This window comes from Kribbella sp. NPDC003557 (assembly GCF_040610805.1).
GTDB lineage: Bacteria > Actinomycetota > Actinomycetes > Propionibacteriales > Kribbellaceae > Kribbella.
On sequence record NZ_JBEXMY010000002.1, the window covers coordinates 996,023 to 1,051,928 of the forward strand.

Below are 55,906 nucleotides of genomic sequence, written 5' to 3' on the forward strand. Positions count from 1 at the left end.
GCCTACACCTTCGCCGACACCCTGCGCCGGGCCCTGCTCTGGAAGGGCCGGCAGGTCGAGCACGTCATCAACATCACCGACGTCGGGCACGCGGTCGCGGAGGCCGAGCTCGGCGAGGACAAACTCGAGGTCGCGGCCGCCCGCGAGCGCCGGTCGGTCGAGGAGATCGCGGCGATGTACACCGAGGCGTTCTTCGCCGACCTGGCCGCGCTGAACATCCTGCCCGCGCACCACTACCCGCGCGCCACGCAGTACGTCGAGCAGATGATCGCGTTCGCGGAGCGCCTGGTCGAGCGCGGCTTCACCTACGAGATCGAGTCCGGGCTGTACTTCGACACCTCGAAGGACCCGACGTACGGACAGCTCGGCCTGATCGACGTGAGCGGCCAGCTCGAGGGCGCGCGTGTCGAGGAGGTGCCGGGCCGGCGGGCGAAGACCGACTTCGCGCTGTGGCGGGCGGAGGCTCCCGGACAGCTACGCGCGATGCGGTGGGACTCGCCGTGGGGCTGGGGCGCGCCCGGATGGCATCTCGAGTGCTCGGTGATGAGCATGCTGCTGCTCGGTGAGCACTTCGACATCCACACCGGCGGCGTCGACCACCGGCAGTTGCACCACGTCAACGAGATCGCGCAGAGCGAGGCGTACCTCGGCGACGGGCAGCCGTGGGTGAAGTTCTGGCTGCACAACGAGTTCCTGCAGCTCGGCTCGGCGAAGATCTCGAAGTCGGCGGGGCACATCCTGACCGTGAGCGACCTGGCGAAGCAGGGATACCACCCGCTCGCGTACCGGCTGTTCCTGCTGGGCGGTCACTACCGCGCCCAGCTCGAGTTCACCCTGGCCGGGCTCGACAGCGCACAGTCCACGCTGCGCCGGCTGGTCCGCCGTACGTCGGCCCTGGGTGAGCTGCCGCTGGTGACGACCGCGGACGAGGCCCGCACCGCGGCCGGAGACGACGCTGCGGCGATCGCGGTGATCGACCAGATCGACGATGCGATCAGCGCGGACCTGAACACGCCGCGGGTGCTCGCGTTGCTGCAGGAGTCGCTGCGCGCTCAGGCGCTGTCCGAGCAGGGCCAGCGGGCGGTCGTTGCCGCGTGCGCCGCCGTGCTCGGGCTGCCGTTCGGTGCGCTGGACATCGACCAGCCGACCGAACTGCCCGCGCTCGACGAGGCCGCGGTCGAGCAGCTGGTCGCGGACCGCGAAGCCGCCCGCGCCGCGCGGGACTGGGCCCGCGCCGACGCCCTGCGCGCGGAGCTGACCGAGCTGGGCGTCCAGGTCACCGACACCGCCGACGGCCCGGCCTGGACCCGCGTCAGCTGAGCTTTCGCTTCTCCAGCCAATCGGACCAGGCCGCGAGCGCCTCCTCCGGCCCGCTCCGACCGAGGCCGAGCCGGAAACGGTCTGTCGGCGTCGCGGTCAGCTCGGACGCGTAGATACTCGCCGGCAGCAGCAGTACGCCGGCCTGCTCGACCAGCTCCTGACACATCGCCTCGACACCGTCCGGCCCGAGGTAGCGCGGATAACAGACGCAGCCGCCGTCGGGCGCGGTGAACTCGAACAACCCGGCGTACCGCCCGAAGAACTCGCCGAACAGCGGCAGATTCCGGGCGACGATGCCCCGGTTGCGCTCCAGGATGCGGTCCCGCGCACGCAGCGCGATCAGCGCGAGGACTTCGCTCGGGCCCGCGTTGCAGATCGTCGTGTAGTGCTTCGCCCGTTCGAGCCGGTCCAGGACGGTGCGGTCGCGGCAGGCCACCCATCCGATCCGCAGGCCCGGCAGCCCGTACGCCTTGGACATCACGTTGAGCGAGATCGCCGTACCGGACAGATCTGTTGCCTGCGGCAAAGGATTCGCCTCGAGGCCGCGGTAGACCTCGTCGGAGAACAGGGTGATGCCGCGCTCGTCGCAGAGCCGGACGAGTCGCGACCAGGCGTCCGGCGTCGGCAGCGCGCCGGTGGGGTTGTTCGGGAAGTTGACCGACACGAGTTTGGTGTTCGGGCGGAGGGCGGCGGCGATCGCGTCGACGTCGAGGGCCCAGCCGTCGCCGGGCTGCAGGGCTACCCCGGTCACCTCACAGACCGACAGCGGGATGGTTTCCGCCGCCTGGTAGTTGGGGGTCAGGACGACGGCGTGGTCGGTCGGGTCCAGCAGGGTGCGCATCGCCAGGTAGATCGCCTCTTCGGCGCCCGCGAAGCACAGGATGTCGTCGGGCTCCGCCTGGTCGTACGTCGCCGCGATCGCCTCGCGCAGCGCCGGGAGGCCGCGGGTTTCGGTGTAGCCGAGGCTCAGCGACTCCCAGCGTTCACGGCCGTCGTCGTCGGCCAGCGCGAGCAGGTCGGACAGCGGCAGCGTCTGCACGTCGGACGCGGTCAGGTGGTAGCGGGCGCTGAACTCCCAGCGCGCGAAGTACGTCTCCAGGCGGAAATCAGGCAGGGTCGGCATACGGCTCCCTCCGGGTTTGGCCGAGCTCGGCACGCTGCGCGCGCCTGAGGCCGTAGAGCAGCAGGCCGATCGAGATCGCGCCGACGACGGCGTACGTGATCCGGCCGCCGAGGCCGTCCCAGGTGGAGTGCAGCGCGACCGCCAGCGCGTACATCCCGAGGAAGCCCGCGAAGTGCCTGCCGGTCGGCGCGGTCACGAACCGCCACAGGCCCCAGCAGGCCAGACCGGTCCAGGCCGCGTGACCGGCCGGGGACAGCAGCCCCCGGATGAACAACGTCTGCTCGGCGGCGCCGACGTTGCCGTTCGACTGCAGCAGCGCGACGAACGCGTACCCCATCGTCTCCAGCACGGCGAACCCGGTGCCGACCGCGACGCCGATGATGATCCCGCGCCCGATCGACGTCCGGTACCGGTGCCCGAAGAACACCACGAGGACCGCCGGTACGACCAGCTTGGCCGCCTCCTCGATCAGCCCGACGCCGACCATCGGCAGCGTCCCGAGCCGGCGCATCGCGTCGTACTCGAGCAACCCCGCGACGAGCACCCCGACCACACCGCCGAACAGCAGGCAGCCGCCGAGCGTCGGCCCGTCGATCAGCCACCGCCCGGACCGCCCGGCGGCGAACGTCACGAAGGTCAGCGGCACGACGAGCGCCCCGAGCAGGATCATCGTCGGGAACAGATTCGGGTTCCCGGTGTCGGTCAGCACGGCCAGCACGGCCAGGTACAGACCGGCCCCGACCAGGAACGTGCCCACCCAGGCCCACCGGCGGACCAACTGCTGTGCGCTCATGAGCTGAATGGTGCCGGTTCGTGGCGTGGTTGCGCCATGTCGCATCCACGGCGGTCGTGGACAGGGCGAATCGCTGTGACGGGATTGCAAACTCTGTCGGAAGCAGAGGTGTGCCTGCCCCAAACCTCTCGAAGGAGAATTCCGCCTATGTCCTCCCCCCGACGTGCCGCCGCGCTCACCACCGCGGCGGTCCTCGCACTCGGCGCGGCGACGGTGATCCCGTCCGCCGCCGCCCCTCCCTCCGGGTCCGCCGCGGTCAAGAGCTCCGCGGTCACCCTGATCACCGGTGACGTGGTCGAAGTGACCGACGCCGGCGGCGGCAGGAAGGCCGCCACCGTCCGGCCGGCCGCCGGCCGCGAAGGTGTCTCGTTCCACACGGTCGAGGCCGACGGCGGCCTCCGCGTGCTGCCCAGCGACGCCGTACCGTTCGTCTCCTCCGGCGTCCTGGACGTGGACCTGTTCGACGTCGACGAGCTGATCGCCGACGGGTACGGGCAGGCCGGCAGCCTGCCGCTCATCGTCAAGGACACGCCCGGCGCCCGGACCGCGCAGAGCCTCGCCGGGACGACGACCACCCGGCAACTGCCGTCGATCGGCGGCCGTGCGGTGACCGCCGCGAAGGACCAGCTGCCGGACCTGTGGAAATCGCTGCGGCCCGCGGCCGGTCAGCGGAGCCTGAACAGCGGCATCACCAAGATCTGGCTGGACGGCAAGGTCCGCCCGGTGCTCGACAAGAGCGTCCCGCAGATCGGCGCGCCGGACGCCTGGAAGGCCGGGTACGAGGGCTCCGGCGTCCAGGTCGCCGTGCTGGACACCGGCGTCGACGCGACGCACCCGGACCTGGACGGCAAGGTCAAGGAGAGTCAGGACTTCTCCGGCAGCGCGACCGGTACCGAGGACCACTTCGGCCACGGCACGCACGTCGCCGCCACCATCGCCGGCACCGGCGCGGGCGCCGGCGGCACCCGCAAGGGCGTCGCGCCGAAGGCCGACCTGCTGGTCGGCAAGGTGCTCAACGACGACGGGTACGGCTACGACTCCTGGATCATCGCCGGGATGGAGTGGGCCGCGGCCGAGGGCGCCAAGGTCGTCAACATGAGCCTCGGCGGCGGCCCCACCGACGGGACCGACCCGCTCAGCCAGGCGGTCGACGACATCACCGCGCAGACCGGCACCCTGTTCGTGGTCGCGGCCGGCAACGACGGCCAGGACGAGTCGGTCGGTACGCCGGGCACCGCCCCGTCGGCACTGACGGTCGGCGCCGTCGACCGGGAGGACAAGCTCGCCGACTTCTCCAGCCGCGGACCGCGGCTCGGTGACGCCGGCCTGAAGCCCGAGATCACCGCGCCCGGCGTCGGCATCATCGCCGCCCGCGCGGCCGGTACGGCGATGGGCGGCCCGGTCGACGAGCTCTACACCTCCGCGTCCGGTACGTCGATGGCGACCCCACACGTCGCCGGTGCGGCGGCACTGCTCGCGCAGCAGCACCCGGACTGGAAGGCCGACCAGCTGAAGAACGCGCTGGTCAGCACCGCGAAGACCCAGCCGGACCAGACCGTCTACCAGCAGGGCTCGGGTCGCGTCGACCTGACCCGGGCGGTGGCGCAGAAGGTAACGGCCAGTGGCGTCGCGGACTTCGGCGTGGACACCGCTGAGGCCGGCTCCCGGACCATCACCTACCGCAACGACTCCGGCAGCCCGGTCACGCTGAACCTCGCCGTCCAGGTCATCAACCTCGACGACAAGCAGCCCGAGACCGACGGCTTCGGCCTGCCGGCGACCGTCACGGTCCCGGCGAACGGCACCGCCGACGTACCGCTGACGCTGGACCCGGCCAAGCTCGGCCGCGGCCAGTACAGCGGCTGGATCGTTGCCACCGGCCCCGACGGCGTCATCACCCACACCGCGGTCGGCGCGCTCCGGGCCGGCCCGAAGCACAAGGTCACGCTGCGTGCGGTCGGCCTCGACGGTCAGCCCACGGGCGTCCCGGTGATCTCGCTGTACGGCGACAACTCGCGGTCCGACGTGCTGGCGTGGATCGGCGACGGCGAGACGTTCACCGCCGAGGTCGAGGAGGGCACGTACCTGCTGCACTCGCTGGTGGAGAACTACGACCCGCAGGACGAGCAGGTCAGCCTGTTCACCGACCCGAACATCGTGGTCAGCAAGGACACCGAGATCGTCATCGACGCGCGGAAGGCGATCCCGATCACGATCGAGACCCCGAAGCCGTCGGAGCAGCAGGCGATCCTGAGCTACTACGTGCACCGCGAGTACGGCAACGGGCGGTCGATCAGCCACGGTGTCATGCACTTCAGCACCGTCAAGCAGGTCAACGTGACGCCGACGAAGCCGGTCAAGGACGGCAGCTTCGAGTTCTCGTCCCGCTGGCAGCTGGTCGCACCGCTGGTCCAGGCCTCGGTGCAGGGCGTCACAGGCCCCTTGGACATCAACCTGCTGCACCAGTCGCCGTCGTACGAGGGCAAGAAGCGATTCCCGCTGGTGTACGCAGACTCGTCGCTGGAGGGCGTGAAGGGTGCTGTCGCGGTCCTGGACTCCAGCGAGGACGGCTGGGGTAACGGTAGCGAGAAGGACCAGATCGAGGCGGCCGCGAAGGCCGGTGCCGCCGCGGTGATCCTGGTCCGGCCGGCTGACTGGTCAGCGTGGACGGTCTGGCGCCCGGTCGGTGACCGCGAACCGATTCCGGCCATGGTGACGACGTACAAGGACGGTCAGAAGCTTCTGACCCGCGCACGTCAGGGCCGCGCGACGATCGACCTGACGCTCACCACCTCCAGCCCGTACCTGTACGACGTACAGCAGGTCTCGAACGGGTTCATCCCGGCCAAGATCAACTACAAGGTGACGACGGCGAACAGCGCCCGGATCTCCACGCGGTACGCCGACAACGGCGGGTTCAACTGGGCCAAGGAGCAGCGGTTCGGGTGGCGCCCGTGGCAGGAGTACGCGTGGAACGACTCCCAGCGGTTCGTCGAGACGCCCAAGGTCCGCGAGGAGTGGGTCACGTCGGGTGACTCGCTCTGGCAGCACCGCGTGCACCACCTCTACACGTGGGACACGATGAACCCGCTGGCCGGCGGTATGACGTCCGTACCGCGCAGCTACCGGACCGGCGTATCGGACGAGACCTGGTTCGGGCCGGTCGTACGGCCCGCGGCGGCGCCTGGCGTGCAGTCCACGCGCACCGGAGACCGGCTGTCGCTGCGCATCCCGTCGTTCGTGGACGCGGCCGGGCACTACACGATCGGTGAGACCACGTCGTCGTCGGCAACGCTGTCGCGCAACGGTCAGGTCATCGCCGAGCTGCCGGACGCGTGGGAGGACGTGATCACGTCCAGCGCGGACGCGGCGTACAAGCTCGACCTGTCGACCGAGCGGATCGACAGTGAGGGCGAGTGGAACTGGGGTACGCGGACGCAGACCTCCTGGGAGTTCCGCTCGGCCAAGCAGGCTGAGGACAAGGCTGTACCGCTCGCGCTGCAGCAGATCGGCTACAAGGTCCCGGTCGACCTGACCGGCCGGGTGAGCACCCGGACGCACGTAGTCGGCCTGGAGTCGCCGCAGGCCATGTCGCTGCAGGCCTGGTCGTCGTTCGACGAGGGCAAGACCTGGCAGCGGCTCGCGGTGGTCGGTGCCGTCGGCCACTACGTGGCCGTGGTCCCGAACGCCCACGACACCGTGTCCCTGAAGGTCACCGCCACCGCCCCGAACGGCACGAAGGTCACCCAGACGGTGATCCGCGCCTACGGCGTCCGCTGACCGAGGCTGCTGGCGGGTTGTTGCGCTGCTGGCGGGTTGTAACCCGCCAGTGGCCAAACAACCCGCCAGCGGCACCTACAGCCAGTCGCGCTTGGCTGCTTGGAATGCCAGGCCTGTTCTCGTGTCTACGCCTGCCAGGGACATCAGGCGGTCCAGGCGGCGTTGGACGGTTCGGCGGCTGATCCCCAGCTGGGTCGCGATGGACTTGTCCGGTACGCCGCCGACCAGCAGTGAGAGCAGCAAGCGCTCGGAGTCGTCCAGCCCTTCCGGCTCCACAGCCTCCTCGGGCTGCAGGCGGACCGGTGTCCCCAGCTCCCAGTAGCTCTCGAACAAGGCCAGCAGCGCGTCCAGGAGCTGGCCGCGGCTGATGATCGCGGCGGACGGCTCGCCGATGCTCGGCTCGTCGTCACGGACCAGCGGGCAGATCGCCGTCGACCGGTCCACGATCGCGATCCGGACCGGGAGCGTCGGCACCACGCGCGCCTCCTCGCCCCAGCTGACCCCCTCGGCGATCGAGTCCAGCTCGCCGGGTGTCTCGATCAGGGCCCGCTCGTAGATCGCCCGGTACCGCACGCCGCGCGACAGCGCGCCGTACTCCTCGGTGTTGTCGGCGCCCTGCATCGCGAGCGGGTTCGCGCGGCAGAACCAGAGGATCTCCTCACGCGCCGCGTTCTGCAGGTCGCGCAGCCGCTCGCGGAGCGTCGCGGCACCGACGATCACCTCGACCAGGTGGTGCGCGTCACGCCGGCTCGCGCTGGCCCGGAACTCCTCGCTCAGCGCGGCCACCGTCTTGCGCGCCGCCTCGAGCGACTCCTGCCGGCGCAGCAGCGTCGTACCGAAGGCGACGTCCGGCGGCAGCGGCCGGAACACCGGGTCGTCGGCCGGCTGCACCGTCACCAGGCCCTTCGCCTGCAACCGCTGCAGCACCTCGTCCGCCTCCTGCTGCGGCAGCTTGGCGACCTCGGCAAGGTCACCGGCCCTGGCAGCCGCGAGTCCGACAAGCAGCCGGTAGGCCTGCTCCTCGCGCTCGTCCAGCAACGCACCGTCCGGCATCCGCCCCACCTCCGACCACCACCTAAGCAGGCATTCCAACGTGGAAGCGAGCATTTTCTGTCTGACACCGATCAGCCACGACACACCTGTGTCATCACGAGGGCGATGAGCCGCCGTCACTTCCGGGTCAGACGCCAGCGGAACTCGCCGCCGCCGAGCACCCCGCCCTGGAGAAGAGACAGACGATGAGCTTGACCGACTACGCCGGGATCGCCGGCCTGATCGCCGCGGCCGCCGTCGCGATCTGGATGCTCCGCAACCACCGCGCCGTCGCACCGACCGCCAGGCACCGCGGCGCCCCTACTCTGCGGCTGCCACGACCGACCCACCCGGAGCGCGCTTCCTCGCGCGGTAGTAGGTAAGGCCGCCGAAGCCGTACATCGACAGGCCGAGCGCGGCCATCACCGCGATCACGACCCACTGCCACGGCCCGTCCTGGTAGAGCGCCAGGAACCACGACCTGGTGTCGTCGTTGCCGGTCAGTTTGAAGACCGCCGGCACGACGGCCTGCGGGAACAACGGGATCGCCCCGAACCCGAGGCAGAAGCCGGCCAGCGTACGCCGCCACTTGGGCAGCGCATCGAGCCCCGCGGTCTTCTTGGCCTGCTCCGCGGGCGACCGGCCGTGCCTGAGCAGCGTGAGGAGCTCGGGACCCCGTACGTCCAGGCGCCGGGCCGCGACACGACCGAAGTACCACCACGCGAGTACGCCGGACGCGACGCCGACCGGCACGCCCCACCAGCCGGTGGAGAGCGCCACGACGAGCGCCGGAACACAGGTCGTCGCGACGAGCACGAGCATCACGTAGACGATGCCCATCGTCTCGCCCTCGTTCTCGCCCGAGTTGAGCGGGTTTCCGGACCGCTTGTGCGCATCGGTCGTCGGTACGGCGGCGTACACCGAGCACGCCACCACCAGACCCGCCGCACCGCCGAGGAGTGCCGGCAGCACGCTGAGCACGAGTGGCCATGCACTGGAGACGCCTGACCACCAGGTCAGCAGCAGGGTGATCAGCAGCATCGACGGGCCGAACACGAGCAGGAACGCCCGCTGCCGCGCCCGTACGTCCCTCCTGCTGGAGCCTGGCGTCATCAGCGTGGTCCAGAACGCCGTACCGTCCGAGCCGTACAAGTTGGCCGCCATCGAACCCGCCATCACCACAGCTGCCGGACCGGCCCACGGCAGCATCGACGTCAACCCGATCGCCAACGGCATCAGGCAGAAGAACAGCCCGTACGCGATCGCGAACACGGCCCGGTGGCCGTACAGCAGGTCACGCGTCCACGACCGCAGTTCCTTGGCAGCTGCAGCACCCGCCCCGCTCCTGGCAGACAGCTGCCGACGGACCGTCCCTCCACTCCGGCTGGCTGTGGTCCGCCGCACCAACAAGGCAGCCCACGCGACCAGCATCAGGATCGCGAGCACTGCTAGGCCAACGAGTAGCCCAACGGCCCGCAGCCATTCGCCGCGACCAGCAGCTTCAACCGCCACCAGGCCCCACCCCGACGGCGCAATCCGCGCCGCCGTCGCGAACGCGCCTCGTACGTCGGTCGACACGAACGCGACGATCAGCGCCCACCCCTGCGCAGTGAAGGCCAGGATGAACGCGTTGACCAGCGCAGCGATGACCGCACCGGCCCGCACCTGCAGCAGTACGCCGTACACCGCGACAGCCAGACGGGACGCCAGGACGAAGCAGACCAACTGCAGCACCAGGGCGGGCACAGCAACGAGGCCGGCGACGACACCGCCGCTCGCAATGACCAGGCTGAGCAGGGCGACCACACTGATGACCGGTGCGACACCGGCCAGCGCAGCCACCAGCAATCCGGTGGAGAGCGTGCGCGGCGGCAACGGCATCATCGTGAAGTACTCGGGCTTGAGGGTCTCGTCGCCGCCGCCGGCGAACAGCGGGCCGATCACCCAGCCCAGCATCCACACACCGAGTACGACGGCCAGGACGTCGTACTCGCCGCGCGCCGCCACCCAGAGCGTGCCGCCCGCGAGCGCCAGGCCGACGAAGCCGCCCGTCAGGATCCACGAGCGCCGGAACTGGTCCTCGAGCGCGTGCCGGAACGCGGCCAACCGCATCCGGACCAGCGTGCGGGACGTCCCGTACGTCAGTGCGAGAGCCACGTCAGCCCCTCGGCGCCCCGCGTCGATGCGCCGACCAGCGACACGAACGCGTCCTCCAGGCTGCCGCCGGCCCGCACCTCCTCAACCGTGCCCGCGGCAACGACCTTGCCGTCGGCGACCACCGCGACGCGGTCACACAACTGCTCGACCAGCGCCATCACGTGGCTCGACATCACCACCGATCCGCCACCCGCGATGAACCGGTGCAGGATCGTCCGGATGGTCGCCGCCGACACCGGGTCGACGGCCTCGAACGGCTCGTCCAGCACCAGCAACCGCGGCGCGTGCAGCAGCGCGACCGCCAGGCCGAGCTTCTTGCGCATCCCGGTCGAGTAGCCGATCACCTGCTTGTCGTCCTCGTGGTCGAGCTCGAGCACTTCCAGCAGCTCGCCGGCCCGCGCCTTCACCTCGTCCTCGGGCAGCCCGCGCAACAGGCCGAGGTACGTCAGCACCTCCCGCCCGGTCAGCCGCTCCGGCATCCCGAGCCCGTCCGGCAGCACCCCCACCAGCGCTTTGGCCCGCGTCGGCTCCCGCCACACGTCCACCCCGAAGATCCGCGCCGTCCCGCCGTCCGGCCGCAACAACCCGACCGCCATCGACAACGACGTCGTCTTCCCGGCCCCGTTCGGCCCCAGCATCCCGAAGAACGACCCGGCCGGCACGGCCAGACTCACCCCGTCGACGGCCCGCTGCTCCCCGAACACCTTGGTAAGCCCCACGAGCTCCAGCGCTTGCTCCATGCCGAGCACTGTCGCACCCACCGGTCCGCCCGGTCGTCAGACCGCCGACGGACCCCGGTGATCACCTCCGGGACGGATCCGGGCCGTCCTGTGAGCGAACACACTCCGGAAACGCAGAAGTCCCGGTCGGATCGACCGGGACTTCTTTTGTGCGCGAGGGGGGAGTTGAACCCCCACGCCCTTTCGGGCACACGGACCTGAACCGTGCGCGTCTGCCTATTCCGCCACCCGCGCGCTGCCGCCTGAGATGATCTCCTGGCGACGAGGAGAAACAGTAGCACGGGAACTGCTCGAGCTTCACATTGCGGGTTGGGTCGAACCTCCCGATACGATCGATCGTCGTACCCGGTGTGTCCGCCGTGCCGGTGGACGACGTCCGACGTACCGACCGTGGAGGAGGAGGCGTGCGACCGCTGCAGCGCTTCGAGCGACGCCTGGAAGGCATTGTGAGCGGTGTCTTCGCGCGCGCTTTCAAGGGTGACGTCGAGCCGATCGAGCTGGCCGCCGCCCTCAAGCGTGAGATCGACAACACCGCGCGGATCCTGTCCCGGGACCGCCGGCTGGTGCCGAACCACTTCACCATCGAGCTGGGCCCGGACGACTTCGAGCGGCTGAACGCGTACGGCAAGACCCTGAATCACGAGCTCGCCAACGAGCTGCGGGACCACGCCGACATCCAGCGGTACACGTTCTCCGGGCCGATCGACATCGAGCTGGTCCAGCAGGATGAACTGCCGACCGGTAAGTTCCGGGTGGTCAGCGCCACGGTCGGGACGCCCCAGCGGCGCCCGTCCTACGAGCCCCAGCCCTATCAGCAGGAGCCCTACGTGCCGCCGAACGAGCCGGTCGTGCAGACCCCGCCGCCACCGCCGCAGCAGTACCAGCAGCCCCCGCAGCAGCCGGCCCCGCGCCGCGGCGGGCACCCGCAGGTGATGCTCGAGGTGAACGGCCGCCGCCGCCCGGTCAACCCGCCCGGCGTGGTGCTCGGCCGCGGCACCGACGCGGACATCCAGATCAACGACCCGGGCGTCTCCCGCCGGCACGCCGAGATCCGCCTGATGCCGGAAGGCCCGGGCGGGATCCGCGTCGTGCTCGTCGACCTCGGGTCCACCAACGGCACGCTGGTGAACGGCCGCCGGACCACCGAGGCCGAGCTCGTCGACGGTTCGACGGTCCGGATCGGCAACACGACCATGACGCTGCGTCTCGCGGACGAGCCGATGGCCCAGCCGCCGAGCAGCGGGTGGTGACTGACCTTCCATGTCGGAACTGACCCTGACCCTGATCAAACTGGGGTTCCTGGCCCTGTTGTGGATGTTCGTCCTCGCGGTGCTGTCCGTGATCAGGTCCGACCTGTTCGGCGCGAAGGTGGACAGCCGGGCCGCCGCTGCCGTCGCACCGCAGGTCTCCCGGACGCCGAAGCCCGCGAAGCCGGCCAAGAAGCGCAAGGGCCTGCCGGGGTCGCTGACGATCTCGGACGGCCCGCAGGCCGGCGTCGGCGCGTCGCTGGCCGACGAGCCGGTGATCATCGGCCGCGGCTCGGACTGTCAGATCCGCCTGGACGACGACTACTCTTCCACCCGGCACGCCCGGGTCTTCCAGTCCGACGGCCAGTGGTGGGTCGAGGACCTCGGCTCCACCAACGGCACGTACCTGGACGGCCAGCGAGTCACCCGCCCGGTCCCGGCCGAGATCGGCGGTTCGATCCGGATCGGCCGGACGACGCTGAACATCGCGAAGTAGGCCTGCCTCGATGACCCTGTCGCTCGACTACGCAACCCTTTCCGACGTCGGACGGGTGCGCCGCAACAACGAGGACTCGGCGTACGCCGGTCCGCACCTGCTGCTGCTCGCCGACGGGATGGGCGGCGCGGCGGCCGGTGAGGTGGCCAGCGCGGCGGCGGTCCAGGTGATCCGGCGGCTGGACACCTCGGAGATCAGCGGCGAGGACATGATCGAGGCGCTGGCCGGCGCCGTGCACCGCGCCAACGAGCGGCTGTCCGAGCTGGTCGAGGAGGACCCCGAGCGCGAGGGCATGGGCTCGACCGTGACCGCGCTGATGTTCGACGGCACGCAGCTCGGCCTGGCGCACCTCGGCGACTCCCGGGCGTACCGCCTGCGGGACGGGCAGCTGTACCAGCTCAGTCACGACCACACGTTCGTGCAGTCGCTGGTCGACGAGGGCCGGATCTCCCAGGAGGAGGCCTTCACCCACCCCCACCGGAACCTGATCCTGCGTGTCCTCGACGGCCGCCCGGACTCCGACCCGGACCTGGAGATCCTCGACGTCCGGGCCGGCGACCGGCTGATGCTGTGCAGCGACGGCCTGCCCGACTACGTGAGCGACGAAGTGATCGCGGCCTCGATGGCCTCCGGTACGCCGGACTCGGTCGTCGTCGAGCTGATCACGCACGCGCTCGAGGCGGGCTCGAACGACAACGTCACCTGCGTCGTCGCGGACGTCGTCGAGACCGAGCCCGCGAGCGGCGTCCGGCCGCAGCTGGTCGGCGCCGCGGCCGAGCTGGCACAGGGCAGCACAGGTCGCGGTGAGCCGACGACCGCGGTCCGCGCTGGTGTCGGTGACGGCCATGGCGGCGGTCACGGCGGTCACGGCGGCGCGCTCGACCCGGAGGAGTTGCGGTACGCGCCGCGGCCCCCGAAGCGGTTCCCGTGGCTGCGGCGGATCGCCGTACTGGTCGTCATCCTCGGTCTGATCGGCGGTGGCGCCTGGTTCGCGTACAGCTGGACCCAGAAGCAGTACTACGTCGGCACCGACGGCGACTACGTCGCGATCTTCAAGGGCGTCGAGGCGGACCTGCCGGGGCTGTCACTGTCGAAGGTGTACGAGCGGCAGGCGCTGCAGGTCGACAAGCTCCCGACGTACAGCCGGGAGCAGGTGGAGGGCAACATCCAGGCGGACGACCTGGCCGGTGCCCGGTCGATCGTCGCCGAGCTGCAGCACACCGCGACAGAGTGCGCCGCCAAGGTCAAGCCGACGCCCACGCCGACCCCGAAGCCCAGCACGCCGGTCTCGAAGCCCCCGGTGTCCAAGCCGCCGGTCTCCTCACCGCCCGCGTCCACGGCTCCGGCCACGACTCCGACCGGCACCGCGTCGCCGAGCACCCCGGTCGACCCCGACGACTGCGACGGGGTCCGATGAGTATCGCGTCCACGTCGGTCATCCAGATCATCCCGCGTACCAGGCGTGGGGTGGAGCTGCTGCTGCTCGTGATCGCGATCGCGGTCTCGGTCGGCGCGTACGTGAACATCGGCATCACCGTGCAGAACGCCGTCCCGGCGAGCACCGGGTACTACGCGGCCGGGATCGGGCTGCTCGCGCTGATCGCGCACCTCGCCCTGCGGTACCGGGCGCCGTACGCCGACCCGGTGCTGCTGCCGTGCGCCGTGCTGCTGAACGGTCTGGGCGTCGCGATGATCCACCGGATCGACCTCGGCCTGGCCCTCGTCGCCGAGGCGCGCGGCAACACTCCCAAGGCGGCCGCGGCGCCGCAGCAGATCACCTGGACCGCGGTCGGCATCGTGCTGTTCCTGGTCGTCATCCTCGTGATCAGGGACCACCGCCGGCTGCAGGCGCTGACCTACACCGCCGGCCTGGCCGGTCTGGTGCTGCTGGTGCTGCCGCTGATCCCGGGCCTCGGCGTGAACCTGAACGGCGCGCGGATCTGGATCCGGCTGGCCGGCATGTCCTTCCAGCCCGGTGAGTTCGCGAAGATCTGCCTGGTCGTGTTCTTCGCCGGCTATCTGGTGGTGAAACGCGACGTCCTGACGCTGGCCGGGCACCGGTTCCTCGGGCTCGACCTGCCGCGGGCCCGCGACCTCGGGCCGATCGGCATCGCCTGGGCGGTCAGCCTGGGTGTGCTGGTGTTCGAGAGCGACCTCGGTTCGTCGCTGCTGTTCTTCGGGCTGTTCCTGTTCCTGCTGTACGTGTCCACCGAGCGGGCCGGCTGGCTGATCATCGGTGGCCTGCTGTTCGCCGGCGGCGCCTTCTTCGCGTACACGACCTTCGGGCACGTGCATCGCCGGGTCACCGACTGGCTTGACCCGTGGGCGATCGACGGCGGTCAGGTGAAGCTCGGGCTGATGGGCCAGGCCTGGGGCGGCATCCTCGGCCGCGGTCTCGGCCAGGGCCACCCGGAGGCCACGCTGTACTCCCAGAGCGACATGATCATCTCGTCGTTCGCCGAGGAGCTCGGGCTGACCGGCCTGATCGCGATCCTGCTGGTCTACACGCTGATCATCGAGCGCGGCCTGCGCACGGCGCTCGGCTGCCGCGACATCTTCGGCAAGCTGATCGCGACCGGTCTGGCGATGTCGTTCGCGCTGCAGGTGTTCGTGATCGTCGGCGGCGTGACCGGGCTGATCCCGCTGACCGGTCTGGCCACCCCGTTCATGGCCCTCGGTGGTACGTCGCTGGTCGCCAACTGGGCGATCATCGCGCTGCTGCTGCGGATCAGCGACCAGGCCCGGCGCCCGCAGACCCCGGCCGCTCCCGTGTCCGACGAAACGATCGCAATGGCGGTGCAGAAGCAGTGAACTCGGCGATCCGACGACTGGCCGTGGCGGCGATGATCCTGATGCTCGCGCTGATGGCGAACTCGACGTACCTGCAGGCGTTCCGGGCGAACGAGATCAACGGCCGCAACGACAACAACCGGGTCCGCGACTCGCAGTTCTCGGTGAACCGCGGCCCGATCCTGATCGGCAGCACGCCGGTCGCGCAGAGCAAGCCGTCCGACGACCGGTTCAAGTACCAGCGGACCTACGCCAGCGGCCAGGTGTACGCGCCGGTGACCGGGTTCTACTCGTACCTGTTCGGCCGCGGCGGCATCGAGCTGACGATGAACGCCGAGCTGAACGGGTCGGACCCGTCGATGGCGTTCCGCCGGATCATCGACGTGATCAGCAACCGGCCGCAGCAGGGCGGCAGTGTGACCTTGACGCTGAACGCCGCGGCCCAGCAGGCGGCGTACAGCGGTCTGGCCGGGAAGACCGGCGCGGTGGTGGCGATCGAGCCGAAGACCGGGCGGATCCTGGCGATGGCGAGCCGCCCGTCGTACGACCCGAACCAGCTCGCCTCGCACGACAGCGAGAAGGTCGGCGCGGCCTGGAAGAGCCTGAACGCCGACAAGGACAAGCCGCTGTCGAACCGCGCGGTGCAGGAGCTCTACCCGCCGGGCTCGACGTTCAAGCTGGTCACCGCGGCGGCCGCGCTGTCCAGCGGCAAGTACACGCCGGAGAGCAAGGTGAACTCGCCGGCCGAGCTGCCGCTCCCGCAGACCACGGTCCCGCTGGTCAACGAGGACGGCAAGAACTGCGGCGGCAGCAACAACGCGACCCTCACGATCGCCCTGCGCTACTCCTGCAACACCGCGTTCGGCACCGTCGGCATGGCCCTCGGCGCGGACGCGCTGAACGAGCAGGCCGCGAAGTTCGGCTTCGGCGCGAAGCCGCTGACCGAGCTGCCGAGCGTTGCCATCAGCCAGTTCCCCGGCGACCCGAACGAGCCGCAGACCGCGCAGTCGGCGATCGGCCAGTTCGACGTCCGGGCCACCCCGCTGCAGATGGCGATGGTGGCGGCCGGGATCGCGAACAAGGGCGAGGTGATGAAGCCCTACCTGGTCCAGAACGTGAAGACCCCGGACCTGAAGACGGTGTCGGAGACCAAGCCGGAGTCGCTGCACCAGGCGGTCACCCCGCAGGTCGCGTCCCAGCTGACCGCGATGATGGTCGACGTCGTCGCCAACGGCACCGGCAAGCCGGGCGCGATCAGCGGCGTGCAGGTGGCCGGCAAGACCGGTACGGCGCAGACCGCGAAGGACCGCCCGCCGTTCGCCTGGTTCACCGCCTTCGCGCCCGCCGACGACCCGAAGATCGCGGTCGCGGTGCTGATCGAGAAGGCCGACGTCGCCCGCGACGACGTGGCCGGCGGCCGGCTGGCCGCGCCGATCGCCAAGAAGGTGATGGAGGCGGTGCTGAGCCAATGAGCACCATACGGAATGATGCGATCACAGCGCGTCTTTCCAACGGGGATCCGCGTGTGGCGGCCGCTACCGTGGGCAAGTTGAGTGTGGTTTTCGTGTCTAACGCAGACAGGTTGGAAGGCTGAGGTCATGACATCGCAGGCACGTCTCGTCGGCGGCCGGTACGAAGAAGGCGAACCGCTCGGCCGCGGCGGCATGGCCGAGGTCCGCAAGGGGGTCGACAACCGGCTCGGCCGGAGCGTCGCGATCAAGCGGCTGCGGATCGACCTGGCCAGCGACGCCACCTTCCAGGCCCGGTTCCGGCGGGAGGCCCAGTCGGCCGCCTCGCTGAACCACCCGACGATCGTCTCGGTCTACGACACCGGCGAGGAGCCGGACCCGAACGGCTCCGGCGTCACCATCCCGTACATCGTGATGGAACTGGTCACCGGCAAGACCCTGCGGGACCTGATCCGCGAAGGCCGCAAGATCATGCCGGAGCGGGCGCTGGAGATCACCTCCGGTGTGCTCGAGGCCCTTGACTACAGCCACCGGGCCGGCATCGTGCACCGCGACATCAAGCCCGGGAACGTGATGCTGACCCCGCAGGGCCAGGTCAAGGTGATGGACTTCGGGATCGCCCGCGCGGTCGCCGACACGTCCTCCACGATGACCCAGACCGCGGCCGTGATCGGCACCGCGCAGTACCTGTCCCCGGAGCAGGCCCGCGGCGAGACCGTGGACGCGCGCTCCGACCTGTACTCGACCGGCTGCCTGCTGTACGAACTGCTCACCGGCCGGCCGCCGTTCGTCGGCGAGTCGCCCGTCTCGGTGGCCTACCAGCACGTCCGGGAGCAGCCGCTGCCGCCGTCGTCGTTCGACCCCGACATCCCGCCGGAGGTCGACGCGGTCGTCCTGAAGGCACTGGCGAAGAGCCGCGAGGAGCGGTACCAGAGCGCCTCGGAGATGCGCGCCGACATCCACCGGGTGCTGGCCGGCCAGCAGGTGACCGCGCCGATGGCGGCGGTCGCGGAGACCCGGTCGATGGCCCCCACCGCGCTGGCGGCGACGGCCGCCACCCAGCAGTACCGGCAGACCGCCGCGAACGACCTGCTGCCCCCGGACGGCGACGACCTGGACGAGGCGCAGGACGCGCGCTCCCGCCGCAACCGCGGCCTGGCGTACTTCCTGCTCGGTCTCGCGATCGTCGCGGTCGCGGTCGGCGCGTACGCCCTGTTCTCGAACATGAACAAGGACGACACCGCCGGCGGTGGCACGACCGCCACACCGCCCGCCAAGGTCACGGTGCCGGACCTGAAGCTCAAGTCGCTGGCCGACGCGACCGCGCTGCTCACCGAGCAGGGCCTGAAGGTCTCGTCGGTGTCCGAGAAGAGCGACACGGTCGGCCGGGGCCTGATCATCCGCCAGACGCCGGAAGGCGGGACCGAGGCGGAGCAGGGCTCGACCGTGAACGTCGTGGTGTCCGCCGGGCAGACCGCATTCTCGGTGCCGGACGTGATCGGGCTGTCGGAGTCGAAGGCGCGCAAGGCGCTCGAGGACGCCAAGGGCCAGTTCAAGGTCAAGGACAAGGCGGTCGAGCAGGACAGCGAGGAGAAGAAGGGCACCGTGATCGCGGTCAGCCCGGACCCGACCGCGCAGTACCCGTCGGGGCAGGAGTTCACCCTGACGATCTCCAGCGGCAAGACCGAGGTCGACGTACCCAACGTCGTCACCCAGACCTACGACGACGCCAAGCTGACCCTCGAGAAGGCCGGCTTCCAGGTCGGGTACACCTTCGGCAACGACCAGAACGCCCCCGAAGGGAACGTGCTGGCGCAGTCCGTCAAGGCCGGTACGAAGGCGGCGAAGGGCTCGCTGATCACCCTGACGGTGAACAAGCTGCAGGAGCAGCCGAGCAACCCGCCGAGCACGCCGAACGAGTCGGAGAGCCCACCGCCGTCGAACCCGACGACGCCGGGCATCACGATCGGCGGCTGAGACGACAGAACCCCCGGAGCGACGGCTCCGGGGGTTCTTCTGTTTCCGGGGTGGCTAGCTGACGACCGGGGCCAGGCCGGCCGAGCGGGCGACCGCGTCCGGGTCGCCGCAGATCTCGAGCCAGTTGGCGAGCATCCGGTGGCCGCCCTCGGTCAGCACGGACTCCGGGTGGAACTGCACGCCCTCGACCGGGAAGTCGCGGTGCCGGGCCGCCATGATCACGCCGGCCTCGGTCCGCGCGGTCACCTGCAACTCGTTCGGCACGCTGTCCTGCGCGATCGCCAGCGAGTGGTACCGGGTCGCGGTGAACGGCGACGGAAGGCCGGACAGGACGCCGGCGCCCTCGTGGAACACCTGGCTGGTCTTCCCGTGCAGCAGTTCGTCCGCGCGGCCGACGACGCCGCCGTACGCGACGCCGATCGCCTGCAGGCCGAGGCAGACGCCGAAGATCGGGATGTCGCGGCCCTTCTCCTTGACGATGTCGACGCACGCGCCGGCCTCTTCCGGCGTACCCGGCCCGGGGGAGAGCAGCACACCGTCGTACTCGCCGACCTGGTCAGGGGTGACTTCGTCGTTGCGCAGCACCGTGGTGTCGGCCTGCAGTTGCTGCAGGTACTGCACCAGGTTGTAGACGAAGGAGTCGTAGTTGTCGACGACAAGGATCCGCGGCATGCGGACCATTGTGACAGCTATCTCCCCGAGGCGGTGGGACTGACCGACGGCGTGCGGTCGAAGCCGGGGACGGTGGCGCTCTGCAGGTCGAGGGTGCCCTCGTAGGCCCGCATCGAGATCGACGACTCGTTCTTCACGTCGTAGCCGAGCTGGAACTTCACCACGTAGTCCTGCAGGTTCTCGATGTACTGCGAGTCATCGAGTGCCTTCTGCAGCTTCCGCCGGTCCCCGATCGCGGTGATCTTGTACGGCGGGAGGTACGGGACGCCGTGCAGGACGACGGAGTTGCCGACGCACTTGATCCCGGTGGTGGAGATGACCCGGTGGTTCTGGATCGAGATCGCGTCGGCGCCACCGGCCCAGAGCGCGTTCACCACCGCCTGGATGTCCTGCTGGTGGATCACCAGCCAGTCGGCATCGACGTCCGGGTTCTCTTTGACGACCTCGGACGGCGCGTCCTTGAGCGTGACGGTCAGGCCCGGCCCGGTGACCGGTGTGGTGCCGACGGCGTCCGACAGGTCCTTGAGCTGCTTGGCCAGCGCGGGGTCGATCGATCCCTGCTGTGCTTGCAGTTTCTCGATGTCCTGGGTCAGGGCCGCGTGCTGGCGGACCAGGCTGGCGCTGCGGCGGCTCTGTTCCTCCACGAGGCCCGCGAGCGTAGTGTTACGGCTGGGTCGCAGGTCGGTGCCCCGGGCGTTGGTGGCGCTGGTCGCGAACAGCAGACCGGCGCACAGCAGCGCCAGTGGCGCGCCCGCGCGCCACAACGAAATCCGCCTCAACCTACGCACCCGTGATCTCCATATTGCTCTCTGCACTACGCTAACCCGGACCGGACCCGAACCATGGTCCTGCTGCGGTCAGCTTATGCGTCCTTACAAGGAGTTCAGTCGTGCCCGAGTCGAGCAGTCGCAACAAGAAGAAGACCGAGAAGGTCAAGGCGGAGAAGACGCCGAAGAAGCCGCGCACCACCAGTCGCGTGTGGGTCGCGCCGCTGATGCTGGCCTGCTGGCTGCTCGGACTCGCCTGGCTGGTCGTCTTCTATGTGGCCGGCCAGGACATCCCGGTGATGGACGACCTGGGCAACTGGAACCTGCTGATCGGCATGGGCCTGATCGCGGTCGGCTTCGTCGTCTCCACCCAGTGGGTCTGACCGACCACTGACCGACCTTCTGCGGCAGATCTCAGCCGGTCACCGGGCGCAGCCGGCCGAGGTCCGCTCCTCGTGGGCTGACCCATGCCCACAGCCGTCCGCCTTAAGGTAAGCCTTACCTATATCGCTGTGGGATCCCGAGAGTTATCCACACCCGTATCCCCAGCTGTGCACACCGATTCGGCCGAGTTGTCCCCAGGTCATTCCTTACTTCTCCACCGAGTCCACCGAAAACTGCTCCAAATCTGTGGATAAGTCAGGTTTAGTCACCCCGGTTTCCACACCGTTCAGGTCGCCAGCCGCCGGTTGTCCACCACCTTCCGAGCTCAGCTGCTGGTTCGTGTTCGGTCTGTGGCGGTCCGACGTACGCCTGGTGACCCTCGGGGCCACCGGGGTGCTGGCGAGTTCGCTGATGCTCGCTCGGGTGTCGCGGGCGGGCGTAACGTCGAAGTGCCGACTAGCGGCCTGAGAGACGGGGAGGGTCTCACATGTTCGTTCAGGTCATTCAGGGGCAGGTCACCGACGCCGACCAAGCGCACCAGGCGATGGATCGGTGGATGGAAGAACTGGCGCCCGAGGCATCCGGCTGGCTGGGAACCACGGCCGGTGTCACCGCGGACGGCAAGTTCATCGCGCTGGCTCGTTTCGACTCCGCCGACGCCGCGCGGCGGAACAGCGACAGCCCAGCGCAGGACAAGTGGTGGCACGAGTTCACGTCGCTGCTCAGCGGCGGCAACGCCACCTTCCACGACACGGAGGACGTCGTGCTGGACGTGCACGGCGATCCGGACTCGGCCGGCTTCGTCCAGATCATGCAGGGCGCCGGCAGCAACCCGGAGCGCGCACGGGAAGTGATGGGTCAGCACCGCGACGAGTGGGCCGCGTTCCGGCCCGAGATCCTCGGCAGCGAGGTCGCCATGTACGACGAAGGCGACTACACGATGGCGATGTACTTCACCAGCGAGGCCGAGGCCCGCGAGGGCGAGCGGAAAGAGGTGCCGCCGGAGTTGCAGGCGGACATGGACGAGATGAACAGCCTCGCCGCCGGCCCGCCGACGTTCTACGACATCGAGCGGCCCTGGCTGTACTCGCCGGCCAAGTAAGGAGTCTCCACTTCTACGTAGAGCTATACGTAGACATCTGCGTACCCATGTGCGTATAGTTCTACGTAGGAGGAGACAAGCGATGCCGAACAAGACGATCTACGTGTCCGACGACGACCTGCCGCTGTACAAGCGGGCCCAGGAGCTCGCCGGCAACCTGTCCTCGGCGATCTCGATCGCACTGCGCAAGTACGTCGAGATGGAAGAGGGCCGGCTCGAGGGGTACGAGGAGATCACCGTGCGGGTGGGCCGGGGCACCGGCCGCAAGCAACGGTTCTCCGGCGTACTGCTCGCGGAGGGCGGCCGGTCGAGCAAGGACGGCTACGAGGCCTTCAAGGTCTACCGCAGCCGGACCGGCAAGTTCGTCCTGCACGCGGACCGCCGCAGCCAGTTCAAGCAGAACGCCGACGACGAGCGCTACCTGACCGGGTGGCGCTCCTGGGTCGGCAACTGGAGCACCGACCAGTCCTGGAGCATGGCGCAGGGCGAGGCCACCCTGCACGTCGTGGACACGATCGACGAACTCCGGGCCCTGATCCCGGAGGACCTCTACGCACTCGTCGAGGAGGCCGCCGACCAGCCGGCGGTCGAGGACCTCGACATCTAATTGAACCCCGCACCGCCACCGGAGCCCCGTCGCGGGCGCCCGGGTGATGACGCACGCCCGAATCCTCCCTCAGCAGACCCGTCAACCGTCCCGGGTCAGGTTCCCCCTGCCCGAAAACCACCGAGGATCCCTCATGTCAGCAGCGATCGACGTCCGCGGACTGCGCAAGTCCTACGGCGCGAAACTCGTGCTCGACGGCATCGACCTGAACGTTGCCGAAGGCACCATCTTTTCCCTGCTCGGCCCGAACGGCGCCGGCAAGACCACCGCGGTACAGATCCTGTCCACGCTGAGCACGGCCGACGCCGGCGAGATCCGGGTGGCCGGCCACGACCTGCACCGGGAGCCGGACGCGGTCCGCGCCGCGATCGGCGTCACCGGCCAGTTCTCCGCGGTCGACGGCCTGATGACCGGTCGGGAGAACCTGATCCTGATGGGCGACCTGCACCACCTCGGCAAACAGGAGGCCCGCCGCCGGGCGGACGACCTGCTCGAGCAGTTCGATCTGGCCGACGCCGGCCAGAAGCTCGCGTCGACGTACTCCGGCGGGATGAAGCGCCGGCTCGACCTGGCCATGACGCTGGTCGGTCGCCCACACATCATCTTCCTCGACGAGCCGACCACGGGTCTCGACCCGCGGAGCCGGCACCGCATGTGGACGCTGATCCGCGAGCTGGTCGCCGGCGGCGTCACGGTCCTGCTCACCACGCAGTACCTCGAAGAGGCCGACCAGTTGGCCGACCGGATCGCGGTCCTCGACCACGGGCGCCTGGTCGCCGAAGGTACGCCGGACGAGCTGAAGCGGCTCGCGCCGGGCGGCCACATCCGGCTGCGGTTCACCTCGCCCGAGGAGTTCACGCTCGCCGGCCGGGTGCTGCCGACCGCCGTACCGGACCACGAGTCGCTGGTCCTGCAGGTGCCGAACGACGGCAGCGCCCACGCGCTCCGCGACCTGCTGGCCCGGATCGACGACGCCTCGCTCGAGGTCGACGAACTGACTGTCCACACCCCCGACCTGGACGACGTGTTCTTCGCCGTCACCGGTCAGCCCGCTGCGAAGGAAGTGACGGCGAAATGAGTTACGCACTGCAAGACACCGCGACGATGCTGCGCCGCAACCTGCGGCACGCCCAGCGCTACCCGGGTCTGTCGCTCGGCGCCCTCGGGATGCCGGTGATCATGATCCTGCTGTTCGGCCTGGTGTTCGGCGACACGTTCGCGGCCGGCCTGGGCGGCGCCGGGGGAGGCTTCGACTACATCGACTTCCTCACCCCCGGCATCCTGCTGATGTCGATCGCGTCCGGGACGATGTCGCCCGCGGTCGCCGTCTGCATGGACATGTCCGAGGGCATCGTGGCCCGCTTCCGGACGATGGCGATCTTCCGGCCGGCCGTGCTGACCGGGCACGTGCTCGCGAACGTGCTGGTGACGATCGTCAGCCTGGCCCTGGTGGTCGGATTCGCCGTCCTGATCGGTTTCCGGCCGAACGCCTCGCTCACCGACTGGCTGCTGGCGGCCTTGCTGCTGATCGGCCTGACCATCGGCCTGACCTGGTTCGCGATCGCGCTGGGACTGACCAGCAAGACGCCGGAGGGCGCGAGCAACGTCGTGCTGCCGATCAGCCTGTTGCTGCCCTTCCTGAGCAACACGTTCATCCCGCTGGAGGCGATGCCGGGCGGTATCCGCTGGTTCGCCGAGTACCAGCCGTTCACCCCGATCATCGACACCTTGCGGCACCTGCTGCTGGGGACGCCGATGGACAGCAGCAGCGGCTGGCTCGCCGCGGCCTGGTGCGTGGCGATCGCGGTGGTCGGGTACTTCTGGGCTCAGTCGAGCTACAACAAGGGGACCGTCGCCTAGGACTGTGCGCCCAGGAGTTTCGCGCGGGTGCGGACGTGGGCGGGGACCGGAAGGTCGCAGTCGGGATTGGTGTCCGGTTCGGCGGCCACGACCCGGAGCGGGAGCACGCCTGTCCAGTACGGCAGGTCGAGGTCCCGCTCCTCGTCGTTGGCAGGCCCGGAGCGGGTCTTCACCGAGGCCTCGGTCAGCGAGAGCGCGAGCACCGAGGTCTGCGCGAGTTCCTTGCGGTTCGGCGGCCGGACCTCGAGCGACCGCCCGGGCACCAGGTGCTCGACGATCCGGTTGAGACCGTGCAGCTTCTCCTCCGGATCGGTGACGAGCCGCGGCATGCCGAAGATGACCGCGGACCGGTAGTTCACCGAGTGGTGGAAGGCGGATCTGGCCAGCACCAGGCCGTCCGTGTGCGTCACCGTCGCACAGACGGTCTGCAGCGGGGCCGCGACCACGCTCCTGGCCGCGACCGAGCCGTGCAGGTACATCTCTCCGTCGGGCCCGCGGTCCAGATCCACGCCGTACGCCGTCGGCAGCACCAATGGATCGTTGTCCACGATGACGCCGAGGTGGCAGAACATGCCGTCGAGCAGTACGTCGTGCAGCGCCTGGCGATCGGTGGCGGCGCGTTCCTTCGAGCGGCGCAGGGAGGTCCGGGCGGTCGGCTGCAAAGCGGTCATGAAACCAGGTTCCGCGTGCAGTGGCATGGTGGCACGGGCCATTCCGCGACGAATCAGCTAGTCCATTCGGGCAGCGGGACGGGCTGGCTGACCACGTGGTGCCGCCGGACCGGCAGGCCGGTCATCGGGTTCTCCACACCCCACGCGGCCCCCTTGCAGATCAGCTCCTTGTAGACGGCGGCCACGCGACCGCTCAGCGTGGCGTTGACGGCGCGGTCGTCGCTCGTGACGTACTGGATCAGCCCGTTCTTGCGCCCGAGCGAGATGCACTGGTTGAAGTAGGCCAGCGGGGCGTGCGGGAGCTTGCCACCGGTCAGCCGGGCCGCGATCGAGTCCGCGGCCTGCCAGGCCATCGGCTGACCTGAGGCGCACGACATCCGCAGCGGCTTGTTCTTCGAGCCCATCGCGTACGCCGCGTCGCCGATCGCGTAGACGTCCGGGTGCGACACGGACCGCATGGTCTTGTCGACCACGATCCGGCCGGTGTCACTGACCTCGAGCGCGGTCTCCCGCACGATCGGGTGGACGGCGAATCCGGCCGTCCACACCGTGACCGCCGCCGGGATCGACGTACCGTCGCCCGTCACGACCTGGTCCGCGTCGACGCGCGCGACCGCCGTGTTCTCGTGCACGGTGATACCCAACCGGTCGGCGACCTTCCGCAGGTGCCGGCGGCCCTTGGGCGACAGCCAGTCGCCGAGCGCGCCGCGCACCACCAGCGCGACGTCGAGGTCCGGCCGGGACTCGGCCAGCTCGGTCACGAACTCCACGCCGGTCAGGCCGCCGCCGACGACGGTCACTGTCTGGCCGGCCTGCAGCGACGCCAGGCGCTCGCGCAGCCGGAGCGCACCGGGACGGCTGGCGATCTGGTGCGCGTGCTCGTCGGCACCCGGGACGCCCTGCGAGTTCCAGCCGCTGCCGAGCGCGTAGACGAGCGTGTCGTACTCCAGCTCCCCGGAGTCGAGCGCGACGGTCTTGCGCTCGACGTCCACGCCGGTCACCTTGGCGATCTTCAGCTCGACGCCGGTTCCGGCGTACACCTGCTCCAGCGGGCGCGGCTTGAGGTCGCGGCCGGTGGCCAGCTCGTGCATGCGGACGCGCTCCACGAAGTCGGTCTCGCCGTTGACGAGGGTGATGCTCACTTCGTCGCGGTACAGCCGGGCGGCGAGGCGGCCGGCTGCGACGGCTCCGGAGTACCCGGCGCCAAGAACCACGATGCGGTGCTTCATATCCGTACTCCTGTCTGATGCGGTGTCAGCCCTTGAACCGGGCAGCTCGCCGTTTCATGACAGGTGCGGGATGTGAAGCACGTCACAGGATGGTCGTCAGCGGTTCTCCGTGCTCGGACGCGGCGAACAGCTCGGTCGCGCGCGCCAGCTTGTCCGGGTTCGCCTGGGTGCGAACCGCGGTGACCCCGTCGGTGGTGACCTCGAGGCACATGACCCCGATGACCTCGCCGTTCACGACCACGACGAGAGCGGGCTCGCTGTTGACCGCCCAGGCGTAGACCTCCGCCGGACCGCCGACGTACAGCCGCTTGGCCTCGGTCGGTTTGAACATGCCGCGCAGGAAGCGGGCGACCGCGAGCGCGCCCTCGACGGCGGTGGTCCGGGCCGCGACCTTGCCGCCGCCGTCGCCGACCGAGATCGCGTCGGCGGTGAGCAGTCGCACGATCGAATCGGTCTGCCCGCTGGTGGCGGCGGCGAGGAACTCGTCCACGATCCGCCGGGCCACGGCCTCGTCGACCTCCGAGCGCGCCTTGCCGTCGGCGAGGTGCTGCTTGGCCCGGCGGAAGTGCTGCTGGCTGGCGGATTCGCTGATCTCGAGGATCTCCGCGATCTCGCGGTGCGAGTAGTCGAACGCCTCGCGCAGGACGTACACGGCCCGCTCGTTCGGCGACAGCCGCTCCATCAGTGTGAGGACGGCGTACGACACCGATTCGCGCTGCTCCGCGGTGTCCGCCGGGCCGAGCATCGGGTCGCCGTCGAGCAGCGGTTCGGGCAACCATTGACCGACGTACGTCTCGCGCCGCGCGCGGGCCGAGGCGAGCTGGTTGAGACAGAGGTTCGTCAGCACCTTCGTCAGCCAGGCCTCCGGGACCTCGATCCGGCCGATGTCCGCGGCCTGCCAGCGCAGGAAGGTCTCCTGGACGGCGTCCTCCGCCTCACTGGCCGAGCCGAGCATCCGGTACGCGATCGCCTCGAGCCGACCCCTGGACCGCTCGAAACGAGACACGTCCTCCGCGGCCATGGTCATGCTGCGATCCTAGTTGGCGTGCAGAGTTCGCTGCCGCTGACGATCGACCGGACCGCCGGGCTGCCGTTGCACCTGCAGCTCGCGGAGCAGTTCCGGGCGGCGGTGCTGGACGGCCGGCTGCAGGCGGGGCACCGGCTGCCGTCGACCCGCGACCTCGCGCGGGAGCTCACCGTCTCGCGATCGGTCACGCAGGCGGCGTACGACCAGCTGCACGCGGAGGGCTGGATCGAGGGCCGCACCGGCGCCGGGACCTACGTCACCGATGTCGTCCCGCTGCAGCCCGCCGTACGCCGTCACGTCGAGCCCCGGCCCGACGCCGGCACGGAGCTGCTGACGCTGCGCCCCGGCATCCCGTACATCGCGCCGGCCCCGGACCCCGGCTGGCGGCGCGCGTGGCGTGAGGTGTCCACCCAGTCGCCGCCGCGCGGGTACGACGACGCGGCCGGGCTGCCCGCGCTCCGCGCCGCGCTCGCGGACCACGTCGGCCGGGTGCGCGGGATCGCCTGCGGCCCCGAGAACGTCCTCGTCACCAACGGCACCGTCCACGGCCTGCGGCTGCTGCTCACGGTCACGCGCGCGCCGGGCGACCGGATCGCGATCGAGGACCCCGGGTACCTGAACGCGGTCGTCGCCGCCCGCGACCACCGGCTCGACATCGTCGACGTCGGCGTGGACCAGGACGGCCTGCTGGTCGGGGAGCTGACCGACGACCTCGCCGCCGTCTACGTGACGCCCTCCCACCAGTATCCGCTCGGCGGCCGGCTGCCTGTTGCCCGCCGCAACGAGCTGGTCCGGTGGGCGCGCCGGACCGGCAGCCTGCTGATCGAGGACGACTACGACAGCGAGTTCCGGTACGACGTCGCGCCGCTGCCCGCGCTCGCCCAGCTCGACCTGGAGCGGGTGGTCCACCTCGGGACGCTGTCGAAGACGCTCAGCCCCGCGCTCCGCCTCGGCTGGCTGGTGGCGTCCGAGGCGATGGTCGAGCGACTGGCCGCGTTCCGGGCCGACTCCGGCGACTGGCCCGGCTGGCCGATGCAGGCTGCGCTGCTCGCCATGCTGCGCGACGGCTACCTCGACCAGGCCGTACGCCGCGGGCGCCGGCTGTACGCGGACCGCCGTACACACACCTGCGCAGTGCTGTCGCCGTACGGCCGGGTCGTCGGCCAGGACGCCGGACTGCACATCACGCTGCTGCTGCCGGACGGCGTCGACGACCTACGGATCGCGCGCGAGGCCCGCGCGGCCGGCGTCGTCGTCGCGCCGCTGTCCGAGTACCGCCGGACCGTGCCAGGACCGCCAGGGCTGGTGATCGGCTACGCGACTCCGTCGACGTCCGATCTGCACAAGGCCCTGACGATCCTGACCGAGGTGCTCAGTCGCCGGTGAGCGGGTCGATCGACGGCACGCCGCCCCAGCGGAAGTGGACCGGATCGTTGCTGGCCGTGGAAGCGGCCAGATGGTTGATCACCGTCGCCGTCCCGTTCGCGCGCCCCACGGCGTACGTGTGCGCCGTCCTGGTGTCCTTGTCGATGCCGACCAGGAGCGTCCCGTAGTTGCCGCACTTGCTCGCCAGCAACTTCTCGAACCCCTGCCAGGTCCTCGTCCGCACCGGCTTCACGATCGGCTTCATCGGCGACGAGACCGGGATGCGGATCGTGTAGAGCGCACCGCCGCGGGTGTTCGCCAGGAACGTGTCGTACGTCGGGGTCTTGCTGATCAGCGCCATCGACTTCACGGCGGCGAACCCGGGGGCGGACCCGGTCGCCTTCCACGTCCAGGCGACGACACCCCAGCGGAACAGCGTGCCGTCGCTGCGCAGCCCGTACCCCGTGGTGCGGGTGGTGAGCTCGGAGACCTCTACCGCGGTGAAGGTCGACCAGCCGCCGCCGACCCGCCGCGTCTCGTTCGGCTGGTCGGCGCGGATCTCGTTCATGGTGTCGATGGAGTACTCGCGGTAGTACAACGCGTCGCCTGCCACCACCCAACCGTGGTTGGTGGCGCCCCAGTTGTCGTGGGCGTCACTCGTGAACGACGTACTCAGCCGGACCGCGCCGGGATCGAAGACGTCGAAGATCGGGCCGGGCAGCCCGACGGTGCGCGGCGGGTAGCCGACGGTGATGCCACCGTTGTTCTGCGCCCCGCTCGCGAGCACGGAGCCCGGCGCGAGGGAACAAGCTACCGAAGCCGCCTGGGCAGCCGGCGCGGTGACCACACCGGCGATCAGCGCCGCGGCGCCCACGAAGGAGAACAGTCGCCTCATGTCAGTCGCCGTTCAGCGGCTCGTAGGGATTGGTGGCCCACCGGTAGTACGCCCGCGCCGGGAACGAGCCACTCCGGCGGCCGAGGCCGAGGATGACTGTGGACGTTCCGTTGGTGTGGCCGACGGCGTACTGAGAGGCGGTCCGGGTGTCGAAGTCGATGCCGACCAGGAACGTGCCGTACTGACCGCACTTGGTCGCGACGAGCTTCTCGAAGCCTTGCCACGTGCGGGTCCGGACCGGCCTGACGATCGGCTTCATCGGCGAACTGGCCGGGATGCGGATGGTGTACAGCGCGCCGCCGCGGGTGTTGGCCAGGAACGTGTCGTACGTCGCGGTCTTGCTGATCAACGCCATCGACTTCACCGACGCGAACCCCGGCGCCGAACCGGTGGCCTTGAACCTCCACGGGACGTTGATGTCGAAGCTCCAACGCCTCAGAGTCCCGTCGCCGGACAGTCCGTACGCCGTGTTCCGCGCGGTCGCGCCCTTCGCCGCGAACTGCGACACCTCCAGCGCCTTGTACGCCGACCAGCCGGAACCGACGGGCTGGGAACCGCGCGGCAGACCCGGATCGACCTCGGCCTCGTTGGTGAGCGAGTAGTACCAGTAGTAGGCCCTGTCGCCCGACACCGCGTAGCCGGAGAGGTCGAGACCGTACCCGTTGCCCAGTTGGGTCGAGGTCGAGGCCAGTCGCACCGGACCGAGCCCGGTCGTCGGGTCACCCTCCGGTCCGAAGGAACTCAGGGCGACGTCACAGGTCGCGGCTGTCCGCTGAGTCGCCGTACCTGAGGCGTGCGCCGTAGCGGTTCCGGCGAGCATCAGTACGGCGATCGGCAGTACTGCCCAGCGTTTCATCTCAGTCTCCGTTCAGCGGGTCGAGGTAAGGCACCACGCCCCAGCGGTAATACGGGGCATTCGGGAAGGTTCCGTCGACCTTGCCCAGGGCGTTGATCACCGTCGCCGTGCCGTTCGCATGGCCGACCGCGTACAGGTAGCCGCTCTTGGTGTCCTTGTCGATGCCGAGCAGCAACGTGCCGTAGTTGCCGCACTTGCTCGCGACCAGCGCCTCGAAGCCCTGCCAGGTGCTCGTCCGCACCCGCGTCACGATCGGTTTCAGCGGCGACGTGATCGGGATCCGGATCGTGTAGAGGGCACCGCCGCGGGTGTTCGCGAGGAAGGTGTCGTACGTCGCCGTCTTGCTGATCAGCGCCATCGACTTCACCGACGAGAACCCGGGCGCCGACTGGGCCGACCTCTTGAACCCGCCGTTCCAGCGGAACAGCGTGCCGTCGCTGCGCAGCCCGTACGCCATGAAGTGTGAGATCTTCCGTGCGCTGTCGTCGTACGAGGAGACCTCGAACGCGGTGAAGTTCGACCAGCCGCCGCCGATCCGACTGACAATGGGGTCGCCGAAACTGCGGTTGTAGAAATAGCGGTACAGCGCATCGCCCTGCACGACGTAGCCGGACCGGTCGAAGCCGGCGACGTTGGGTTCGACCACCCAGCTCGAGCTGAGCCGAACCTGACCGGGCGGGAAGACGGGCTCATCGACCGGGTTGAGCCCCTTCATCGCCGGTGGCGTGCCGGCGGTCACGGTGGCCCCGGTTTGGGCGCCAGCAGGGTCGACCGACCCGAGCCCCAGCGAGCAGGCCTCGGTCGTGGCACGTGCGCCGGTCTGCGCGGCGTTCGCAGACGGCACGAACGCCGCGGCGGTCAGCACCATCGCCCCGGCCAGACTGAACGCGGCCTTACGAACCTTCACGTTCCCTCCCTGAGATCTACGCTCCCAGAGATCTTGATGCAGGCCCGGAACGGAAGGTTGCGTCAATCGCCGTTCAGCGGATCGAAGTCGAACCGCCACCGGAAGTCGACGGGATCCGCGAACGTGGCCGGCACCTTGCCGAGGCCCCGGATGACCGTGGACAAGCCGTTCGCGTGGCCGACGGCGTAGAGGTAACCGGACCCGGTGCCCTTGTCGATCCCGAGCAGCAGGTCGCCGGAGTTCCCGCACTTCGCGGCGGCCAACGTCTCGAACACCTGCCATGTCGACGTCCGTACCCGCTGGACGACCGGCTTCATGGGCGCGCCGACCGGGATCCGGATGGTATAAAGCGCGCCGCCCCGGGTGTTCGCCAGGAAGGTGTCGTACGTCGCGGTCTTGCTGATCAGCGCCATCGTCTTCACGGCCGAGAAACCACCGGCGTCTCCCGTCCGGTGCCAGACGAGGCCGTCCACCCGCCAGCGGAACAGCGCGCCGTCGTTCCGCAGCGCGTACGCCGTTTCCCGGACGACCGGTCCGTGTTGCACCGGGATGTACGCGGTCGTCTCGACCAGCCGGAAGTTCGTCCAGCCGCCGCCGATCCGGATCAGCTGCGGCGGATCGATGTAGCTGCCGAGCGTCGGCTCCACGGTGTAGCTACTGCGCGACAGAACATCACCTTGGACGACCCATCCGACAGCCGTCCACAGCCCTACTTCGAAGTCGTGGACGAACGACGAACTGAGCCGGACCTGACCCGGCGGGTAGACCTTGGTCCCGACATGCTTCGGGAACGCTTGCACGATCGGCGGTGTTCCGGCGGTAATCAGCCGGTCGGTGTGATCTCCAGCCGTGGTGACCGAGCCCATCTCGATGGTGCAGCTGGCGACCGTTCCCTCCGCGGTCGTCAGGGCTGCTTGTGCGGGCGGCACGAAAGCCGTCGTGAGAAGAAGTGCCGCGGCGGCTGCCAGGCCGGCGCGGGTGGTGCTTGGACGGGACATCTGCCCTCCCCCTCTCTCCCCATAAAGCACGATACGGAGAAAGCGCGAAAGGTGATGTCGGAGGAAGTCAGGGCTCCGTCGGATTGTTCCCGAGCGGTGGCTGGACGACCGGGTTGTCGCCGTCCCAGGTCAGCCGGGACAGCCACATCGTTCGGCCCTTCGGGTCGGTGCCGACCTGGGTCGGGTCCCAGGCGTGGTAGACGAACCAATCGCCGAGGACCATGTTGTGGCCGGGGCCGGCGGCGTCGGGGGAGGTGGACAGGATGGGGTCGCCGGACTTGGCGCACGGGCCGGTCGGTGACTCGCACAGTGCGTGGCCGACGGCGTACGACGCCTTGTCGAACGCGTTGCCGGAGTAGAACAAGTGGAACTTGCCGTCGCGTTCGACCATGTACGGCGCTTCGACGAGGTTGCCCTCCCACGGCAGGTCCTGCTTGATCAGCCGATGCACCGGGCCGGTCAGCGTGAGGCCGTCGGGGGACAGTTCGGACACGTAGATCCAGGTGTCCACCCCGATCGCGTTGCCGTCGTTCTTCCAGTACAGCCAGCGCCGGCCGGTCGAGTCCTGGAACGGCGACGCGTCGATCGAACCGCCCTCATCGGCCTGGCTGATGAGGGGCTTCATCGATTTGTCGACATATGGACCTGCCGGGCTGGACGCCACCGCGACGCCGACCGCCTGCCGGTCGGCGGCGACGTCGCGGGACGTGTAGTACATGACGTACCGGTCGGGCGCGTGCACGGCGACCTCCGGCGCCCACACCCGTCCGCGAGCCGTCCAATCCGGCAACGACGGCAGCGCGTCGCCGACCGCCTCCCACGACACCAGGTCGCGGGAGGTCAGCGTCTGCACGTTGCCCAGCGGGCCGTTGGTCGCGAAGGCGTAGTAATCGTTGCCGACCACAATGATCTGCGGATCGGCGAAGCTGCCGTCGTACACCGGATTGGAGAATCCCATTTATCTGCTCTCGTAGAACTTCAGGTAGTCGAACGTGGCCACCGGCGGCGGGTTCGCGCCGGTGAACTCGCCGTGGGCGTAGAGCCCGATCTTCGCCGCGGCCGGCAGCACCCAGGACGCGCCCCAGGTCCAGTTCTTCCCGTCCACCGACGTCCCGGCGCGGTAGACGTGCTCGCCCGCGGCGTTGCGGTGGTACGCGAGCCGCATCCACAACGTCGGCGCCGAGCGCCCGATCGCCGCCGCGCCGTACGACGTGGCGCCGTCCGACGGCCGGGCCACGAGCTCACGCCCGTACTCCGTCTGCCGGGTCTTCCAGATCGCCACGTTGCCGAGGCGGGCGAAGTCGCTGTCGTTCAGGTACGCGATCATGCCGGCCTGCTGGTAGTTGCGGACGTCGCCCGCGCCGGTGTCGAGGTGCAGCTTGGTCTCGGCGATCCAACTGTCACCGGCCGGCACGCTGTGGAAGAGCAGCCCGGCGTTGTTCGACGAGCCGGTCATGTCGGCGTTCTCCAACGGCCACGACAGCTTGCCGTCAGCAACGGTCGCCTTGTCGTCCGGCCGCACCCACGACCAGTCCGCACCGAGCGGACGGTTGAAGTCGTCACCACTCAGCAGGTCCCCTGTCTGCGGTACGTCGGCCAGCTTGGTCACCGGCTTGGCCACCGGACGGACGGTGAGGTTGTCCACCTCCGCCGAACCCAGCCACCGCACCGGCGCCGACGCGAGCTTCAGCCCCGGCACGCTCAACTGCGCCTCGCCGTACACGTCTCCCAGACCCGAGTCGTTCAGGCGTGCCGTCACCGAAGATCCGGACACCTGGACGGACAGCTTGTTCCACTGCGTGCGATCGAAGTCCGCCGGCAGGTCCACGGACGTCGTCCGCCGGCCAATCGTCAACGTCAGCCGATTGTTCGCAACGGTAGCCACGACCTGATTGCCCAGAACCGTGGAGAAGCTGTTGCCCAGTCGGACGTCTGCTTCCACCCGGAGCGAGCCCGCGGGCGCAGGCTGACGTGTTTGGGCGGCGCCGGCAATGCTCGCGGTCGGGCCGCCAACAGAGTCGCCGGGTTGTTTCGTCGCGCCTTGGAGGCCGGCGGCCGGATCGGTGGAGTCGATGCCGAGTGACGAGCCGGTGGTCGGCGCGGGCACCGGCCCCTCGGACGGGCCGAGGCCGGCGCGGGTGCGCGGCCAGCCGTCGACCCAGTCGATCTTGTCGATCAGCATCGGGCGGCGGTTGATCCCGAACGGGTTCGTCAGCCACGGCGTCCCACGGTCGATCGCGTGGTAGACGATGTGGTCCTGGCCGGCCACGTCGGTGATGAACGCGTGGTGACCCGGGCCGATCCACTTGTTGCCGTTCTGCGTGATGACCGTCGTGCCGCCGACGCGGGAGTCGGTCAGCGCGGCGCCGTCGGCGTCCACGAACGGGCCGCGCGGCGAGCGGGAGCGGCCGGCGAAGACGGAGTACCCGGTGGTCGGGCCCGCGCAGCAGTTCATCGACGAGCCCATGAAGTAGTACCAGCCGTCGCGGTAGACGACGTACGAGCCCTCGTAGCGGTCGCCGATCGTGACCTGCGTGGGTGCACCGACCGCGTGCATGCCGTCGGCGCTCAACTCGGTGACGGAGATGCCGCCGTAGAAACCGCCGTAGTACAGGTACCGCTTGCCGTCCGCGGCGGTGAGCATCGCGGGGTCGATGGTGCCGTAGAAGCCGCCGTTGCCGTCCGGCTTCGGCGTGACGACCGGACCGTCGGTCGCGGTCCAGGGACCGGCCGGTGTCGGGGCGGTCGCGACGCCGATGGCCGGGTCGCCGCCGGGGTTGGCATTCGTGTCGGTCACCGTGAAGTACATGACGTAGTGGCCGTCGAAGTACCGGATGTCGGGCGCCCAGAAGAACGAGCCGGGCGCGGCCCAGGCCGGTTTGGTCTGGTCGTTGAAGACCGTGCCGAGGTACTCCCAGGAGCTGAAGTCCTTGGTCCGGGCCATGTGCATCAGGCCGAACGGGCCGTTCGCCACCAGCGGGTCGGAGGTCGCGTAGGCGTACCAGTAGCCGTCGCGGCCCTGGATGATCGACGGGTCGGCGAAGGTGTCGGCGAAGCTGGAACTGATCGCGTTGGTCGTGGTCACCACTGGCGCGGCCGTCGCGGCCGAGGTGCCGGCTGCGACGGCGACCACAGCCAGGGCTGCGGCGAGTAGTCGTTTCGAAGGCACGGGCGGGTCCCCTCTCGAATCAACTGCTGAGCAGGATCACGTGCCACGATGCGGGCGGCAGCGTGGCACGGCAGACACCGTCGACGACCTCGGTGGCGTCGACGGCCCGGGGCTGGACCCGGTCCGGATCCTCCGCGGTGTTCACCGCGGAGCGGTCCTCGTCGTACAGGGCCAGGTGCCGGACCTCGTGTCCGGTCACCGGGATCTCCAGGTCGATCTTGTCGGTCTCGCTCCGGTTCACCACGAAGATCGCGGTCTCCCCGGCGGTCTCGTCGTACGTCGCGGTGCTCCACAGCGCCGGGACCCGGCCGAAGGCGGCCGTCTCGATCTCGGGGCCACCGCTCACCGCGGTCCGCAGCACGGTCGGGCCGGCGTACCGCGCGGTCAGGGCGAACGGGTGGAAGATCGTCTGCCGCCACGCGCGGCCGCCGGGCTCGGTGCGGATCGGTCCGATCACGTTCACCAGTTGCGCGAGGCAAGCGATTTTCACCCGGTCGGCGTGCCGGAGCAGCGTGATCAGCAGGCTGCCGACGACGACCGCGTCGTCGACGGTGTAGGTGTCCTCGATCAGCGGCCCGGTCTCGCGGATCGGCAGTCCGAGCTCGCCGGGGAAGTGCTGCTGGTACCAGACGTTCCACTCGTCGAAGGACAGCGTCAGCTCCTTGTCGCTGCGCTTGAGTGCCTTCACATGATCGGCGGTGGCGATCACCGACGAGATCATCCGGTCCATCTCCTCGGCGGCGGCCAGGAAGCTCGTCTGGTCGCCGTCGTGCGGTTCGTAGTACGCGTGCAGGCTGATGTGGTCGACCAGGTCGTAGGTGCGCTCCAGCACGACGCGCTCCCACTCGCCGAACGTCGGCATCCCGGCGTTGCTCGACCCGCAGGCGACCAGTTCCAGGCCCGGATCGACGCGCCGCATCGCGTTCGCGGTCTCCTCCGCGAGCCGGGCGTACTCCTCGGCGGTCTTGTGGCCGATCTGCCAGGGACCGTCCATCTCGTTGCCCAGGCACCAGATCCGGATGTCGTGCGGCTCCGGGCTGCCGTTCGCGACCCGGCGGTCGCCGAGCGCGGTGCCGGCCGGCAGGTTGCAGTACTCCAGCAGGTCGACCGCTTCGCGGATCCCGCGGGTGCCGAGGTTGACCGCCCAGATCGGCTGCACGCCGGCCTTGCGCGACCAGGCGACGAACTCGTCGGTGCCGAACTGGTTCGGCTCGATCGCCCGCCAGGCCAGGTCGAGCCGCCGCGGCCGCTCGTCCTTCGGGCCGACGCCGTCCTCCCAGTCGTAGTTCGAGACGAAGTTGCCGCCGGGGTAGCGGATCGCGGTCACGCCGAGCTCCCGGACCAGCTCGAGCACGTCCTGCCGGAACCCGTCCGCGTCGGCGGCGGGATGCCCGGGCTCGTAGATCCCGGTGTAGACACAGCGCCCCATGTGCTCCACGAACGAGCCGAAGACACGCCGGTCGAGCGCGCCGACCGCGAACGCCGGGTCCACCACGAGCCGGGCCACAAGACCTCCACAGGACGGTTTACAACGTTTAACGTGGATGTCTACAACGATTGACAATCGGTGTAAAGGGTTCGGCGGTGGCACACTCGGGCGACAAGTCGGTGACAGGAGGTTCGGCATGGCGACCAGGCTGAGCGACGTGGCCGCGCGGGCCGGGGTTTCGGTGAAGACCGTCTCGAACGTGATCAACGACTACCCGCACATCACGGCGCGCACCCGGGCCAAGGTCGAGGCCGCGATCGCCGCCCTGAACTACATCCCGAACGTCAGCGCCCGCTCGCTGCGCAAGGGCCGCTCGGACTTCATCGCGCTGGCGATCCCGGAGATGGGTTCGCCGTACTTCGCCGAGCTCGGCGCGGAGATCAGCCGGGCCGCGAAACGCCGCGGGATCACCGTGCTGATCGACCAGACCGAGGGCGAGGCGGCCGCCGAGCAGTTCGTGCTGGACGGGATGCGCGGGCAGCTGATCGACGGCATCATCTTCTCCCCGCTCGCCACCGCCCCGGCCAAGCTCACCTCGGCGGACACCGGGAAGCCGCTGGTGCTGCTCGGCGAGCGACCGGCCGGCGGCCAGTTCGACCGGATCGCGGTCGACTCGGTGCAGGCGTCGTACGACGCGACCACGCACCTGGTCTCCCTGGGACGGCGCCGGATCGCGGCGATCGGTGTCGGCGGGACGGGCACCGGCGCGGTCCGGCGGAAGGGGTACCGGAAGGCGCTCAAGGCGGCCGGGATGCCGCACGAGCCGGCGCTCGAGCTCGCCGCCGCCGGCTACCACCGGCTCGACGGCGCCACGTCGATGCGTGAACTGCTGGCGCTGCCGGAGCCGCCGGACGCGGTGTTCTGCTTCAACGACCTGCTCGCCCTGGGCGCGCTGCGAACACTGGCCGACGCGGGCCTGCGGGTCCCCGAGGACGTCGCCGTGGTCGGCTTCGACGACATCGAGGACGGCCGGTACCACTCGCCGACGCTGACCACTATCTCGCCGGACAAGGAGTGGCTGGCCGACAACGCCGTCACCCTGCTCCTCGACCGCATCGCCGGCCGGGCCGGCTCGACCCACCGCGACCTCAGCGTCCCGTACCGGCTGGAGATCCGCGAGTCCACCGGCGGTTAGCGCTCCGGGAATCCGGCGAGCTGCTTGGCCAGCCCGTTCTGGGTCTTGCTGACCCGGCCGATCAGGCTGAGTACGGCGTTGCGCACCGGGCGGATCGCGTGCGGGACGTTCGCGAGGCGGGTCAGGCGGTGGGCCAGCCCGATCACCCGGACAGCCTCCTCGCGGCTGGTTTCGGCGTACACGTCCAAGTCGGTGTCGTCGCCCTCCAGTGCCTGCGAGAGCGCGTCGGCGAGCTTCACCGCGTCGCGCAGCCCGAGGTTCATGCCCTGGCCGCCGGCCGGGCTGTGCGTGTGGGCCGCGTCGCCGGCGAGCAGCACCCGGCCGGCCCGGTAGGAATCCGCGACCCGCTCGTGGATCCGGAACCGCGAGCCCCAGACCACCTCGGTGACGGTCGGATGCGACTTCCGCGGGCCACGGTCGGCCAGCAGCCGCTGCGCGTAGGCGAGATCGGGGTGCTCCGGCGCGTCGGGCACCTCGGCCACGAGCCGGAAGCTCCCGTCCGGCAGCGGCGCCACTACGAGCAGCCCCGCGGCCGCGAAGTACAGCGCGACCTCGTCGACCGGCAGGCCACCGTCGACGCGCACATCGACCAGGCTGCAAGAGATCTGCAGGGTGTTGCCGGGCATCCGCAGGCCGGCGAGCTCGCGGATCGTGCTGTTCATACCGTCGGCCGCGACGACGTACCGCGCCCGGATCACCTCGCCGTTGTCCAGCGTGACCTCGGCGCCGTCGGCGGTCTGCGTCAGGCCGGTCGCGGCGAACGGACGGAGCACCGAGCCGCCGAGCTCCTCGAGCCGCTCGAGCAGCACCCGCTCGGTGACCGGTTGCGGGATCATCGTCACGAACGGGTAGTCGGTCGGCAGGTCCGCGAACCCGACCGGGACCAGCAGCCGGTCGTCGGCGCGGATCGCGAAGTCCTGCAGTTGCAGGCCGAGGTCGACCAGTCGCTTCGTCACCCCGAGCTGCTCCAGGACCTCCAGTGTCCGCGGGTGGATCACGCACGCCCGTGAGGTGTTCGCACCCTCGGCCTGCTGGTCGACCACCAGCACGTCGTGCCCGTGCAGCCGCAGACCGACCGCCACCGCGAGCCCGACCGGACCCGCACCCACCACCACGACCTCTACCTGCTGCGGAGTCATCGTCCCGCCTCCTTTATCAACACTTGTTGACTTTTACGCTAGGGCTGTCGGTTCGAAAAGTCAACAAGTGTTGGCATATGCTCTGGGCATGGCGGAGAAGAAGTCCGACCGGACCCGGGCGGCGATCCTCGCGGCGGCCCGCGAGCGGTTCGCCGCGGACGGGTACGAGCGCGCGACGATCCGGGCGATCGCGGCGGACGCGGCGATCGACCCGGCGATGGTCATGCGGTACTACGGCTCCAAGGAGAAGCTGTTCGCGGCGGCGGCCGAGTTCGACGTCCGGCTACCGGATCTGAGCGGCGTACCGCGCGAGCAAGCGGGCGAGGTGCTCGTCCGGCACCTGGTCGAGCGATGGGAGGAGGACGACACGCTCCGGGTGCTGCTCCGGACGGCCGTGACCAACGAGACCGCGGCCGAGCGCATGCGACAGGTGTTCGCCGGGCAACTCGCGCCCGCGTTCGAGCGCGCCGCGGTGGACCAGCCGGCCGTGCGGGCCGGGCTGATCGCCACCCAGGCGCTCGGGTTCGCGCTGTGCCGCTACATCCTCGCGTTCGAGCCGATCGCGACCCTGTCCACCGACCGAGCCGTCGCGTGGCTGGGCCCGACCATCACGCGCTACTTGACGGCGCCGGATCCCAGCCAGGTGTGAACCGCGGGCAGGGTCTCGGCCAGGGACGGCAGCTGCGGGTGCCACTTCAGCTCCCACTCGAGTGAGAGCGGGTAGTCGGTGCCGTCGAGCACGGTCATCAGCTCGCGGATCGGGAAGTCGCCGGCGTCGATCGCGACCGGACGGTACTCCTGGCGCGAGTCGGCCTGCTTGAACTGGACGACCTCGAGCCACGGCCGCAGGAGCGCGAACGACTCGGCGAGGGTCTCGCCGTGCGACCAGGTGTGCGAGCTGTCCCAGATCGCCTTCACGGTGTGGCCCGGGACGTCGGTGTCGAGCAGCGCGCAGAACGCGGCGACCTGCCGGGCGGTCGAGTGCGAGTCGTGCGTCTCCAGCAGGATCGGTACGTCGCGCGGCGCGGAGGTGACCCGGTCGAGCGCGCGGATCTCACCGGAGCTCGGCCCCTCCGCCGTACCGTCGCCGGCCTCGTCGCCCGGGAACACGCGGACGCCCAGCGCGCCCAGATCGGCGGCCAGCTCGAGGTGCGCCTCCAGCGGCTGTTCCTCCACCGCGCACAGCTTCACGTAGCTGCTGATCGCGAAGATCTCCAGGCCGGCGTCCTCGATCCGGGTCCGCAGCTCACGCCGCTCGGCCGCGGACAGCCCGGTGTGCGTGAACTCGTCGGGCGCGGCGCGCAGCTCCAGACCGGTGAACTTGTTGTCCTGGGCAAGCGCCAGGACATCGTCGAGTGCAGCTCCGGGACAACCGAGGGTGGCGAAACCTAGACGCATGCAGCTATCAGATCAGACGCCCCAGCGACCGCGACGCGGGTGGGTCCGCGGGTTGGTCGGCTGGTCGGTGTCGGCAGGCTGCTGCTGCTGTTCGTAGGTGTACGGCGACTGCTGCTGGTACTCGGTCTGCTCCGGCTCGTACTGCGACTGGTACGACTCGGTGGCGTAGTTCGGGCTGTAGGTCTCGTACGTCTCGGTGCTGTTGTACTCGCTGCTGTAGCTGTCGTACTGGTAGCTGTTCGAGTTGTTCGAGCTGTTGTCGTACGACGACGAGTAGTCCGACGCGTACGACGACGAGCCGTAGTCGGTGTAGTCGTTGTTCGACGAGTACGTCGGCTCCGGGCCGTACGACGGTACCGGCGGGAGCGGCTTCGACGGGGTCAGGAAGTCGTCCTGCTCCGGGTGGCTCGGGGCCGGCGCGGGCTCGTAGTAGCCGGACGAGGCGGACACGTGCGACGACGGCTGGGTGTGCTCGGACTGGCCGTAGACGTTGTGGTCCGAGTACGCCGTGTAGGTCTCGGCGCGGGCCGCGTGCGGCGTCGACTGGTCCGGGACGGCCGGCTGGATCGCCGACGGGCTGTCGACCGCGACCCGAGCGGCCCGGCGGCCGGCGCGCGCAACAGGCGCGGGCTCAGGCTCGGGTGCGGTCTGCGCCTCCGCGGGGGAGGCCGTCGAGGTGAGGTAGTCGGACTCGTAGGAGTACGGCTCGGAGTAGCGCGCCGCCCACTGCTCTTCGGCGGGCTGCGGCTGCGGCTGCGGGGCGGGCTGCGGGGCCGGCTCCGGCTGGTAGGCGTAGGGGTCCGGCTGGACGACCGTCATCGGGGCGGCCTCGTCGAGCCAGCTGCCCGTCGTACCGAGGGCGTCGCCGGTGACCGAGCTGCGGTAGTCCTCCCAGCTCTGCTGCGGCGCCTCGTAGGTCGTCTCCTCGACCGGCTTCTCGTCCCGCCAGGACTCGATCGGGCTGAACTGCTCGGTCGCCGGGCCGGCCTCGTCGTCGCGCCAGTTCTCCACGACCGGGGCGAACGGGCTCCACTTCGGCCCCTCGTCGACCTGCGGGTTGCCGGCGAAGGCGGCCGGCGCGGCCGCGCCGTCACCCGGGAAGGTCTGCGGCGCGAAGGGGTTCTGCACCGGCGCCTGCTCGGCAGCCGGAGCGTACGGCGCGGGCGCCTGCGGGCTCGGTGCGTAGGGCGCGGGCGCCTGCGGGCTCGGTGCGTAGGGCGCGGGCGCCTGCGGGCCGGGAGCGTACGGCGCCGGTGCCTGCGGGCCCGGCGCGTACGGCGTCGGGGCCTGGACCTGGGCGGCCGGGGCGAACGGGCTGGCCGCCTCCGGCGCACCGGCCATCTGCAGCTGCGGCTCGCGGACCAGACCCAGCGCCGGGCCGGCCGCGATCGGCTCGGAGATCGCCGGCTGCTCGTCGGTGTCGTCGTTCGCGTACGACGGGACGTTGCTGTCGTCGTACGCGGGAACCGCGCTCAGCTTCGGGCCCTGGTCCCACCACGGCACCCACTTGCGGGTGGTCTGCATGTGGTTGATCTTGCGGATCACCATCGTCGCGGCGATCGCGGAGACGACCGTCAGCAGGAGCGAGGCCGTACCGGCCAGGGCGATCCCGCGCAGCGATCCGACGGTGGCTTCCATCCACATCAGGAACCGGCGGACCACGACGTCGAACGCGAGAGCGCCGATCCAGGCGACCCACCACACGGACGTGAGGGTCGGGGTCCTGAACCGGCGCAGGTCGTCGCTGTACACAGGGGTCTTCGGATCGCTGGCGAGCCAGACGTCGTCGACGATCTGTTTCGGGTACCAGAGGTTCGGGCCGGGGCAGAACCAGCTCGCCAGCACCCAGCCGTGGCTGCGGCGGTGGTCGGCCTGGCAGAACACCTCGGAGTTGACCCGGGCCCGCCACAACCAGATGACGAAGACGACCGCGGCGGCGACCGAGACGATCACGTTCGGGATCGCGGTGACCTTGGCGATGGCGTCGGCGCGGTTCAGGTCCGCGTCGTCGACGTTCGGCATCCCGCCGAGGTAGCGGTGCACCACGGAATACGTGTTCCAGTCCGACCAGGTGGACAACAGGTGGGTGACCGTCGACGCCCCGAGCAGTCCGATGGCGATCTTCCCGACCGTCCCGACCTGCTGGAACTCCTCAGCCGCGTGCGGCTGCCACTCTTCCTGATCCTCGACAGCAGTCATCAATGCCTGCGGGTGGCTCACGTCTCGCGTCCCTCGCGTTGCTGGAACTCCGTCGTCTGTCCGGCTTCTCTGCCTGGCCCTGCCCCCGCGTGACCGAGCCACATTGATACCACGAAGTAGGTATGCCAGGGCAGTCGGCCCCAGCACAGAGGGTGTCGACTTAACGTGTTCTTTTCGTACGCCCATCACCATTGGTAACGAGGGAAAAGACGGGGCGTGACGGTTTGGTTTACCGCGCAGGAGGTTGGAAGCCACTGTGCGGTGTCCCGACCGCCCACCACGGCACCCAGGGACGCTGGGACTGCAGCTCGTCGATCCGCTGGACCAGGATCACCGCGAAGACGGCCGCGGCGGTGGTGAACAGCGCCGAGACGGAGGACAGTATGACGTTCGTCCGCAGGTCTCCGAGCTGCGACGCGCCGACGAGTACTCCTCTTTGCACGATGTTCCCGGTGACCAGCCCGGCCACCCAGGTCAGCCACCAGGCCCACACCAGCCGCGTGCCCGGGACGTCCTTCAGTGCCGGCGTCAACGGATCGGTACGCGGGTCGCTGGCCGCGATCACGTCGTCGACGACCTGCTTCGGGTACCAGAGGTTCACCACCGGGACGAGCCAGCAGCCGATCACCCAGCCGCGGGTGAAGCGGTGCTCGCCGCGGCAGAACATCTCCGCGTTCCAGCGGACCCGCCAGAGCCAGACGATGAACACCACCGCCGCGGCGAGCAGCGCCAGCGCGGCGACGATGCCGAGCGAGCCGGAGACCAGATCAGCCTCGGCCAGTTTGTCCGGCCGGTCGCCGTACACCTTGCGGGTCCGGTACAGGTTCCAGTCCGACCACGCGGTCGACCACGTGGTGACGGTGACGAGTCCGATCAGGATCGAGGCACCGATACCCATCGCCCGCTCGGAACTGAACCACCGGTCCAGCGGTACTTGCGACGCCCGGCTCGGCATGGATCAGACATAGCACAACAGGGCGTGACCGGGCGAGAACATCCGGTTGCGGCCGGTCCGTGGCGCATTCCTGCCAGAAAATGTCGGTGCGGGTGGAGAGGATGGTCGTATGCACTGGTCCGTGGTCGACTCGCCGATCGGCGACCTCACGCTCGCGGTCGACGAGACCGGGCTCTGCCGGCTGCACTTCGGGGCCACCGACCGGCCGCTCGGCAGCGACCCGCTGCTCACCGAGGCCGCCGAGCAACTGAAGGCCTATTTCGCCGGGGAGCTCCAGGAGTTCACCCTGCCGCTGTCGGTCCGCGGCGGCTCCGACTTCGAGCGCGCCGTCTGGAAACAGCTCACCCGGATCCCGTACGGCGAGATGCAGACGTACGGCGACGTCGCGAAGATCGTCGGCGACATCGGTGCCGCGCGTGCCGTCGGCACGGCGTGCAACCGCAACCCGATCGCGATCGTCGTGCCCTGCCACCGGGTGGTCGGCGCCGGCGGGAAGATGGTCGGCTTCGGCGGCGGCATCCCGACCAAGCGCCACCTGCTCGAGCTCGAGGCTCGCGTCACGCTCGAGACGCTGTGGAACTAACGAAGATCTGACACCCGGGCGGGCCGTCTCGGGGCGCGGGTGACATGGCGGGGCACTAACGTTTGAAGCGAGCGATTAAGGCGTCCTCCCACCTGCCTTGGAAGACATACAAATGAACAAAGCCCGCACCACTGACCACCTCCACCCCGATCTCAGTGCCCTGATGGACAAGAGCGCCGAGGAATGGTCCGCCCCGGAGATCCAGGACGCCGCCCGCGCGGCGCTCCGGATGCACGCCCCGGACCGGGAACCGCTGACCTGGACGAAGCGGCTCAAGGTCGTTCCCTGGCTGCACCGCAACGACGCGGTCTGTCTGAGCTGCGGCGGCACCTACCCGTGCATCACGCACCGGTACGCCACGCAGCTGCTGTCCGCCGGCCGGTACACGATGGCGAAGTCCGACGACCCCGCACCCGAGGTCGACTGACGTCGTTCGCGCAAGGCGACGTCCGGACAGACGAAGGTCCCGAACCCCGGTGGGGTTCGGGACCTTCGCCGTTGCGGTGGTGTCAGGAGCCGCTGGGCTTGGACTCGCCCGAGCCCGTCGACTTCCTGGTGGTGGCCTTCTTCGCGACGCCGTTCGACGCGGCCTTCACGTCGTCGGTGACCTCGTCGGCCTTGGCCTCGGTCGTCGGGGCGTCCGCCTTCGGAGCCTCCGCCTTGGGCGCGTCGGTCTTGGGCGCGTCGGCCTTGGCGGTGCCCGCCGCGGCGGCGTCGGTCTTGGCCTCGGAGCCGGGCTTCGGGGCCGGCTTCGCGTCCGTCTGGCCGTTGGACGACGTCGTGGTGTCGGTCGGGCGCGACGTCGCACCGGCCGGGGCCGAGCTGTAGTCGCGACCGCTGGTCGGCGTGGACTGCCAGGCCGGCTCCGGCGGCGTCAGCAGCTTCTTCACCGCTGCCGCGGCCAGTGCGCCGAGACCCAGGAACAGCACCACGTTGCGGAGCTTGTGGCTCTTCTTCGGCACCTCGAGCTCACCCTTGAGCGCGGCCTTGGTGGCCTTGCCGCGACGGCTGGACTCCTCGATGACCGGCTCGGCGGCGGCTGCCAGGGTCGCCAGCGCGGCGGTCACCTTCGGCAGGACATCCTCGTTCAGCCGGCCACGGGCCTTCTCGGCTGCGTGCTCGGTCGCCGGTCCCACCTTGGCGAGTGCGTCGTCGAGCACCGGTCCGGCCTTCTCCACCGCCTGGGCGGCGAGGTGCGCGCCCCGCTCGACGGCCTTCTCGGCGTACGGCGACACCTTCTCCCGTGCGGTGCCTACAGCCGGTCCGAGGTGCTCGCGGACCTGGCCGACGGCCGGTCCGAGCTTCTCCGACGCCGACTCGGCAAGCGGCCGGACCCGGTCCTTGGCGGTCTCGACCCGGCCCTTGGACTTCCTCAAACCCACGGTTCCCTCCTCGGTGCCACCCGCCCCAGCGGACAGCTCTCCCGCCCATCGGCGACATGGGCTCCATCTGGTTACGGCTCTGGACAAATCCGGCTTCATCTGCATCGTACGACGTCACGAGCCGATAACCCGGTGCCCCCACCGCACTCTCCGTACACATCCCCCCACCACCCCACCCCTACAACCCCCACCACCGCGCCGCGGCGCACCCCCCCAGCTGCGGCAGCTTGCCCATTCAATTCGAGGGTTGCCCCCTCGGATTTTCAGGGGGCAACCCTCCATACAAAGGGATAGCCGCTGAAATGGAGGGTTGTGCGCACGCGGTGGGCTGCGCCGTGGGAGGCGGGTGGTGGGGTGGTGCAGCGCGTACGGGCGTGGTGGCGGGCCGGCCGACCTGCCGCGGCGGGTTGGTGGTCGTCTGCTTGAAGCGGCATGACAGGATCGAGGTTGTCAGTTGTTGTATTCCGACTAGGAGTGACTCCCGTGGCCGAAGAGCTGTACGCAACCCTGCAGACGAACAAGGGCGACGTCGTCATCAGGTTGTTCCCCAACCACGCGCCGAAGACGGTGAGCAACTTCGTCGGCCTGGCCGAGGGCACCAAGGAGTGGACCGACCCGGAGACCGGGGAGCAGGTCACCCGCCCGTTCTACGACGGCCTCGGCTTCCACCGGGTGATCGACGGTTTCATGATCCAGGGCGGCTGCCCGCTCGGCACCGGCACCGGCACGCCCGGGTACCAGTTCGACGACGAGATCCACCCGGAGCTCCAGTTCGACCGTCCGTACCTGCTCGCGATGGCGAACGCCGGCATCCAGTTCGGCCGCGGCACCAACGGGTCGCAGTTCTTCGTCACCGTGGTCCCGACGCCGCACCTGAACCGCAAGCACACCATCTTCGGTGAGGTCGTCGACGACGAGTCGAAGAAGGTCGTGGACGCGATCGCCACCGCGAAGACCGCGCCGGGCGACCGGCCGCTCGAGCCGATCGTCATCAACAAGGTCGTCGTCGAGCGCAAGAACGCCTGAGTTTCCCGCGGGGCCGGCACGCAGCCGGCCCCGCGCTTTCCAGGGGAGGGACGCAACCCGCGTGACCGAGACCGTCTGCTACCGGCACCCGGATCGGCCCGCCGGGGTGCGCTGCCAGCGCTGCGACCGGCCGATCTGCCCGGACTGCATGAACAGCGCCGCCGTCGGCTTCCAGTGCCCGAACTGCTTCAACGAGGGCGTCCGCTCGGTGCCGCGCACCCGGACGTCGCTCGGCGGCATCCAGCGCGCCGGCAGCCAGCAGGTCGTCACCTACACGCTGATCGCGCTGAACCTGCTGATCTTCCTCGCGGTGCGCGCCGGCAGCCCGCAACTCCTCGGCGACCTGGTGATGGTGCCGGTCCTGGCCGAGACCGAGCCGTGGCGACTGCTCACGTCGACCTTCACGCACTGGCAGTTCTTCCACATCTTCTCGAACCTGTTCATGCTGTGGCAGCTCGGCCCGCCACTGGAGCAGATGCTCGGCCGGCTCCGGTTCACGATCCTGTACCTGCTGTCCGCACTCGGCGGCAGCGTCGCGGTCTGGCTCCTGTCGTCCCCCGGCGGCGCCACCCTCGGCGCCTCCGGCGCGGTCCTCGGCCTGGTCGGCGCCCTCCTGGTGATCAGCCGCGCCCGCGGCCTCGACATCACCTGGATCATCATGTACGTCGCCGTCACCGCCTTCCTGTCCTTCGCCATCCCCAGCGTCTCCTGGCAAGGCCACCTGGGCGGCTTCATCACCGGCGCCGCCATCGGCTGGATCTACGTACAACTCTCGAACAACCGCCACAACAAACAGAACGCGTAGGCACGTGAGCTGAAGTAGAAGCCCCACGCGGTGCCGGGGCAAGCTAGGAGCGGGCTTGGTATGTCGAGCCGGCTCCTGGCTTGGCCGCATATGGTTCCCGAGCGCCTGTACACGTCACCCAGCCGGCCTTTTCACAAGAAGGCCGGCGGTTGCGGGCTAGCGGATGACGATCTTCGAGATGCAGTTGTCCTTCAGCTTGCTGCCGGTCCAGGTGACCCACTTGTCGAATGGCGTCCAGTAGCCGTCGCACCAGGTGACGCTCCCCTGGTTGTTGCCCGACGAGAACCGGTAGACGCCGTTGAATCTGTAGTTGGTGGTTCCAGCACCGCCGAGGCAGTACGTCAGCCCGCTGGAGCTGCCGTCGAACCCCACCCGCATGTAGTCGTTCCCGTGCCAAGGCAGGCACGGTCCCGCACTGGTCTGCGGGCTGAACTCGGACGGCTCCGACGCGGACGCCTGCGTCGGAGACGCCAGGCCGGCTGCCGCAACTCCGAGGACCGAGGCCGTGATTGCGAAGATCTGTACTCGCTTCATGAACATCCCTTCCTGGTTTCGCGCTGAAGGTCAGCGCACAACCAGTCCAGGCGGCCCCGCTTTCAGGCCACTTTCGTTTCGCCTGCTCGGGTCCGGCGGTTCAAAAGGCAACTAATCGGCCTAGGCCACAATCTTGGCTCAGTTGGGTTAATCCCGGTGACAGGTGGGTGGCGGTGCTTGTCTAATCAGGTGACGTCCCGACGGGGGACCAACTGGTAAGGACATCCACATGAGCCCACGCGCAGTGGACAAACGGGCGCGCCCTGGCAACGAGCATCAGGTCGTGCGGCCCACGGCTCCGGAAACCCCGAGCGCGGTCACCGCCCTCCAGACCACCAACCGCATCTCCACCAAGAAGCCGCCTGCCAAGGCCTCCTGAAGTCAGCGGAGTAGTAGGCAGCTGTCGCCGAATTCGTGCCAGAGGTAGTGGTGGGTGAGGGCGGCGGTGTAGGCGCGTTGGACTTGTTCGGGGCCGACTACCGACTCCAATAGGAGTAGATGTGAGGCTTCGGGGGCGTGCCAGCCGGTGATGAGGCCGTCCACTACGTGTGGCGGTCGGTCCGGGCCGAGGATCAGGTCGGTCCAGCCGTGGGACGGGGTGACTGTTCCGTCGGGGGCGGCGGCGGTCTCGATGGCGCGGACGGCGGTTGTGCCTGCCGCGATGACGCGTCCGCCGTTCGCCTTGACCCAGTTGACGAGCCGGGCGGTATGCGCGGGTACGTCGTACCGCTCGGGCTGGGGCGGCTCGTGGCTCTCCAGCGACGACACGCCGCAGTGCAGCAGGATCGGCGCGATCAGCACACCCTCCGACGCCAGGTGGCTCACCAGCTCGAAGCTGAACGGTCGTGCCGCGCTCGGCATCTCCGCGCTGCCAGGGTCGCGCGCGAAGACGGTCTGGTACGACGCCAGCGGCCACCGCTTGCCGACATAGTCATAGGTGATCGGCCGCCCGTGCCGCCGCAGATACCCGAGCACATCGTCCACCGGCGGCTTGGCGATCCACAGCCGATTGCCCTGGTACGGCGCCAGCAGCGTCAACGCACCCTCGGGCAGCTCCACCCGCTGACCCACCGCACCGTCGAACATCGGCGCACCGCCGTCGCGCAGCTCGACGACCCACGTGCCGTCGTCGAGCGGTGTCGAGAAGTGCACGGTGTACGGCGTGCCGTCGACGGCCGCGGCCAGCGTGCTCGACGTGTTGACGAGCAGCAGGTCACCGGCCCGCAGATGGTCGCCGATCCGGTCGAACCGGGTGTGCGTGACGGTCGACCCCTCCGCGACCAGCAGCTTCACCTGGTCCCGCGCGAGGCCGCGGGCTTCCGGTGGTTCGCCGGCGTTCAGCGCCTCCGGCAGGACGAACCTGGTGTGTGGATGCACCGTCACGACGTCACCGCCGGCGCGAACTCGGCCGCCCGGTACCTGCCACTCGCGGGCCGGCTGTCCAACAGGTTCAGGAACGCCGGTACGACGGTCGCGGGCTCAGGCCGGTCGGAGATGTCCTCACCGGGGAACGCGGCCTGGTGCATCGCGGTCCGCAGATCGCCCGGATCAACGGCGTACACGGCCAGCGCCGGATGCTCCGCAGCCAGGACCCGAGTCGCGTGGTCGAGCGCAGCCTTGGCCGAGCCGTAGCCGCCCCAGGTCTCGTAAGCCTCCACGGCTGCGTCGGAGCTGATGTTGATCAGCACACCGGACGCCGTGGTGAGTGCAGGAAGCAGGGCCTGCGTCAACGCGACCGGCGCGAGTACGTCGACCTCATACACCCGCCGCAACTGGTCAAGGTCTGCTGCGCCAAGTGCTTGCAGCGGACTCGGCCCGAGGTAGCTGGCGTTGTTGACGAGCAGATCGAGCCGCCCGAGTTCGGCGATCGCGTCGACGAGGTCGGCGCGATGGTCCGGGTCTGTGACGTCGCCGGCCAGCGGTACGACGTCGGTGCGGTCGGCCACAGCGTCGGCGGCGTCCTTGAGTGCTTCGGCGCCGCGAGCGTCGATGACGAGAGCCCAGCCGCGATCGGCCAGACCGTGCGCGAGGGCGAGACCGAGCCCGGCGGACGCGCCGGTGATCAGGGCAACGGGACGATCGGACGGTTCAGGAGTCATGCCGACACCGTCGTACCTCAAGTCAACTTGAAGTCAAGAGTCGCTCCCGGCGTCGGGGAGCAGGATGCCGGGGCTCATCACGTTGTCGGGATCGAGCGTGTGTTTGACGGCCTGGAGGGCCTCGATCGCCAGCGGGCCGACCTCTGCCGCGTAGGCGTCGCGGTGGTCGGTGCCGACGCCGTGGTGGTGGGAGATCGTGCCGCCGGCGGCCGCGATCGCCTGGTTGGCCGCGCGTTTCGCCGTGCGCCACTGCTCGACCGGATCGCCGGCCTGGGCGCAGATCACCGTGAAGTACAGCGACGCGCCGGTCTCGTAGACGTGGGAGATGTGGCACAGCACCAACGGCGGCGTCGCGCTCAACGCGCCGACGACGGCTTCGGTGACGGCTGCCTTCAAGGCAGGGATGCGCGACCAGAACGCGGCCGTTTCAAGCGTCTCGACGAGCGCGCCCTCGTCCAGAAGAGGATCGCGCAGGTACGGCGCCCGGTAGCGACCGGTCCGCCAGGTCTCGCCCGGCCCCTCGCCGAGGTTCTGCCCGCCGGCGGCGGTCAGCACGTCCGCGGTCGCCTGGTTGTACGGGCCGTCGAATCCGACGATCGCCAGTACGCCGCCGGAGCCGCCGCCCAGCACGTCCGGGTCGGCCAGGTTCACCGCGGTCTCGACCTCGTCCGACAGCCGCAGCACCGTCGGCAACGGCCCGTCCTGCGCGAGTCGCCGTACGGCGGTCAGGCCCGCGTCGAAGTTCTCGAAGCGCCAGCCCTCGAAGTGCCGCTCGGCCGGTCGCGGGCGGATCCGTACGACGACCGAGGTGATGATGCCGAACGCACCTTCGGAGCCGAGGACGAGCTGGCGCAGGTCGGGGCCGGCCGCGGACATCGGGGCCCGGCCGAGCTCGACCGTGCCGCTCGGGGTGGCGAGCGTCAGGCCGACCACCATCTGGTCGAAGCGTCCGTATCCGGCGGAGGACTGGCCGCTCGAGCGTGCTGCCGCGTACCCACCGATCGATGCGCCCTCGTAGGACTGGGGAAAGTGGCCGATGGTGTAGCCGCGCTCGGCCAGCAAAGCCTCGGCTGCCGGCCCGCGGACGCCTGCCTGGAGCGTGGCTGTTCGCGAGGTCTCGTCGAGGTCGAGCAGCTGGTCGAGGCGCCTCAGGTCCACCGTGATGAAGCGGCGTGTGGGCGCCAGCCCGCCGACGACCGACGTGCCGCCCGAGTACGGGACGACCGCCAGGTCGTGGGCAGCACAGCCCGACAGGAGTGCTTGTACTTCGTCGTGTGTGCCCGGGTAGACGACTGCGTCGGGCATGTCGGAGGTGTCGCCGGCACGGAACCGCAGCAGGTCCGTCGTCGAGTAGCCCCGCGTGTGCGCCCACCGGGAGTCCCAGTCAGCAGCGACGTGCTCAGAGCCCACAACTGCCGTCAAGAACCCCAACTGCGACGCAGACAGCACACCCTCACCTGCGGTGTCGGGCCGAGTTGCGTTGGGTGGGTGCTGGACGCCTAGGTGCTTGAGAGCTTCCCGGGCCGCCGCAGGGAGGTCGACCGGGTGGTCCGGGTCGCCCCAGCGGCCGGGCGTGAGTTGCACCACCGGGAGGTCGGATTCGGTCATCGCTGACTCCCTTTCGGTGGTGTTGCGAGGTAGCGTCCAGGGGAGGTGGAACCCCCTGGCTCCCACCTCCCCTGGACAGTTCCGGGATCACAGAGTCGCTGATACACTCTGACGTGTGATGTCTCAGCGTAGCAGCGAATCGGATCAAGAGACCAGCACGCGCCCGGCGCCGGCGAACGCGATCGGCGAGGAGCGGATCCTGGACGCGGCGTATGAGCTGCTGCTCGCGATCGGGATGCGCCGGATGACGATGGCCGACATCGCCCGGCACGCCGAGGTCTCCCGCGCGACCCTCTACCGGCGCTGGCCGAACGTGCAGGCCGTGGTCGCCGCATTGATGACCCGGGAGTGGACGATCGCGCTGGTGTCCGCGTTCCAGCCGGACGCCGTCGACGGCCGCGCCCGCCTGGTCGAGGGTGTCGTCGAGGTGGTCGCGAAGACCCGCGTGCACCCGTTGATGCGCAAGATCATCGAGCTCGACCCCGAGTTCCTCACGCCGTACCTGCTGGAGCGGCGCGGCAGCAGCACGGTCGCGCACCTCGCGCTGGTCGAGGAGGGCATCCGCCAGGGGCAGGCCGACGGGTCGATCCGCGACGGCGACCCGGTGTGGCTGGCCCGGCAGATCATCCTGGTCTCGCTCGCGTCCGCGGTGTCCGGCCCGGTGATGGCGGAGAAGGACGAGTATCCGAAGCTCGACGAGGAGCTGCGGATGATGCTCACGAGGTATTTGACGCCGTGATCTCCCTGGGCAACGCGAGTCTGAACGCGGCACGGCGGGCCCGGGAGCTCAACGAGCTGCGGGCGGTCGACGTGCTCGTCGTCGGCGGCGGGGTCACCGGCGTCGGCGTCGCCCTGGACGCGGCCGCGCGCGGACTGAGCGTTGCCCTGGTGGAGAAGCACGACCTGGCGTTCGGGACCAGCCGATGGAGCTCGAAGCTCGTGCACGGCGGACTGCGGTACCTGGCGTCCGGCCATGTCGGGATCGCGTACGAGAGCGCGGTCGAGCGCGGCATCCTGATGAAGACCACCGCCCCGCACCTGGTGCACCCGATCCCGCAGGTCGCGCCGTGGTTGCCGCAGGCAAGGTTCGCGCAGGCCGCGCTGCTGCGGTCGGCGTTCCTCGGCGGCGACGTCCTGCGCACGTTCGCGCGCACCAGCGACGACTATCTCCCGCACTCCCGCCGGGTCAGCTCGGCCGAGATCCTCCGGTACGCACCGACGCTGCGCCCGGACGGCCTGCGCGGCGGCTTCCTGACCTGGGACGGGCAGCTGTACGACGACGCACGCCTGGTCGTCGCGATCGCCCGGACCGCGGCGCAGTACGGCGCCCGGATCCTGACCCGCGTCGCCGCCACCGATGTCACCGGCCGCGGGGCGGTCCTGGTCGACCAGCTGACCGGCGACCGGCGCTCGGTGGACGCGCGGATCGTGATCAACGCCGCCGGTATCTGGGCCGACCAGGTTGCCTCCGGCATCAAACTCCGCCCGAGCCGCGGCGCCCATCTGGTGCTGCCGCAGTCGGTGTTCGGCGGGCTGTCCGCCGTCCTCACGGTGCCGGTGCCGGGGGAGCTGCGCCGCGTCGTGATGGCGATCCCGGCGCCCGACGACCGGGTGTACGTCGGGCTCACCGACGAGGACGCGCCCGGCCCGGTGAGCGACGTGCCGCGGGCGAGCGACGCGGAGATCGACTTCCTGCTGGACACGATCAGCTCGGCGGTCCAGCAGCCCGTCACTCGCGCGGACCTGCTCGGCACGTACGCCGGGCTGCGGCCGCTGCTCGACACGGGTCACCACAAGGGCGAGGACAAGACCGCCGACATCTCCCGGCGGCACGCGGTGATCACCAGCCCGGACGGCGTGGTCACGATCGTCGGCGGCAAGCTCACGACCTACCGGCGGATGGCGCAGGACGCGCTCGACACGGCGCTCGCGCAGTCCACACTCGAGGTGCGGCGGTCCTGCGAGACGCATCGGATCCCGTTGGTCGGCGCGGCCGATCGGGTGCACCTGGCCGCGGTCCGGGCGCCCGCCCGGTTCGTCCAGCGGTACGGCGTGGAGGCGCCGCAGGTGATCGCGGGTCCGCCCGAGTTGCGGGACCCGATCGCGCCGGGGCTGCGGACGACGTACGCGGAGGTGAAGTTCGCGGTCCGGCACGAGGGGGCGTTGACCGTGGACGACGTGCTGGATCGGCGGACGCGGATCGGGCTGTCGGCGGCGGACCGGGAGCTGGCGCTGCCCGCGGTGCAGGAGGCCTTCGCGGCCGTGTGACTCCAGCCGTGGGGTTAACTTGGCTCCGGGGAGGTGGAGTGTGACGCAGCCATATCCGGGACCGCACCAGGGACCGGGGCCGTATCAAGGGCCGGGGCCGCACCAAGGGCCCGGGCCGCACCAGGGACCGGGGCCGTACCAGGGACCGGGGCCGTACCAGGGGCCGGGGCCGTACCAGCCGATGCCGCCGTACCAGCCGATGCCGGTGGTGCCGCAGTATCGGCCGTTGCGCGCGCTGGCGATCGTCAGCATCGTGCTGATGGGGGTGACCGCGCTCGGCGCGGTGATCCAGTGTGTGCTGATGTGGCGCTCGTACGGCGAGGTCAAGCGGTTCGTGTACGGGCTGCTGTCCGACGAGGAGATCGACCGCGGCATCGAGTCGATCGCCGGCAGCGGACCGCTTCTCGACCTGGTGGGCTACCTGCTGGTCGGAACCGGGATCACATTCCTGGTCTGGCTGTGGCGCGCCCGCGACAACGTCGACTTCCTCTACTCGCCGTTCGCCCCGAACCCGACCGTGCCCGCTCAGCGCACGCACCGCAGGGCGGCCGGCTGGGTCGTCGGCTCGTGGTTCTGCCCGATCGTGCAGTTCTGGTACCCGCTGCAGGTCGTCGAGGACGTCGCCCGCGCCAGCGAGCCGCCCAGCCGTCCCGGTGTCGCGCGGTCCGGAGGGATCCGCGCCCTGCTCTACACCTGGTGGGTGTCGTGGAGCGCCTTCTGGGTGATCATCGTCGGCGGTGGAGCGGCCGCGGTGATCACGATGATCATCTGGATCGTCCGGCTGGTCAACGCGGCCGACAACGGCGATCCGGACAACCCGTACGTCGACATCTACGACCTGCAGGACTTCATGGTCCGCCTCGCGCTGGCCGTCAACATCGGGTTCACGGTGGCGGCGGTGCTGCTGGTGGTCGCGGCGATCACGGCCGCCCTGCTGCTGCTCCAGGTCGGCAGCTGGCAGCAGGAGCGCCTCGGGCCGCCGCGGGTCCAGGACTTCGTGCCCCCGCCCCAGCCGCCGCAGTACGCGCCGCGCCGGCAGCAACCCGGCCCGGGCTTCCCGACCTACGGCCCCTGAAGCAGGACGACGCTCGCGTCGTCGTACCGCTTCCAGCCCGGTGTGGGGCACGCGGCGTCGTGGTCGCGCACCCGGTCGATCAGCCGGCGCGGACCGTCAGTGGTCAGTACGTCGAGCAGCTCGTCCCACGAGTGGCCGTAGCGTTCGGTGAAGCGGGACGCGCCGTCGGACAGGACGGCGATCACGTCGATGTCGGCGCGGTCCGTCGTCCCGGTGACCGCCTGGTACGCCGCTTCCGGCACGGTGCTCGCCGCCCAGAAGCCGCCGGGCTGGTTGCGCAACCGGCGTACCGCCTCGAGGGTCCGCTCCGGCAGCAGGTCGAGCCGGTCGTCGCTGTGGACGGTGACCTTGCCGTCGGCGGAGCGCATGACCACGGGCGAGTCGGCCAGCACCAGATGCTCGACGTGATCCGCGTGCAGCCGAACGATCGAAACGGTGGACGACGGACTGTCGGGATTGCCGACGTCGCAGGTGTCCGCGTGGGACGCACGGACCGCGGCGATCGCGTCGGCGAGCACGTCCGGCAGCGATCCGGCTGACTGGGCGAGCAGCGGAGGTGCCAACTGCTGCGCGAGCTGCTTCACCAGCCACGGGACGTCGTGCCGGCAGCCGGATTCGACGCCCTGCGGAGCCGTAGCCCCGTCCAGCACGACGGCGAAATCGGGACCGGTCAGCACGAGATCCTCGTTGACGGCAGGCGCCCGCCGATCCGGCGCGGCCTCACTGAGCGAGCGGATCTCCACGCACCTAGTCTGGCTCAGCCCAGTTGTCCGACAGG

Annotated in this window: 52 protein-coding genes and 1 tRNA gene (2 of these 53 cut by a window edge); 24 read left to right on the forward strand and 29 right to left on the reverse strand. The window is 69.9% G+C overall.

What is annotated here, in order from left to right; translation table 11 throughout:
• Window positions 1-1,320, forward strand: the 3' portion of a protein-coding gene (gene cysS / locus ABZW60_RS10745) for a cysteine--tRNA ligase (RefSeq protein ID WP_355475531.1). It extends 135 nt beyond the left edge of the window; 1,320 of the gene's 1,455 nt are visible here — the last part of the coding sequence; its start codon lies beyond the left edge, outside the window; its stop codon occupies window positions 1,318-1,320.
• On the opposite strand, the gene ABZW60_RS10750 is transcribed toward cysS, so the two are convergent.
• Both ABZW60_RS10750 and ABZW60_RS10755 read right to left on the reverse strand, forming a co-directional pair.
• A complete protein-coding gene (locus tag ABZW60_RS10750) occupies window positions 1,313-2,443 on the reverse strand; it encodes a pyridoxal phosphate-dependent aminotransferase (RefSeq protein ID WP_355475532.1) in 1,131 nt (376 codons plus the stop codon). The two genes, cysS and ABZW60_RS10750, sit on opposite strands and share 8 nt — an antisense overlap.
• Window positions 2,427-3,236 (reverse strand): PrsW family intramembrane metalloprotease, encoded by an 810-nt coding sequence (locus ABZW60_RS10755; protein ID WP_355475533.1) that lies wholly within the window; start codon window positions 3,234-3,236, stop codon window positions 2,427-2,429. The genes ABZW60_RS10750 and ABZW60_RS10755 overlap by 17 nt, the downstream gene beginning before the upstream one ends.
• Window positions 3,237-3,383: 147 nt before the next feature.
• Here ABZW60_RS10755 and ABZW60_RS10760 point away from each other — a divergent pair, with 147 nt between their 5' ends.
• Window positions 3,384-7,016: a S8 family serine peptidase gene (locus ABZW60_RS10760; RefSeq protein WP_355475534.1), complete on the forward strand. Its 3,633-nt coding sequence runs from the start codon at window positions 3,384-3,386 to the stop codon at window positions 7,014-7,016.
• Between the two features lie 75 nt (window positions 7,017-7,091).
• Here ABZW60_RS10760 and ABZW60_RS10765 read toward each other — a convergent pair whose 3' ends face one another.
• The 4 genes from ABZW60_RS10765 to ABZW60_RS10780 all read right to left on the reverse strand — a co-directional run bounded on the left by ABZW60_RS10765 (window position 7,092) and on the right by ABZW60_RS10780 (window position 11,179).
• On the reverse strand, window positions 7,092-8,069 hold the full coding sequence (locus ABZW60_RS10765) for a helix-turn-helix domain-containing protein (RefSeq protein WP_355475535.1): 978 nt from the start codon (window positions 8,067-8,069) through the stop codon (window positions 7,092-7,094).
• A gap of 300 nt (window positions 8,070-8,369) precedes the next feature.
• Complete coding sequence (locus ABZW60_RS10770) at window positions 8,370-10,205, reverse strand: hypothetical protein (RefSeq protein WP_355475536.1); 1,836 nt, start codon at window positions 10,203-10,205, stop codon at window positions 8,370-8,372.
• Window positions 10,190-10,945, reverse strand: coding sequence for an ABC transporter ATP-binding protein (locus ABZW60_RS10775; protein WP_355475537.1), 756 nt, complete (start codon window positions 10,943-10,945; stop codon window positions 10,190-10,192). Before ABZW60_RS10775 ends, ABZW60_RS10770 begins: the two co-directional genes overlap by 16 nt.
• A 150-nt stretch (window positions 10,946-11,095) precedes the next feature.
• Window positions 11,096-11,179 (reverse strand) — tRNA-Leu (locus ABZW60_RS10780).
• Window positions 11,180-11,349: 170 nt separating this feature from the next.
• Between ABZW60_RS10780 and ABZW60_RS10785 the strand changes: the two genes are divergently transcribed.
• From ABZW60_RS10785 to pknB, 6 genes are all read left to right on the forward strand, one after another.
• Entirely contained in the window at window positions 11,350-12,195 is an 846-nt protein-coding gene (locus ABZW60_RS10785) for a DUF3662 and FHA domain-containing protein (protein ID WP_355475538.1), read from the forward strand.
• A 10-nt stretch (window positions 12,196-12,205) separates the two neighbouring features.
• Window positions 12,206-12,688, forward strand: coding sequence for an FHA domain-containing protein (locus ABZW60_RS10790; RefSeq protein ID WP_355475539.1), 483 nt, complete (start codon window positions 12,206-12,208; stop codon window positions 12,686-12,688).
• A gap of 10 nt (window positions 12,689-12,698) precedes the next feature.
• On the forward strand, window positions 12,699-14,105 hold the full coding sequence (locus ABZW60_RS10795; RefSeq protein WP_355475540.1) for a protein phosphatase 2C domain-containing protein: 1,407 nt from the start codon (window positions 12,699-12,701) through the stop codon (window positions 14,103-14,105).
• Complete coding sequence (locus ABZW60_RS10800; protein ID WP_355475541.1) at window positions 14,102-15,499, forward strand: FtsW/RodA/SpoVE family cell cycle protein; 1,398 nt, start codon at window positions 14,102-14,104, stop codon at window positions 15,497-15,499. Before ABZW60_RS10795 ends, ABZW60_RS10800 begins: the two co-directional genes overlap by 4 nt.
• Window positions 15,496-16,950 carry a penicillin-binding transpeptidase domain-containing protein gene (locus tag ABZW60_RS10805; protein WP_355475542.1) on the forward strand — a complete coding sequence of 485 codons (1,455 nt, stop codon included), beginning with the start codon at window positions 15,496-15,498 and terminating at the stop codon, window positions 16,948-16,950. Before ABZW60_RS10800 ends, ABZW60_RS10805 begins: the two co-directional genes overlap by 4 nt.
• 126 nt (window positions 16,951-17,076) lie before the next feature.
• Window positions 17,077-18,924 (forward strand): Stk1 family PASTA domain-containing Ser/Thr kinase, encoded by a 1,848-nt coding sequence (gene pknB, locus ABZW60_RS10810; protein WP_355475543.1) that lies wholly within the window; start codon window positions 17,077-17,079, stop codon window positions 18,922-18,924.
• A 54-nt stretch (window positions 18,925-18,978) separates the two neighbouring features.
• Here pknB and ABZW60_RS10815 read toward each other — a convergent pair whose 3' ends face one another.
• The gene (locus ABZW60_RS10815; protein WP_355475544.1) at window positions 18,979-19,596 is read right to left on the reverse strand and encodes an aminodeoxychorismate/anthranilate synthase component II; all 618 of its coding nucleotides are present in this window, start codon (window positions 19,594-19,596) and stop codon (window positions 18,979-18,981) included.
• Between the two features lie 17 nt (window positions 19,597-19,613).
• The gene (locus tag ABZW60_RS10820) at window positions 19,614-20,384 is read right to left on the reverse strand and encodes a DUF881 domain-containing protein (RefSeq protein WP_355475545.1); all 771 of its coding nucleotides are present in this window, start codon (window positions 20,382-20,384) and stop codon (window positions 19,614-19,616) included.
• A gap of 101 nt (window positions 20,385-20,485) precedes the next feature.
• Here ABZW60_RS10820 and ABZW60_RS10825 point away from each other — a divergent pair, with 101 nt between their 5' ends.
• The 5 genes from ABZW60_RS10825 (at window position 20,486) to ABZW60_RS10845 (ending at window position 24,316) form a co-directional block, all read left to right on the forward strand.
• The gene (locus tag ABZW60_RS10825; RefSeq protein WP_355475546.1) at window positions 20,486-20,746 is read left to right on the forward strand and encodes a cell division protein CrgA; all 261 of its coding nucleotides are present in this window, start codon (window positions 20,486-20,488) and stop codon (window positions 20,744-20,746) included.
• Between the two features lie 488 nt (window positions 20,747-21,234).
• On the forward strand, window positions 21,235-21,849 hold the full coding sequence (locus tag ABZW60_RS10830) for a hypothetical protein (RefSeq protein WP_355475547.1): 615 nt from the start codon (window positions 21,235-21,237) through the stop codon (window positions 21,847-21,849).
• Window positions 21,850-21,931: 82 nt separating this feature from the next.
• On the forward strand, window positions 21,932-22,456 hold the full coding sequence (locus ABZW60_RS10835; protein ID WP_355475548.1) for an EXLDI protein: 525 nt from the start codon (window positions 21,932-21,934) through the stop codon (window positions 22,454-22,456).
• A 133-nt stretch (window positions 22,457-22,589) separates the two neighbouring features.
• Window positions 22,590-23,534, forward strand: coding sequence for an ATP-binding cassette domain-containing protein (locus ABZW60_RS10840; RefSeq protein ID WP_355475549.1), 945 nt, complete (start codon window positions 22,590-22,592; stop codon window positions 23,532-23,534).
• The gene (locus tag ABZW60_RS10845; RefSeq protein ID WP_355475550.1) at window positions 23,531-24,316 is read left to right on the forward strand and encodes an ABC transporter permease; all 786 of its coding nucleotides are present in this window, start codon (window positions 23,531-23,533) and stop codon (window positions 24,314-24,316) included. The genes ABZW60_RS10840 and ABZW60_RS10845 overlap by 4 nt, the downstream gene beginning before the upstream one ends.
• Here the strand turns inward: ABZW60_RS10845 and ABZW60_RS10850 are convergent.
• From ABZW60_RS10850 to ABZW60_RS10860, 3 genes are all read right to left on the reverse strand, one after another.
• Complete coding sequence (locus ABZW60_RS10850) at window positions 24,313-24,987, reverse strand: pyridoxamine 5'-phosphate oxidase family protein (protein WP_355475551.1); 675 nt, start codon at window positions 24,985-24,987, stop codon at window positions 24,313-24,315. The two genes, ABZW60_RS10845 and ABZW60_RS10850, sit on opposite strands and share 4 nt — an antisense overlap.
• A gap of 53 nt (window positions 24,988-25,040) precedes the next feature.
• Entirely contained in the window at window positions 25,041-26,216 is a 1,176-nt protein-coding gene (locus tag ABZW60_RS10855; RefSeq protein WP_355475552.1) for an FAD-dependent oxidoreductase, read from the reverse strand.
• Between the two features lie 82 nt (window positions 26,217-26,298).
• Window positions 26,299-27,243 carry an RNA polymerase sigma-70 factor gene (locus ABZW60_RS10860; RefSeq protein ID WP_355475553.1) on the reverse strand — a complete coding sequence of 315 codons (945 nt, stop codon included), beginning with the start codon at window positions 27,241-27,243 and terminating at the stop codon, window positions 26,299-26,301.
• A gap of 18 nt (window positions 27,244-27,261) precedes the next feature.
• Here ABZW60_RS10860 and ABZW60_RS10865 point away from each other — a divergent pair, with 18 nt between their 5' ends.
• Window positions 27,262-28,629: a PLP-dependent aminotransferase family protein gene (locus ABZW60_RS10865; protein ID WP_355475554.1), complete on the forward strand. Its 1,368-nt coding sequence runs from the start codon at window positions 27,262-27,264 to the stop codon at window positions 28,627-28,629.
• Here ABZW60_RS10865 and ABZW60_RS10870 read toward each other — a convergent pair.
• From ABZW60_RS10870 to ABZW60_RS10900, 7 genes are all read right to left on the reverse strand, one after another.
• Complete coding sequence (locus ABZW60_RS10870) at window positions 28,616-29,503, reverse strand: hypothetical protein (protein WP_355475555.1); 888 nt, start codon at window positions 29,501-29,503, stop codon at window positions 28,616-28,618. The genes ABZW60_RS10865 and ABZW60_RS10870 overlap by 14 nt on opposite strands.
• A 1-nt stretch (window position 29,504) precedes the next feature.
• Window positions 29,505-30,359 (reverse strand): hypothetical protein, encoded by an 855-nt coding sequence (locus tag ABZW60_RS10875; RefSeq protein ID WP_355475556.1) that lies wholly within the window; start codon window positions 30,357-30,359, stop codon window positions 29,505-29,507.
• 1 nt (window position 30,360) lies between these two features.
• Window positions 30,361-31,266: a hypothetical protein gene (locus ABZW60_RS10880; protein WP_355475557.1), complete on the reverse strand. Its 906-nt coding sequence runs from the start codon at window positions 31,264-31,266 to the stop codon at window positions 30,361-30,363.
• A gap of 62 nt (window positions 31,267-31,328) precedes the next feature.
• Entirely contained in the window at window positions 31,329-32,264 is a 936-nt protein-coding gene (locus ABZW60_RS10885) for a hypothetical protein (RefSeq protein WP_355475558.1), read from the reverse strand.
• Between the two features lie 67 nt (window positions 32,265-32,331).
• Window positions 32,332-33,222 carry a glycoside hydrolase family 43 protein gene (locus tag ABZW60_RS10890; RefSeq protein ID WP_355475559.1) on the reverse strand — a complete coding sequence of 297 codons (891 nt, stop codon included), beginning with the start codon at window positions 33,220-33,222 and terminating at the stop codon, window positions 32,332-32,334.
• Entirely contained in the window at window positions 33,223-35,433 is a 2,211-nt protein-coding gene (locus ABZW60_RS10895) for a family 43 glycosylhydrolase (protein ID WP_355475560.1), read from the reverse strand. It lies immediately after the preceding gene.
• A gap of 19 nt (window positions 35,434-35,452) precedes the next feature.
• Entirely contained in the window at window positions 35,453-36,940 is a 1,488-nt protein-coding gene (locus ABZW60_RS10900; RefSeq protein ID WP_355475561.1) for an alpha-N-arabinofuranosidase, read from the reverse strand.
• A gap of 118 nt (window positions 36,941-37,058) precedes the next feature.
• Between ABZW60_RS10900 and ABZW60_RS10905 the strand changes: the two genes are divergently transcribed.
• On the forward strand, window positions 37,059-38,057 hold the full coding sequence (locus ABZW60_RS10905; protein WP_355475562.1) for a LacI family DNA-binding transcriptional regulator: 999 nt from the start codon (window positions 37,059-37,061) through the stop codon (window positions 38,055-38,057).
• On the opposite strand, the gene ABZW60_RS10910 is transcribed toward ABZW60_RS10905, so the two are convergent.
• Window positions 38,054-39,196, reverse strand: a complete 1,143-nt coding sequence (locus ABZW60_RS10910; protein ID WP_355475563.1) for an NAD(P)/FAD-dependent oxidoreductase — start codon at window positions 39,194-39,196, stop codon at window positions 38,054-38,056. The genes ABZW60_RS10905 and ABZW60_RS10910 overlap by 4 nt on opposite strands.
• 88 nt (window positions 39,197-39,284) lie before the next feature.
• On the opposite strand from ABZW60_RS10910, the gene ABZW60_RS10915 reads away from it, so the two are divergent.
• Window positions 39,285-39,845: a TetR family transcriptional regulator gene (locus ABZW60_RS10915; protein WP_355475564.1), complete on the forward strand. Its 561-nt coding sequence runs from the start codon at window positions 39,285-39,287 to the stop codon at window positions 39,843-39,845.
• On the opposite strand, the gene ABZW60_RS10920 is transcribed toward ABZW60_RS10915, so the two are convergent.
• The 3 genes from ABZW60_RS10920 to ABZW60_RS10930 all read right to left on the reverse strand — a co-directional run bounded on the left by ABZW60_RS10920 (window position 39,812) and on the right by ABZW60_RS10930 (window position 43,691).
• Complete coding sequence (locus ABZW60_RS10920) at window positions 39,812-40,594, reverse strand: TIM barrel protein (protein WP_355475565.1); 783 nt, start codon at window positions 40,592-40,594, stop codon at window positions 39,812-39,814. The genes ABZW60_RS10915 and ABZW60_RS10920 overlap by 34 nt on opposite strands.
• Before the next feature lie 12 nt (window positions 40,595-40,606).
• Window positions 40,607-42,793 (reverse strand): DUF4328 domain-containing protein, encoded by a 2,187-nt coding sequence (locus tag ABZW60_RS10925; protein WP_355475566.1) that lies wholly within the window; start codon window positions 42,791-42,793, stop codon window positions 40,607-40,609.
• Window positions 42,794-43,022: 229 nt separating this feature from the next.
• Window positions 43,023-43,691 carry a DUF4328 domain-containing protein gene (locus ABZW60_RS10930; RefSeq protein WP_355475567.1) on the reverse strand — a complete coding sequence of 223 codons (669 nt, stop codon included), beginning with the start codon at window positions 43,689-43,691 and terminating at the stop codon, window positions 43,023-43,025.
• Window positions 43,692-43,857: 166 nt separating this feature from the next.
• Between ABZW60_RS10930 and ABZW60_RS10935 the strand changes: the two genes are divergently transcribed.
• Together ABZW60_RS10935 and ABZW60_RS10940 are read left to right on the forward strand one after the other, a co-directional pair.
• On the forward strand, window positions 43,858-44,331 hold the full coding sequence (locus ABZW60_RS10935; protein WP_355475568.1) for a methylated-DNA--[protein]-cysteine S-methyltransferase: 474 nt from the start codon (window positions 43,858-43,860) through the stop codon (window positions 44,329-44,331).
• Window positions 44,332-44,443: 112 nt separating this feature from the next.
• Window positions 44,444-44,758, forward strand: a complete 315-nt coding sequence (locus ABZW60_RS10940; RefSeq protein ID WP_355475569.1) for a hypothetical protein — start codon at window positions 44,444-44,446, stop codon at window positions 44,756-44,758.
• 82 nt (window positions 44,759-44,840) lie between these two features.
• Here ABZW60_RS10940 and ABZW60_RS10945 read toward each other — a convergent pair whose 3' ends face one another.
• Complete coding sequence (locus ABZW60_RS10945; protein ID WP_355475570.1) at window positions 44,841-45,713, reverse strand: hypothetical protein; 873 nt, start codon at window positions 45,711-45,713, stop codon at window positions 44,841-44,843.
• A 495-nt stretch (window positions 45,714-46,208) separates the two neighbouring features.
• Between ABZW60_RS10945 and ABZW60_RS10950 the strand changes: the two genes are divergently transcribed.
• The gene (locus ABZW60_RS10950; RefSeq protein WP_355475872.1) at window positions 46,209-46,739 is read left to right on the forward strand and encodes a peptidylprolyl isomerase; all 531 of its coding nucleotides are present in this window, start codon (window positions 46,209-46,211) and stop codon (window positions 46,737-46,739) included.
• A gap of 61 nt (window positions 46,740-46,800) precedes the next feature.
• Window positions 46,801-47,544 (forward strand): rhomboid family intramembrane serine protease, encoded by a 744-nt coding sequence (locus ABZW60_RS10955; protein WP_355475571.1) that lies wholly within the window; start codon window positions 46,801-46,803, stop codon window positions 47,542-47,544.
• A gap of 156 nt (window positions 47,545-47,700) precedes the next feature.
• On the opposite strand, the gene ABZW60_RS10960 is transcribed toward ABZW60_RS10955, so the two are convergent.
• On the reverse strand, window positions 47,701-48,078 hold the full coding sequence (locus ABZW60_RS10960; protein WP_355475572.1) for a hypothetical protein: 378 nt from the start codon (window positions 48,076-48,078) through the stop codon (window positions 47,701-47,703).
• 229 nt (window positions 48,079-48,307) lie between these two features.
• Between ABZW60_RS10960 and ABZW60_RS10965 the strand changes: the two genes are divergently transcribed.
• Window positions 48,308-48,457 (forward strand): hypothetical protein, encoded by a 150-nt coding sequence (locus ABZW60_RS10965; RefSeq protein WP_355475573.1) that lies wholly within the window; start codon window positions 48,308-48,310, stop codon window positions 48,455-48,457.
• 2 nt (window positions 48,458-48,459) lie between these two features.
• Here ABZW60_RS10965 and ABZW60_RS10970 read toward each other — a convergent pair whose 3' ends face one another.
• From ABZW60_RS10970 to ABZW60_RS10980, 3 genes are read right to left on the reverse strand one after another with little or no spacing between them, the layout of a single operon-like run.
• The gene (locus ABZW60_RS10970) at window positions 48,460-49,461 is read right to left on the reverse strand and encodes an S-adenosylmethionine:tRNA ribosyltransferase-isomerase (RefSeq protein WP_355475574.1); all 1,002 of its coding nucleotides are present in this window, start codon (window positions 49,459-49,461) and stop codon (window positions 48,460-48,462) included.
• Complete coding sequence (locus ABZW60_RS10975) at window positions 49,458-50,177, reverse strand: SDR family oxidoreductase (protein WP_355475575.1); 720 nt, start codon at window positions 50,175-50,177, stop codon at window positions 49,458-49,460. Before ABZW60_RS10975 ends, ABZW60_RS10970 begins: the two co-directional genes overlap by 4 nt.
• A 33-nt stretch (window positions 50,178-50,210) precedes the next feature.
• Complete coding sequence (locus tag ABZW60_RS10980) at window positions 50,211-51,785, reverse strand: FAD-binding oxidoreductase (RefSeq protein ID WP_355475576.1); 1,575 nt, start codon at window positions 51,783-51,785, stop codon at window positions 50,211-50,213.
• Between the two features lie 118 nt (window positions 51,786-51,903).
• Between ABZW60_RS10980 and ABZW60_RS10985 the strand changes: the two genes are divergently transcribed.
• Genes ABZW60_RS10985 through ABZW60_RS10995 form a run of 3 tightly spaced genes read left to right on the forward strand, consistent with a single transcriptional unit; the run spans window position 51,904 to window position 55,128 of the window.
• Window positions 51,904-52,524 (forward strand): helix-turn-helix domain-containing protein, encoded by a 621-nt coding sequence (locus ABZW60_RS10985; RefSeq protein WP_355475577.1) that lies wholly within the window; start codon window positions 51,904-51,906, stop codon window positions 52,522-52,524.
• Window positions 52,521-54,053, forward strand: coding sequence for a glycerol-3-phosphate dehydrogenase/oxidase (locus ABZW60_RS10990; RefSeq protein ID WP_355475578.1), 1,533 nt, complete (start codon window positions 52,521-52,523; stop codon window positions 54,051-54,053). Before ABZW60_RS10985 ends, ABZW60_RS10990 begins: the two co-directional genes overlap by 4 nt.
• A gap of 40 nt (window positions 54,054-54,093) precedes the next feature.
• Complete coding sequence (locus tag ABZW60_RS10995) at window positions 54,094-55,128, forward strand: DUF4328 domain-containing protein (protein ID WP_355475579.1); 1,035 nt, start codon at window positions 54,094-54,096, stop codon at window positions 55,126-55,128.
• On the opposite strand, the gene ABZW60_RS11000 is transcribed toward ABZW60_RS10995, so the two are convergent.
• Together ABZW60_RS11000 and ABZW60_RS11005 are read right to left on the reverse strand one after the other, a co-directional pair.
• Window positions 55,116-55,871, reverse strand: coding sequence for a protein phosphatase 2C domain-containing protein (locus ABZW60_RS11000; protein ID WP_355475580.1), 756 nt, complete (start codon window positions 55,869-55,871; stop codon window positions 55,116-55,118). The two genes, ABZW60_RS10995 and ABZW60_RS11000, sit on opposite strands and share 13 nt — an antisense overlap.
• Before the next feature lie 4 nt (window positions 55,872-55,875).
• A protein-coding gene (locus ABZW60_RS11005) for an NAD-dependent epimerase/dehydratase family protein (protein ID WP_355475581.1) crosses the window boundary here: on the reverse strand, window positions 55,876-55,906 show its 3' end. Its footprint extends 860 nt past the window's final position; the window shows 31 of its 891 coding nt (coding positions 861-891); its start codon lies beyond the right edge, outside the window; its stop codon occupies window positions 55,876-55,878.

What these genes read in the sequence shown, in the direction of transcription:
- ABZW60_RS10980 (WP_355475576.1), bottom strand. Translation starts at nt 51,785, where the DNA reads ATGACCGAATCCGACCTCCCGGTGGTGCAACTCACGCCCGGCCGCTGG.
- ABZW60_RS10790 (WP_355475539.1), top strand. Translation starts at nt 12,206, where the DNA reads ATGTCGGAACTGACCCTGACCCTGATCAAACTGGGGTTCCTGGCCCTG.
- ABZW60_RS10870 (WP_355475555.1), bottom strand. Translation starts at nt 29,503, where the DNA reads ATGAGGCGACTGTTCTCCTTCGTGGGCGCCGCGGCGCTGATCGCCGGT.
- ABZW60_RS10890 (WP_355475559.1), bottom strand. Translation starts at nt 33,222, where the DNA reads ATGGGATTCTCCAATCCGGTGTACGACGGCAGCTTCGCCGATCCGCAG.
- ABZW60_RS10975 (WP_355475575.1), bottom strand. Translation starts at nt 50,177, where the DNA reads ATGACTCCTGAACCGTCCGATCGTCCCGTTGCCCTGATCACCGGCGCG.
- ABZW60_RS10775 (WP_355475537.1), bottom strand. Translation starts at nt 10,945, where the DNA reads ATGGAGCAAGCGCTGGAGCTCGTGGGGCTTACCAAGGTGTTCGGGGAG.
- ABZW60_RS10835 (WP_355475548.1), top strand. Translation starts at nt 21,932, where the DNA reads ATGCCGAACAAGACGATCTACGTGTCCGACGACGACCTGCCGCTGTAC.
- ABZW60_RS10915 (WP_355475564.1), top strand. Translation starts at nt 39,285, where the DNA reads ATGGCGGAGAAGAAGTCCGACCGGACCCGGGCGGCGATCCTCGCGGCG.
- ABZW60_RS10765 (WP_355475535.1), bottom strand. Translation starts at nt 8,069, where the DNA reads ATGCCGGACGGTGCGTTGCTGGACGAGCGCGAGGAGCAGGCCTACCGG.
- ABZW60_RS10960 (WP_355475572.1), bottom strand. Translation starts at nt 48,078, where the DNA reads ATGAAGCGAGTACAGATCTTCGCAATCACGGCCTCGGTCCTCGGAGTT.
- ABZW60_RS10755 (WP_355475533.1), bottom strand. Translation starts at nt 3,236, where the DNA reads ATGAGCGCACAGCAGTTGGTCCGCCGGTGGGCCTGGGTGGGCACGTTC.
- ABZW60_RS10750 (WP_355475532.1), bottom strand. Translation starts at nt 2,443, where the DNA reads ATGCCGACCCTGCCTGATTTCCGCCTGGAGACGTACTTCGCGCGCTGG.
- ABZW60_RS10935 (WP_355475568.1), top strand. Translation starts at nt 43,858, where the DNA reads ATGCACTGGTCCGTGGTCGACTCGCCGATCGGCGACCTCACGCTCGCG.
- ABZW60_RS10850 (WP_355475551.1), bottom strand. Translation starts at nt 24,987, where the DNA reads ATGACCGCTTTGCAGCCGACCGCCCGGACCTCCCTGCGCCGCTCGAAG.
- ABZW60_RS10760 (WP_355475534.1), top strand. Translation starts at nt 3,384, where the DNA reads ATGTCCTCCCCCCGACGTGCCGCCGCGCTCACCACCGCGGCGGTCCTC.
- pknB (WP_355475543.1), top strand. Translation starts at nt 17,077, where the DNA reads ATGACATCGCAGGCACGTCTCGTCGGCGGCCGGTACGAAGAAGGCGAA.
- ABZW60_RS10855 (WP_355475552.1), bottom strand. Translation starts at nt 26,216, where the DNA reads ATGAAGCACCGCATCGTGGTTCTTGGCGCCGGGTACTCCGGAGCCGTC.
- ABZW60_RS10830 (WP_355475547.1), top strand. Translation starts at nt 21,235, where the DNA reads ATGTTCGTTCAGGTCATTCAGGGGCAGGTCACCGACGCCGACCAAGCG.
- ABZW60_RS10985 (WP_355475577.1), top strand. Translation starts at nt 51,904, where the DNA reads ATGTCTCAGCGTAGCAGCGAATCGGATCAAGAGACCAGCACGCGCCCG.
- ABZW60_RS10815 (WP_355475544.1), bottom strand. Translation starts at nt 19,596, where the DNA reads ATGCCGCGGATCCTTGTCGTCGACAACTACGACTCCTTCGTCTACAAC.
- ABZW60_RS10940 (WP_355475569.1), top strand. Translation starts at nt 44,444, where the DNA reads ATGAACAAAGCCCGCACCACTGACCACCTCCACCCCGATCTCAGTGCC.
- ABZW60_RS10885 (WP_355475558.1), bottom strand. Translation starts at nt 32,264, where the DNA reads ATGTCCCGTCCAAGCACCACCCGCGCCGGCCTGGCAGCCGCCGCGGCA.
- ABZW60_RS10905 (WP_355475562.1), top strand. Translation starts at nt 37,059, where the DNA reads ATGGCGACCAGGCTGAGCGACGTGGCCGCGCGGGCCGGGGTTTCGGTG.
- ABZW60_RS10930 (WP_355475567.1), bottom strand. Translation starts at nt 43,691, where the DNA reads ATGGGTATCGGTGCCTCGATCCTGATCGGACTCGTCACCGTCACCACG.
- ABZW60_RS10800 (WP_355475541.1), top strand. Translation starts at nt 14,102, where the DNA reads ATGAGTATCGCGTCCACGTCGGTCATCCAGATCATCCCGCGTACCAGG.
- ABZW60_RS10920 (WP_355475565.1), bottom strand. Translation starts at nt 40,594, where the DNA reads ATGCGTCTAGGTTTCGCCACCCTCGGTTGTCCCGGAGCTGCACTCGAC.
- ABZW60_RS10875 (WP_355475556.1), bottom strand. Translation starts at nt 30,359, where the DNA reads ATGAAACGCTGGGCAGTACTGCCGATCGCCGTACTGATGCTCGCCGGA.
- ABZW60_RS10860 (WP_355475553.1), bottom strand. Translation starts at nt 27,243, where the DNA reads ATGACCATGGCCGCGGAGGACGTGTCTCGTTTCGAGCGGTCCAGGGGT.
- ABZW60_RS10795 (WP_355475540.1), top strand. Translation starts at nt 12,699, where the DNA reads ATGACCCTGTCGCTCGACTACGCAACCCTTTCCGACGTCGGACGGGTG.
- ABZW60_RS10840 (WP_355475549.1), top strand. Translation starts at nt 22,590, where the DNA reads ATGTCAGCAGCGATCGACGTCCGCGGACTGCGCAAGTCCTACGGCGCG.
- ABZW60_RS10910 (WP_355475563.1), bottom strand. Translation starts at nt 39,196, where the DNA reads ATGACTCCGCAGCAGGTAGAGGTCGTGGTGGTGGGTGCGGGTCCGGTC.
- ABZW60_RS10845 (WP_355475550.1), top strand. Translation starts at nt 23,531, where the DNA reads ATGAGTTACGCACTGCAAGACACCGCGACGATGCTGCGCCGCAACCTG.
- ABZW60_RS10925 (WP_355475566.1), bottom strand. Translation starts at nt 42,793, where the DNA reads ATGACTGCTGTCGAGGATCAGGAAGAGTGGCAGCCGCACGCGGCTGAG.
- ABZW60_RS10965 (WP_355475573.1), top strand. Translation starts at nt 48,308, where the DNA reads ATGAGCCCACGCGCAGTGGACAAACGGGCGCGCCCTGGCAACGAGCAT.